This is a genomic window from Flagellimonas sp. 2504JD1-5, from assembly GCF_053618295.1.
Genome location: NZ_JBSIOU010000001.1, coordinates 288358 through 346028 on the forward strand (window position 1 = coordinate 288358; position 57671 = coordinate 346028).

The window sequence follows — 57671 nt, forward strand, 5'->3', positions numbered from 1 at the left end:
AATCTTCAGATGGTTATTGGAGATCTCCAGCCAGAAAATATTTCCCAGGATATTTCCTCGCATCCCAATTGCAATGTTGTAGTGTTGGACATTTTTAATGATGAAGAAAGAAGAACCTTGATCAAATCTTCGTCCATTGTGGTTTCCATGCTTCCACCTCGATTGCATATTAAGATTGCGGAGGATTGCATTCATTTTAAAAAGCATTTGGTCACGGCGTCCTATGTTAGCAAGGAAATTGAAGCACTTGATAATGAAGCCAAAAAAAATGGTCTTGTTTTTATGAACGAGATTGGCCTGGATCCTGGTATTGACCATATGAGCGCCATGGAAATTATTGACCGAATCCGTGCAAAAGGCGGAAAAATGCTGCTTTTTGAATCCTTCACCGGCGGGTTGGTTGCTCCTGTCAATGACTCCAATCTGTGGAATTATAAGTTTACCTGGAATCCGAGAAATGTGGTCTTGGCCGGACAGGGTGGGGCCGCCAAATTTATCCAGGAAGGCACCTATAAATATATTCCTTACCAGAAGCTTTTTCGTAGAACGGAACTAGTTGATATTGAAGGCTACGGCTCTTTTGAGGTCTATGCTAACCGAGATTCTTTAAAATATACTGATGCCTATGGACTTCAAGATGCATTGACCTTGTATCGCGGAACAATGAGAAGAGTAGGATTTTCAAAGGCCTGGCATGTATTCGTAATGTTAGGCATGACCGATGATAGTTATACCATTGAAAATTCCGAGGGAATGTCATATCGCGATTTTGTGAACCTGTTTTTACCCTACTCTCCCACGGATTCTGTTGAATTGAAATTGAGACACTATCTTAAGATAGACCAAGATGATATTCGGTGGGGCAAGTTGTTGGAACTTGACCTTTTTAATCCCAACAAAAAGATTCCCATACCGAATGCTACACCTGCCAAAATGCTCCAATACATTCTTGAGGACAGCTGGACTTTGGAAAAAGACGAAAAGGATATGATTGTAATGTACCACAAGTTTGGTTACGAAATAGATGGGCAAAAAAAACAAATTGATGCCAATATGGTGGTACTGGGCGAAAACCAAAGCCATACGGCCATGGCCAAAACCGTGGGATTACCGGTTGCGATGGCAACGCTTCAAATACTGAACAAAAAAATTACTTCTCCAGGAGTGCAAATCCCCATTAGCAAAGAGGTCTATGAACCGATTCTTGCAGAGTTAAAAGCATATGGGATTACTTTTAAAGAGCATTCAGTGCCTTATTTGGGTTATAATCCAGATTCTATAGGAAATTAGGACTTTAAGTATCATATCAGGTCGAGCGCAGTCGAGACCTATTCAAAGAGGCAATAGCATAAAACTTCTCGATGCGTCTTCGACTGTGCTCAGGATGACATCTCGAAGTGACATTTCGATATATAATCTTATTTAACCTCAAAGAAAATTCACTTTTATAGTTTTTCGGTACCTTTAGCTTCAATTTTCAAGTTTAAATATGAAAAATGCTAACAGTTCGGTGAAAATCGACGGAATCGACAAAAAGATACTCAGGTTCTTGATGGAAGATGCCCGTAGGCCCATCCTTGAAATTGCCCGAAACATCGGAATCTCAGGTGCGGCCATTCACCAGCGTCTTCGGAAATTGGAAAATTCGGGTTTGTTATCCGGGTCAAAGTTTATTATCAATCCAAAGGTATTAGGGTATACCACCATGGCCTATATCGGAATTTTCTTGGACAAAGCGATGTCCAATCCCCAGGCAGTGAAACAACTTGAAAAAATTCCGGAAGTGTTGGAATGTCATTACACTACCGGCAATTGGTCTATCTTAATTAAGGTATTATGCAAGGACAACGAGCATTTGATGCATGTACTAAACAAACGTATTCAACAAATTGAAGGGGTTTCCCGAACCGAGACTTTTATTTCCTTACATCAACAAATAGATCGTCAGATTTCCATCTAACCACATATGAAATTTCTCCCAATCGCTGTATTGCTGTGGTTTTTTCATATGGACGCCCTAAGCCAAGATTATGAGCTGAAAAAATATTCCCAGCAGCTTCGTGTGCATCATGATAATGATTTTTTTGTTTTGACGGATCGCTACTATTCCTCAGGCTTGTTCATCTCTTACCAAAAAATATTATCAAAGGGCATTTTCGGTTCAAATGAACAATTAAAGTTTAGATTGGGACAAGAAGTTTTTACCCCATCTCAAACCCAATCCACCAACACCGATCTGTTTGACCGACCTTATGCTGGTTTTTCTGGACTTCAGACCACGTGGTCTTTGGCAGCTCAAAGAGAATTGTTCAAGGTTCTGGCCCTGTTCGGTATTGCCGGAATTAATTCTGGCGCTGGTGGATTCCAGCGTTGGTATCACAGGGCAATTGTTATCTCCGACTCTCCTATTTGGATAGATGAACTTTCGGACAGCTTTCACGCCAATATTTATCTCAGCTACATAAGGGAATGGAATATTTCACCCAATCCGTTCGGGATTAACTTGGCAATCCATCCTAATTTGGCTTTGGGTTCTCGGGATGTTTATACCGAGGCCGAGGCCGTTATTCATTTTGGCAGACGGAACATCATTGGTGAAAGCATTGCTTTTGAAAGGTTGGGAAACAACTCAAGAGAGATTTATTTTGCCCTGAGATTTGCCTACAAACGAGTTTTTTACAATGGGTTGATCGAGGGTAATTTATTCGGAGACAATTCACCTGTCTTGCGGAATACCACAAAAAACCTCCTTAAACTCGGTTTCGATTTTAACCATCGCTTTAACAAGAATGATTATAGGTTTGGGGTGCGTTATAATTCTAAAGAAACTCCCAATTCCAAAGGGCATGCATATATAGTACTATCTTATGGTTTTAGCTGGTAAAAGAAAAGCCCATTCATAAATGAATGGGCCTTGATTTGATTTTAATAAAATTCTTAATCCCGTCCTCCAAAAACTTGAAAAGCCCAATATAACAATGAGGCCAAAGCTCCCAGAGCTGCCACCAAATAGGTTCTAGCTGCCCATTTTAGAGCATCCTCGGCTCCTGCGTATTCTTCTTGGCTTACCATATTCTTTTGTTTCAACCAAGCTAAAGCTCGATTGCTGGCATCGTACTCAACGGGCAAGGTTACAAAGCTGAAAACCGTAGCAAACCCCATCATGATCAATCCGGCTACCGCAATGTAAAATCCAATTCCACCCATAGCTCCAGTTGCTGCCATTAAGGCAATTCCACCAAAAACTATCCAGGTCGACATTCCTGAGGTCACACTTACCACAGGCACCAATTTTGATCGCATGGTCAGCCATTCATAAGCCTGCGCATGTTGTACAGCATGTCCCACTTCGTGGGCGGCAACCGCTGCTGCAGAAGCATTGCGCTGGCTATATACTCCTTCACTAAGATTGACCGTTTTATTTTTTGGATTGTAATGATCGGTTAGCATTCCTGGTGTCGATATCACTTTCACATCCCGAATACCATGGTCATCGAGCATCTTTTGGGCAATTTCGGCACCACTCATCCCATTGCGGAGATGTACTTTGGAATAGTGTTTAAACTTGCTTTTCAATCTGCTGCTTACCAACCAGCTGATCAGTGCAATTCCACCAATCAATATATAATATGTCATCATAACTGTTTCGTTTTAGTCTTATAAATATACCAACAATACTGCAAAAATCCCGCCAATGTAATTAAAGGCAATTTTACTGACAATTTGTACATAAAAGCAGTGAACTGTCCTTCTATGTGCATGCACAAACGCTTGTAAACAGGATAAGGCTATTTGTATTTAAATTTTAGAATAAGCATGAATACGACCAAAAGCCCGGTTATCACATTGGCCAAAATTATGGCTAAACTCTCATACTGGATACCATAGTACAGCCAAAGGAATGTTCCCAACAAGAATACCAAATACATGGTCAAGGAAATGTCTTTTGTTGACTTATCCTTCCAGGTTTTATATACCTGGGGCACAAACGAACTTGTAGTCAACGTAGCTGCTACAAGCCCAATAATTTCAAGGGTTTCCATAATCGGGAATTGATGCGGTCATTAAATCATCAAAATATAGGCAAAAAAAAGCTCTAAAGTCGCCTCGAGGGAACAATTGTGGTTTTACCCTACAATATTTACAATCTTGCCGGGCACCACAATTACTTTTTTGGGTGTTCGCCCTTGTAATTGTGCTTGGGTTTTTTCATGCGCCATTACAGCTTCCTCAATATCTTCTTTGCCCATATCAAGGGGCAACTCAATCTTAAAGCGCATTTTTCCATTAAAGGAAATCGGGTACTCCTTGCTGCTCTCCACCAAATATTTCCCTTCAAATTTTGGGAAAGGTGCTTCGGAAATGGATTTGGAATGCCCCAGTTTCTCCCACAATTCCTCTGCAATATGGGGAGCATAAGGGGATACCAAAATAGCCAACGGTTCCAAAATGTCTCTGCTGGTGCATTTTTGAGCAGTTAATTCATTTACACAAATCATAAATGTGGATACTGAAGTATTGAAAGAGAAATTCTCAATATCCTCTTCCACTTTTTTGATGGTTTTGTGCAAGGTCTTTAGGTTTTCGGCGGTGGGTTCCACTTCGACTCCGCTCACTTCGGCTCCGCTCAGTGACCTGTTGATAAAAGGGGAATAGAGCTTCCATAATTTTTTAAGAAAGGAATGTACACCACTTATCCCGGCGGTGTTCCAAGATTTTGATTGCTCCAAAGGACCCAAAAACATTTCATATAAACGCAATGAATCGGCTCCATACTCCTCACAAATGGCATCGGGATTGACTACATTGTATTTGGATTTGGACATTTTTTCGATTTCTCTTTTTACTTTGAAAGAACCGTCCTCTTGGGTAATAAAAGTACCTTCCTTTGCTTCAGGTCTCCAATCTTTAAAGCCATCAATATTTAATTCATCCGAAGCGTCAACCAATGAAACATCAGCATGAATCCACCTGAACTCAACTTTATCCCAATCCTTTTCAGCAATTCCATTTTGTTTAAAAGCTGCTATTAACTCAACATATTTAGAGTGTTCAGAGGACATATAGTTTGGTCCATTTAATAAATCAGAAGATTCAAAAACATTAATGCTTTTATCTTCAAAAATAGCTTCAGCGACAAACGCACTCGTCCCCGTAATCATCCCCTGGTTGATCAACTTTTTAGCAAATTCCTCTTTGGGAGCAATTCCCATATCAAACAAGAATTTTTGCCAAAAACGGGAATAAAGTAGGTGTCCGGTGGCATGTTCGCTACCTCCAATATAGAGATCCACATCTTGCCAATAACCTATCGCTTCTTGGGAATAGATAGCTTCGCTGTTTTGGGAATCCATATATCGGTTAAAATATTGGGAACTGCCAGCCCAGCCTGGCATGGTGTTCAATTCCAAAGGGTAAATCCCATTATCCTTGTCTGACCCTTCGACTACGCTCAGGGTGACAAGTTCGTTGGAAACCACTTTGCTATTTTTGGCGTCCCAAGCCCAATGTGTGGCATTGCCCAATGGTGGTTCGCCAGTTTCCGTAGGAAGGTATTTTTCAACTTCTGGTAATTCCAATGGCAAATGCTCGTCTGCAATCATCTGCGGCATTCCATCCACATAATACACCGGAAAGGGTTCTCCCCAATACCGTTGACGACTAAAAACAGCATCGCGAAGGCGGTAATTGATCTTGCCTTCTCCCTGACCGATTTTTTCCAATTCTTGAATGACCTTTGTTGTCGCTTTCTTGTACGATAGGCCATTTAAAAAATCAGAGTTGCCAATAATGGTTGTCGCTTTATCGGCAAATGCCTCTTCAGAAATATCCACTCCTTCAAAAATATTTGGAATTGGGATGTTGAAATGCTTCGCAAAATCGTAATCGCGTTGATCTCCGCAAGGAACGGCCATTACAGCTCCTGTTCCATAACTCGCCAAAACATAATCCCCAATCCAAATAGGAATTGGTTCCTTTGTGAACGGATGTTCTGCAAAACCACCAGTAAATACTCCGGAAATGGTCTTTACATCGGCCATTCGTTCTCGTTCCGAACGTTTGGCAGTTGCTTCCACATAGGATTCCACCGCATCTTTTTGTTCTGGAGTTGTGATTTTGGACACCAATTCGTGTTCTGGGGCCAAGGTCATAAAACTTGTTCCAAAAATAGTGTCGGGACGGGTAGTAAAAACTTCGATTTGAAATTGGTGATTGAGCGGAGTCGAAATCACATCTTGGTCACTTCGACTTCGCTCAGTGTCCAATTTATCAATAACATTAAAAGTGACTGATGCTCCTTCGGAGCGTCCAATCCAATTGGTCTGGGAGTCTTTTAGAGGTTGTGGCCAATCTATGGTGTCCAAACCATCCAACAACCGCTGGGCATAGGCGGTGATACGCATCATCCATTGGGTCATTTTTTTCCGGATTACCGGATGTCCACCCCTTTCCGAAACGCCATTGACCACCTCATCATTGGCCAAAACAGTACCCAAAGCAGGACACCAATTCACTTCAGCATCTGCCAAATACGTCAATCGATACTTCAAAAGTAGCTCTTGCTTGGTTTTATCAGTAAAACTTGCCCAATCTTCAGCTGTAAATGTTGGAGTGTCATCATCACAAACAGCATCAATAGTCAAATTGCCCTCTTTTTCAAAAATGGAAATCAAGCCTGAAATTGCTTCTGCCTTATCTGATACTTTATTATACCAAGCGTTGAAGAGTTGAATGAACACCCATTGTGTCCATTTATAATATTTTGAGTTGGAAGTACGCACTTCCCTGCTCCAATCAAAAGAAAATCCCAGTTGATCTAGCTGCTCGCGATAGCGTTTGATATTGGTTTCTGTGGTAATTGCAGGATGTTGTCCGGTTTGGATAGCATATTGTTCAGCAGGCAGTCCAAAAGAGTCGTATCCCATTGGATGCAATACATTAAAACCTTTATGTCTTTTGTAACGAGCATAAATGTCACTGGCTATATAACCAAGAGGGTGTCCAACATGCAATCCTGCTCCCGAAGGGTAAGGAAACATATCCAACACGTAATATTTTGGCTTTTCCGAATCATTATGAGCCTTAAATGTTTGGTTATCTGCCCAATACTTCTGCCATTTGGCCTCTATTTCCCTGAAATTGTAATTCATTTTATATCTTACTCCTTTGATTTGGCAAAAATAGGTTTAATCACGCAAAGCGGAAAAGATAAAATGCGTTGACCTCTAAAGCCTTAAAGAAGTAACCGATTGCGAAAAATAACCCCTATACTTTCAATCTTGTTTGTTTGCTTAGCTGCCTTCCACGCCAATGCACAATTAGGTTTTTGCGGCGGCAACTCCGGAGATGCCATTTTCACGGAAACTTTTGGCGCTGGCACTACCAATGGTCCTGCTCTACCTCCGGGCACTACCACGTATACTTACTCAAATGGCTTACCTGTAGATGGCAGCTATACCATTTCGAGCACAACTACTTATTATGATTGGTTTGATACCGATGATCATACTCCTGGAGATACGGACGGCAAGGCCTTTATCGTGAATGCAAGTTATACTGCCGGAGAATTTTTCAGAAGGACCATAGATGGCCTCTGCGAAAATACGTCATATGAATTTTCTTCTTGGTTGATGAATCTTCATCCCAAACAGGGTTGCAATGGCAATGGCATTCCGGTAAATGTGCGATTTCAGATTTGGGACAGTTCAGACACCAATCTGTTGGCGTCAGGAAGTACGGGAAGTATTTTTGACAAGAATTCTCCAGTTTGGGAACAGTATGCCTTGGTTTTTCAGACCTTACCTGGGCAAAGATCCGTTATTTTAAAAATGCTGAACAATGGTTCCGGAGGCTGTGGAAACGACTTGGCAATAGATGATATTGTTTTTAGAACCTGTGGTGATCGAATTACCTTAACGGATGCCGCCAACAACACCAACATTGTTGGTGTATGCCAAGAAAATGCCCCGACGACCGTTGAACTTACTGCGAACCCAGATTTTTCCGTCTATAGTACACATGCATATCAGTGGCAAGAGAGCCTTGATGGAGTTAATTGGACCAATATTGTTGGAGAGAACAATTCAACTTATACTTCGCCATTGATTTTTGGCACTACTAGATATAGGGTCAAGGTTGCCGAAGATGCGGTGAATCTGGCCAACTCTAAATGCAATGCCGTATCCGACATTTTTGAGGTTATTATTGAGGGAAAGCCTATCGCCCCAATTTCTCAAGGGGATGTTTCTGTTTGTGTAGGTACTAACGGAGGAGTTTCAGTTGCAACTCCCGATGGCATCACTGCTGATTGGTACGATTCCCCTGCGGGTGGAAGTCTTTTAAAAGCAGGAAGCTTGTTTTATGCAACAACCACAAGCGGAACTTATTATGCCGAAGCGGTGACTGAAATTGCAGGTTGTTTTTCTGATACAAGAACAGCGGTCTCCATCCAATATAACGATTTACCTGTTTTGCGGGATGAAAATTTGATTTTATGCGCCGGTGAAGACTTAATCTTGTCTGCTGATTTACTCAATTCCTCTTATTTCTGGAATACGGGGGAAAATACACAGCAAATAACAATAAGCACTCCCGGCACCTATACCGTTAGGGTCACTGATGCGAATTCCTGTAGTGCCGATAAGACCATAGTGGTTACCCAAATAGATAAACCTATTGTGAAAAGTATCGTTTCAAATCATAGGGATTTAACTATCATAACCGAGAATACCGGTGATTTCGAGTATTCGCTCAATGGTTTTACCTATCAGGATAGCCCAAAGTTTGACAACCTCACGGGTGGAACCTATACTGCTCATGTTCGGGAAAAAAATTATTGCGGAGTGGTTCGATTTCCGTTTGTGCATCTGGTCATTCCAAGGTTTTTTACACCAAACGGAGATGGATTCAACGATAGTTTTAAACCAGAAGGCATTAAAGCGTTTGACGATTTTGAGATCAGCATATTTGATCGCACTTCAAGACTCATTGCACAATCTACAAGCAAAGATTACTCATGGGACGGTACTTTTAACAACAAGCCGTTACCTGCTTCCGACTATTGGTACACAGTTAAAATAGGTGATAATCTATACAAGGGCCATTTTGCATTAAAGCGATAGCTTAAACTACTGCACCTCTAACAACTTTGCGCTATACAGCACCCATATCATTGATAAAATGGCAGAGATATTGATGGCATATCCAAAAATAAGCATCTGTTTATAGGTATAAGGTCTGTCTATGAAAATTAAAAATGCATCCAAAATCAACCAAATGGAAAAAAGCATCAGAAAACAGGCCAATACCCAATCCTTAAACCAATAAACAAGTAGAAATGATTCCAAGGTCAACAACACGAGCATTAGGATTTTGGTTTTCCTTCTTCCCAAAAACACCGCTGTAGTCATTTTCCCAGCTTCCGTATCGGGTTCAATATCCATAATCTCTCCTGCAATATGGGCCTGAAAGGCGAACAAGGTCAAATAGATTACTGTTTGCCATGGAAGCGAAGGCAACCCATTTAACTGAATACAAAAAAAGGCCGTAAGCACATATCCTGATTGAATCAGAATTTCAAATGGCGGCCTTTCCTTCAAACGAAATGGCTTAAAATTATAAATAACATTTACCAGGACCATGAGTGCCAATAGGAATAGCATTTTTAAGCCAGATTCAACAGTAAAAACAATAAAAAACGGAAACATGACCAGTGCTATGCGCCACGGGATCAGTTTCAATTGTTCGATATTGGCCTTAGCTCCAAACAGAAAATTTCCTTTTCTATCGTTGATTTTATCCGCATCGAAATCATTGTAATCGTTCAATCCGTAAACCAAATAATTTAAAGGGAATGTTACAAAAAACAATCCCACCCAAAACAAAAAAGAGCTGGTAAAGCCTTCTTGATTGCCAAAAGGAACAAGGTATATCCATATCGTAGGAAACCATAGTCCAGGCCTTGAAATTTTCAAATCGAGTAACAATCTTCCCATATTCTAATTTCAATAGCAAGTTTACCATAAAAATTCAGATTTACTTTTCTATTTTTACGTATTGATTTGATTGTATGGCCCAATATATTGAACGATACCAACGAAGAAGGTTGATTTCCTCTTATTTTTCGGTTGTTTTAAGTATTGCCCTTGTTCTTTTTCTTCTTGGGGTCTTGGGGCTTTTGGTGTTGAACACCAAAAAATTGGCGGACCACTTTAAGGAACAAATTACAGTTTCGGTTTTTTTAAAGGACAATGCCAAACCTGTTGAGATAGAACAACTGCAAAAAAGTTTGGCCATGGCCGATTACACCAAATCTGCCGATTTTGTTTCAAAAGAAGATGCTGCTGAACAATACAGCGAGGATATTGGAGAAAATTTCATTGAGTTTTTGGGATATAATCCCCTAAAAAACTCCATTGACGTCAATTTAAAAGCAGATTATGTGTCCACAGCACAAATTGCAGAGATTGCAGATGAGCTAGCGGGCAAAACATATGTCGATGAAGTAAGTTATGACAAACCTCTTATTTCTTTGCTCAATGATAATGTCAAGAAAATCAGTCTTTGGATTTTGATTGCAAGCGCAATCTTCACATTTATTGCGGTGCTTCTTATTAACAGCTCCATTCGACTTTCCATTTATTCCAAACGCTTTATTATCAAGACTATGCAAATGGTGGGCGCTACCAAAAAATTTATCAGAAAGCCTTTTGTTTGGACGAACATAAAGCTGGGAATGTTAGGCTCGCTAATTGCATTGCTTGCATTAGGAGTTGTTCTTTACTATGTAAACACTAATTTTCCGGAACTGAACATCTTTCAAGATGTAGTGGTTCTAGCAGTTTTGTTTGCGGGTATTTTTGGCCTCGGTGTACTTATTTCATGGTTAAGCACACATATTGCCACACAACGTTTTTTGAATTTAAGGACAGATGATCTTTATTATTAACTTTACAGCATGAGTAAGAAAAATAAGAATGTCCAAAAGCCAACCAAGGAATTTGTCTTTCAAAAGAAAAACTACATCTTCCTTTTTATAGGTTTGGCATTGATTGCTTTAGGGTTTATTTTGATGAGTGGTGGTGGAAGTGATGACCCCAACGTCTTTAATCCGGATATCTACAACTTTAGAAGAATCCGTTTGGCTCCTACCTTAGTACTCATCGGTCTAGGCATTCAGGTATATGCCATTTTGTTGAACCCTAACAAAAACAAAAAATAACATTGGACATTATAGACGCCATAATCCTTGGTATTATTCAAGGACTTACCGAATTTTTACCAGTATCATCAAGTGGACATTTAGAATTGGGAAAAGCCATTTTGGGTGCCGATTCTCTTCCAGAAGAAAGTTTATTGTTCACTGTTGTTCTCCATTTTGCAACCGCTTTGAGTACCATAGTGGTTTTCCGAAAAGATGTTTGGGATATTTTTAAAGGATTGTTTCAATTCAAATGGAACGAAGAGACCCAATTTTCGCTTAAAATCATCATTTCAATGATTCCTGCAGCTCTTGTTGGTTTCTTTTTGGAAGATTTTTTGGAAGTTTTTTTTGATGGTGCAATCATCATTGTGGGCATCATGCTGCTTATCACCGGGTTTCTTTTATATCTCGCCGATTTGGCCAAAACTACCAACAAAGGAGTATCCTACCGCAGTGCATTTGTAATAGGAATGGCACAAGCCGTTGCCATATTACCAGGCATATCACGAAGTGGTGCCACCATTTCCGCTGCTGTGCTATTGGGCGTTGATAAATCTAAATCTGCACGCTTTTCTTTTTTAATGGTAGTTCCTTTGATTATAGGCAAAGTAGCCAAAGACCTTTTAAGTGGCGATATCAATTTTGTCGGTGACCAGGCTGTGGCCATGGGGGCAGGATTTGTGGCCGCCTTTATCGCAGGACTGGCAGCGTGTACTTGGATGATCAAATTGGTTCGTCAAAGTAAGCTTACCTATTTTGCCATTTACTGCGTAATTATAGGACTTATAGCCATTGCATGGAGCATTTGGGGCTAAGTTTAAGTTACAAAACTGCGAATTTTTGAAAACCAAGGAAGATTTTTTAAACGGACAAATTCTGTTGATTGACAAACCTTTGGAATGGTCCTCATTTCAGGCTGTGAATGCATTGAAATGGGCTATTCGAAAAAAATTTGGCCTCAAAAAAATAAAAATTGGGCATGCAGGTACGTTAGATCCATTGGCCACAGGCCTTTTGATTATCTGCACTGGAAAATTCACCAAGAAAATTCCAGAACTTCAAGGCCAGGTTAAGGAATATACTGGAACATTTACACTCGGGGCCACCACACCTTCCTATGATTTAGAAACGGAAGTGGATAACTCCTTTCCAATCGATCATATAACCGAAGAACTTATTAAAAGTACAACCGCACAGTTTTTAGGAGAAATTGAACAGGTTCCTCCGATATTTTCAGCCTTAAAAAAGGATGGGAAACGCATGTATGAACTGGCCAGAGAAGGCAAAAAAATTGAGATAAAGCCTCGAACCATTCAAATATTTGAGTTTGAAATCACCCAAATAAGCCTACCAAAAATTGATTTTAGGGTAGTTTGCAGCAAGGGCACCTATATTCGCTCATTGGCCCATGATTTTGGACAAGCACTGCAATCTGGAGCACATTTATCCGCCCTCAGAAGAACCAAAATAGGTGATTTCAACGTAATTAATGCTGTAAGTCCGCTTACCTTCAAGGAAAATTTGCAGTCCAGCTAAGACTCATTCTCCTTCGGAGGTTGGTTTGGACATCAGAATGCATTAAAATATTTTTGCAAAAAAACGGTTATAATAGGACCATGAACCTAAACAGAAACCAGTTATCGCTTTTAATAACTTTTTTCTCCATGTCCATAATTGTATTGTTGTTGTTCAACATTCATTTAGGAGGCGTTAAGGAGGAAGAGTATGTTATTGAAATGAGCCTGGCAGATGAGGACATTGAAGAACTGCTGGAAGAAGAGGTGAAAAGGTTAGAAGAACTCGTCAACAATGATCCCATTAAAAGTCATTTGGCCTTCAACGAAACCGCCAAACCTTCGGTAAAAAGTCCGGAGCCTTTAAAGACCTTGGAAGAATTGATGGAGGAACGCCAAATGAACAGTGATGCCAGTGAATTTTCTGAAGCCGATGGGGCATTTGCGGAACAACTCAAGGAACTTGCCGCAAAACGCGAAGAAAAGAAACAACAGCTGAGCGAGCGTGAATCCCAAAAAGAGGAATTCACAAATAATTTAAAAGATAAGCGCACCTCTATTTCCTATTCTTTGATTGATAGAAATGCCTATGCGCTTCCACCTCCTATTTATACCTGCATTGAAGGAGGTAAGGTAGTGGTTAATATTAAAGTGGACTCAAACGGTTATGTATTGGAAGCTTCTTTTAACGATAAAAGTTCAGGCACCTCCAATGGCTGTTTGGTAGATAATGCCATTGCCTATGCCTATAAAGCACGTTTTAGTGCAGATACCAAAGCTTCGCAGATAGGGACCATTACCTATTTGTTCCAGAGTAAGTAACAAAGTTGCCCCTTCCCATTTTACTCCATTTGCATCATTTATAAATCCATAGGGTTCATAGGTCAATTTATCCTTGAATCTTACGTTGAATTTCACGAACTTCACTTATCGGTCGCTAAGGAATCATTAAAACGAGCGATATCTTAATCGATAGGTAACCTTCCTAAAAAAGTAGCTCTGTCAAATCCTCCATCGTATTTTGCCCCTTATCCTTATTATACCAAACTTGTAAATCTTGTTTGAATTGCGCATCCAGATGTCCGTGCTCTTCTTTATATTCCTCCACCATTTGGGTAGCTATACTAGGTCTTGGACCCCATTCACCAACCACTTCTTCGGTTTCTTGATCAAAAACAATCAGTTTTGGAATGGAACGGGTACCATTGGTCAGGAATTCGTCCATCAACGTTAAATTCTCATCCCGTAAAATAATTTTAAAGTCGATATTTTGATTCAACTCAGCTATTTTGTTCATTACCGGTAAGCTCGGGGAGGCATCTCCACACCAACTTTCACTCAGCACCAAAAATGTAATCTTGCTATCTATTTTGGCTATCTTTTCCTGTACATCAGTAGGAATCTTTAGAGTTTTATCCCATCGCTTCATGCGGCGGTCGTTCAATTCAGTATAATTGATCAGGGATTCCAACTGCTCTTCGCCCGTGGTTTGTCTGTTCTTGGCCAGGTCGCTTACCAATTCCCGATACTCTTGATAAGACATTCCTTTTGCAATACCTTTTTGAATATATTCCAATTGTTGTTCCGATATGTTTCTTTCTACCACTTCCATGTCAAATTTTCTTCAAAGTTAAACCGCTTACATCTGCTAAAATGTGACTTCGGTCATTGGTTGTTAGAAATGAATAAAACTTACAGAGTAATCTTAGTAGGAAAAAGAAATGAGCAATGATCAATTTTTTAATAGTCTTTTCTTGACCATACCTCCTTTTGTATCATTGATGCTGTTCATTACCACAAAAGCTTTGGGGTCAATCTTGCTGATTTCGATGTTCAGTTTTCTTATTTCCAATCGGGTAATTACCGTGTAAATTACATCATACTCATTTCGCATCCCTAGCTTGCCATATCCACCAGTAGCTTTATACACGGTAAGTCCCCTTCCCAGTTTTTCAGTAATTACCTGTCGAATCTCCTCGCTTTTTTGCGAAATAATGGTCACTCCTGTGTATTCTTCGATTCCTTCCACAACAAAATCCAAAGTTTTGGATGCTGCCAAATAGGTCAACATGGAATAGAGCGCTGTTTCAACCGAAAGCAGGTAAGCAGCTGCCAAAAAAATCAGGATATTGATCAGGATGATGACATCACCAATCTTCACCGACATTTTTCTACTTAAAAATATGGCCAAGACTTCAGTGCCGTCCAAGACACTTCCTCCCCGTATGGATAATCCTATGCCGGCGCCCAGAAAAAATCCTCCAAAAACTGCTACTAATAACTTGTCCTGGGTCACCTCTGGAAACTGTACTAAAGCAAGTACCAATGCCAATCCCAAAATTGCAGCAATGGCCTTTATGGTAAAAGTCTTGCCGATGACCCGATAACCCAATACCAAAAAGGGAAGGTTTACCAAAATAATGAGCATCCATAATGGAATTGTGGTAACTTCAGTTATCAACAGGGAAATTCCCGTGGCACCACCATCGATAAATGTATTGGGCAACAAAAAGCTTTCTAAACCAAAAGCTGCGCAGAAAATACCAACAATTATAAAAAACATATCCCTAAAAAAAGACTTTAGGGTAATCTGTGTTCTTGGTGCCTTGAGCAATCGCCTGTAAATTTTCCATGTTCTGATCTGCGCCTTCATATTTTACAGTATTTGTGGGTTAATGGCCAGACTTTTAAAAAGCATGGCTTTAGTATAAAAGAACTTGTTTTGAACCTCATTCTGCTTTAGGTTGGCATCAATAAGCTTACTTTCTCTGGAATTGATCAAAAACAGGGAACTTTCACCAAAGGTGAACTTGCGCTCTTCGGCTGCGAGTAAAGTACCATAGTCCGCAACAATGCTTTCAATTAATTTGTTTTGGACAGTATACGAATCTAATTCACGATAGATTGCTGATATCTTATTTTGAATTTCGACCTGTGCATTATCTCTTTCAAATTCCACATCCCTAAGCTTGAACTTAGCCAATTTTAAATCACCCCTTTCTTTGCGTAAAAACAAAGGGAACCTAAATGTAACACCACCTTTGAACTCATCCGTTACAAATGAACTTATATTATCTGGGGATTCGGTCAAAAAGTTATATTCCACATCCAGCTTGGGCAATAGTTTATTTGCTTTTAACCGCTTGTCTACAGCTAGTCCGTCAATTTTGTACTCCAAAGATTTTAACTTCGGGTGGTTTTCCAAAGTGAAGCTATCCAACGGGCGTCCTAAAATCTCTAAGGTACTATCAATATCTCTCTCGATCTCCATATCCGGTATCACTTGTTCTTGCAATTCTACCGGCACATTATTTATCCAAAGATAATTGGATAGTTCCAAGGACTTTTTCATCAATTTTACCTTGGCCTGCTCCATGCCCAATATCCTATTTTGCAAGGTAATTTTTGCTTCAACAGTATCAATCGCAGCTATATCACCAGCTTTGGCCCGTTGTTTTACTCCATCAAAACGAACTTTCGCATTGCGCAAAAAGTCTTTAAAGACTTTGGCATCTTGATGTGCCCTTAACCAATCAAAATAAGCCAGTGAGGCTTTATAAAGCACTTCGTTCACCAATACATCTTGATCGGCCTTGGACTGTTCTCTGAAGAACTTGGCCTTTCGTAAGGTTGCCATACGTTCATTGACCCAAAAACCCTGCCCAAGCGACATGGAAATTCCAGCGCTGTACAATCCGTCTGACGGGAGGGTTTCGTCCGGATTTATAAATGCTCCCTGATTCTGCTCGAAGTTGCCTTTGAGTTCTATCCCAAACCATGTTGGAATTTTAAATGTGGTGTTGAGCCGATTCCAATATTCAGTGCCCTTAAATTCCTTTCGGTCATAATCTACCTCAATTTTGGGGTCGAATCCACCTCTGGCCTTCATTAAATTGGCTTGACCCATGGCTATAGTCAGTTGGGCCTGTTTGGCAATAGGATGGTATTTCTTAACATAGCCCAAATATTCCTTGAAATTGAGCACAAGGGTGTCTTGCTGGCCATAAACTTTGTTTATGATTGACAAGCATAACATAATAAAAAGGATAAAAGGGCTATTTTTTCTGAACATCCGCCACTTTATTTTCTGGTTGGTAATAATTAGGAGGGAATCCGTTCAGCTGACGCCATAACTCAAACCAGATTGGAACATCTTCTAAAAGTGCAATGGTATTTGCACCTGATCCAACACGTATAGCTTCGGGCCAGGGTGTATCATTTTTATCTGGGGCCAACAAAATCCTATATTTCCCATTGTCGCTGATAAACGTTTCAATGGCGACCACCTTTCCGCCAAAGGTTCCGAAGGAAACGTTGGGCCATCCGTTAAATACTATGGCTGGCCAACCATCAAATTGAATCCTTACTTTTTCCCCAATATGAATCAAAGGTAGGTCGATGGGATCTACATAAGTTTCAACCGCCATATCGTATTTATCCGGCATTATTCCCACCAAACGATCTCCTTCCTTAAAAGTCTCTCCTATACCAGACTGCAATGCCTTGTTTATGAATCCACTTTGAGGGGCTTTGATATACATAAGGCTATTTCGCATTTCGTAATTGGTGTAGGCATTTTCCAATTTGGTCACCTGAGCCTCCGAATCGAACCGATTGGATTGGGCTGTCAGCATATCGCTTCTGGCTTTCGATATTTTATCGATGTATTCTGCCCCAACCCTACTGATCTCAACTTGTGCATTGATCACCTCATTTTTGCTCGTCAAGAGTTTATTTTCTTGAGATATAAGTTTCGCTTGGGTTTCTTGTAGTTTAAGTTTTTTTTCTTCTACATCGGTGACCGCCTTAAGGCCTTCTTTTTCTAACTGGGAAGTTCTGTTATATTGGCGTTCCGCTATGGAGATGTTGGTTCTCGCTGCTTCCAAATCAATACTATCGCTCTGAACCTTCAATCTGGATTGCAACAACTTGTTGTTAGCCTGTTTCAACTTAAGTTGACGCTCATTGGCAAGCGCCTCAATCTGAACATTTAAGGCCTTTACTTTTTCTTGATAAGAATTGACGGACATAGATTTTGCCTCAATTTGTTTACCAGTTCGAGCAACTAGATTAGGGTCGAAGTATTCACTTTTTATTTCTGAAATATGCAGAATAGTATCTCCTTTTTTTACAAAATCCCCTTCTTTTACAAACCATTTTTCAATTCTACCCGGTATGGGCGATTGTATGGTTTGTGGTCGCTGGTCTGGCTTTAGCGTCGTTAAATACCCTTTGCCCGAAATATTTTGTGTCCAAGGAAGAAACATTACAATAACAACAATTATCGAGAACACGGCCAGCAATCTGTTGAAATGTTTATTGTGCCTTTTTACAAAGACTTTCCGAGCGGCTTTATAACCGCCAAGATCCACTTTTTCATTCAACTTGTTGGGTGATATATTGAGCATGGTATTATTATCTTTCGTTAATCAATTTTCCATTTTCCATGGTAATAATGCGTCCACAGCGCTCTACCCATTTTGGGTTTTCACTTACAATGACCAAAGCCCATCCATTTTCTGGGTTGGTTAAAAAATCCATTATTCTTTCAGCTTCCGCTTCACCAAATTGATCTAGCGGATCTTTAAGAATCAATAGTTTTGGTTTGCTCACAATACTTCGGGCCAACACTATTTTCTTCGATATTGCATAAGGAATTTGTCGTCCTTCCGGATATAGCACCGTATTTAATCCTTGGGGCAAATCTTTAACAAATTTGGTTAGCCCCGTTTTTTCAAGAGCCCAGTAGACATTTTCCATGGTAATTGATTTATCACCAAAGGTGATATTGTTAAGCAGGGTACCTTCAAAAGGGGTTTCCTCGCTAAGGGATTGTCCTAAATGTGAGCGATAGTAATTTAGATTCATTCCTTGAATGGCCACATTATTGACAAAAATCTTGCCGCGGTCTGGTTCTAAAATTCCAGCAATAAGCCTTAATAGGGTAGATTTTCCTGAACCACTGGATCCTTGCAATAAAATGGTGCATGCAGGTGTAATGGTCAACGAAACACTGTCGATAATCTTTTTATCTCTTTCAGGCACATTATAGGACACCTCTTCCAACTCCACCACAAACCCTTCGTTTTTTCCAAACGGTTTTTCTCCTTCCTGAGGCTCTAATTCCTTATCCACAACCTGTCCCAATTTTTCCAAAGAAGTTAAAAGATCATAGAAGGTCTCCAGGCCCAAAATCATTTTTTCCACAGAGCTTATGACAAGGATTATAATAATTTCTGCTGCCACAAACTGTCCAATATTCATTTCCTGGTTCAGTACCAGTAATCCTCCAATTAGTAAAAGTCCGGCCGTTACCAATACCTTAAACCCGATCATTTGTATAAACTGAAGAACCAATACTTTAAAATGCCCTTCCCTTGCATCCAAATAGTCGGCGACAAGGGTATCATTTTTGTCCAGGGCATGAGTGGTTTTACCTGATAATTTGAAACTGACCAGCGACCTTGCTATTTCTTGGATCCAATGGGCCACTTTGTATTTGTTTTTAGATTCATCGAGGCTGGTATCCAGGCCTTTTTGTACCGTAAATTTGAATACAACATAAATTAAAAGCACAAGAAGAATACCGTAAAGAATAAAAAAGGGATGGTAAAATGATAGTAATAAAAGTCCAAAAGCCACCTGAAGAAATGAAGCGGGAAAATCGATAAGAATTTTGGACAATCCTTTTTGAATGGTCAACGTATCAAAAAATCGATTTGCCAACTCTGGTGGATAATAGTTTCGCAGTTCGTGCATTCGTATTTTGGGAAATCGATACGCAAATTCAAATGAGGATCTGGTGAATATCTTTTGCTGAATGTTTTCTATAATCCGCATTTGCATCAATTGCAAAGTCCCGGAAAATGCTACGCCAAGTGTAACCAAGACAACCAAAACAATCCAAGATGTGCTTACTTGGGCTCCTTGAATGAGGTTTATAATTGCTTGAATTCCCAGAGGAAGTGAAAGGTTCACCAAACCCGCGAAAATTGCGTAATAAAAAATTTGAAGGATATCTTTTCTATCCAATGCCAACAGCCCCATAAGGCGCTGCCAAGCCGTTAGAACCATTTCAGCCATAGTTATTGGGGTTTAGCGCACGAAAAACCAAATCGTCAAAATATTGGGTAGGTGTTGTGGTCGTATTGCAATCTGTAAGTTTGGGAAAATGTTCCCTTAAAAAATACTGATGCAACGCGCCTTCCAAAATCGTGCTAGCCAAACTGGAAGGAAAGGTGTACTTGTTGTCAACTGCATTGATCATTTCAGACAACCTGTTCACCAATCTTTTGTAAATAACAAAATATCCATCTTTATTTTCCTGGTCTACCTCTTTGGTAAGGTATGATTTGGAATATTCATTAATTATAATCTTATTGAGCAATACCTCATCGATATGCGAAAAGGACACATCTTGCTTGATAGTCTGGGTCAAAATTGAAATGGCTTTCCTTAACTTTTCGTTCGGATCGGCTATACTATTCGTAGCAAAAACGGTTTTATATTCCAACCAGCCCCAATACCAAGAGGTCAAATACACCAGAAGTTTGTGCTTGTTCTCAAAATATCGGTAAATGGAACTTTCATTGGACTTGATACGCTCTCCCAATTTTCGGAAGGTAAAACTCTCGAAGCCCATTTCATCTATCATTAAAATGCTTTGCTCTATAATTCGTTTTCCAAGATTCGATGATTCTGGATCCTTTAGGTAGATCTTGTCGTTGATTTCTATCCGAATGGACTGCAAAAGTCTTTCCATGATATTGTTCTTTTAGAATTTCATTCAAAAATAACAGTATTACTATCAATATATAATAGTTTAACTAGTATTTAACATTAGTAAATGTTTTAAAAAACTTTTCCCAACCCTCCACAAGGCCTTTTGACACATCAATAATTATGGTAATTTTGAATAGTCAGTCTAACATTAATACCTGGTCCGATGAAATATTTATATACTTTTCTAATAGCGGTTTTAATGACATTTTCCGTTTCGGGACAAAAAAATCAAATGGATGTTGTAGCAGTTGGAGACGAGCTCATACTTGGTTCCCCTACGGGAAACAGGTATACCCATGTTAAAGTTCCTCGTAAAAACTTTATCATAAAACGAGGTGGCTTACCCAACATGGCATCCTTAAAGAATACAGCGATTGTAGTCACGGATGTTGTATATGGCGAAAAAACCTTGATTACTTTTAAACGTACCGATGGAAGAAAGTTCTTTCGAGTGTACAAAACACTTTCTGCAAATTTAGAAGGCGGGATTGATTCCGGGGAATTGATAATTCCGCAATATCGCGAGGAGAGTACAAAAGAATCTGAATAAAGGTTTTAAAAGTCTGCGACAACAAAACGCAGCAAAATTTTATATGAGCAAACATCGCTGTGGTTGGTGCGAAGGTGATTCACTATATGAAGATTACCATGACAAAGAATGGGGTGTGCCGGTAAAGGACGACCCTACACTTTTCGAATTTTTGATTTTAGAAACTTTTCAAGCTGGTCTTAGTTGGATTACCGTGTTGAAAAAGCGCGAAAACTTCAGAAAGGCTTTTGATAATTTTGATTATAAAAAAATTGCATGTTATGATCAGGATAAAATTGACGAGCTCCTTGACAATTCCGGTATCATCAGAAACAAATTAAAAATCAATGCCGCTATTTCCAATGCAAAAGCTTTTATCGAAGTCCAAAGGGAATTTGGGAGTTTTAGCGAATACATTTGGGGATTTGTTGATGGGAAACCTATTAAAAATTCCTTGAAAAATTATAAGAAAGGACCAGCTACAACCCCATTGTCGGATGCTATTAGCAAAGATCTAAAAAAACGAGGTTTTAAATTTGTGGGAAGTACGGTTATTTATGCCCAGATGCAGGCAACGGGAATGGTCAATGACCACGAAGTTAGTTGTTTTAGATACAATGAAGTCTAGGTTCTATCCTCGAAGTATTTCCAAAAACTTCTTTCTTGGGATTTCTTTAGCGCCAAGACTTTCCAAATGATCGGTATGTACTTGGCAATCTATGAGTTTGTAGTTTTTTTCCTGTAATTGTCCCACCATTTTGATAAATGCATATTTAGAGGCATTGGGTACTGTACTAAACATACTTTCGCCACAAAATACGTGTCCCAAATCCACTCCATAAAGTCCGCCGACCAATTTTTCATCTTCCCAAACCTCGTATGATTTTGCAATCCCTTTTTTAAAAAGTTCCAGATAGCCGGATTTCATTTTTGGTGTTATCCAAGTTCCTTCTTGATCTTTACGTTCCACCTTGGCGCAGTTGTCCAGCACCTGCTCAAAACAGGTATTTTGGGTAAGTCTAAACCGGTTATCTCGCAAAACCTTGCGCATACTTTTCGAAATCTTTAGGTTTTCTGGAAAAAGAACCATTCTTGGATCGGGACTCCACCACAGGATCAACGCATCTTCATTAAACCATGGGAAAATTCCATTTTTGTACGCAAGTAGTAGGCGCTCTGGAGATAAATCTCCACCTACTGCCAACAAACCATCTTCATTTGATGTCTCAACAGGAGGAAATTCCAATCCATCTCCCAAAAAGAATAACGGAAAGCTTTTTGAGTCTTTTTCCAAATTGCGGTTTTATCTAAAATTACGCAAAAACATGCTAGAAAATTAGAAGCCCTCCTATATAGATCAAGCTGCCTACCAACATAAATAGTAAGGTATAAGGCAATATTTCCTTGGCCTTGAGCTTGGTGATTCCTAAAAGTGGCAGGGCCCAAAAAGGTTGTAGCATATTGGTTATTTGATCCCCGTAGGCCAAGGCCATCACAGCTTTGGGCAAGGGTACGCCCAACTGTAATGATGATTCTAGCACCAAAGGTCCTTGAATGGCCCACTGCCCCCCTCCGCTAGGCACAAAAATATTGACCAATCCTGCGCTAAAAAATGTGAATATGGGCAAGGTGGTGTCTGTACTTACGGAAACAAAGAAATCAGAAATACCCGTAATCATTCCACTACTGGCCATTATGCCCATAATACCAAAATACAGCGGGAATTGAATCAAAATTCCAGCGGTATCACCAATAGCTTCTTCAACAGCAACCAAAAAACTTTTAAAGCTTCCGTGAAGCACAATGGCCAGTCCCAACATAAAAAAGTTGAGCATGTTTGGAGTAATCTTCAAGGTTTTTATAGCGGGCAAGTATTGCAATAAAAAGGTCACTAAAATCAATCCGCCAAAAATGGTGGCTGCAATTCGGGAATAATCCAATTTTTCAGCTCCCTTTAAATTTTTCTTGTCAATAGACTGAAACTCGTATTCTTTTAGCCCCAAATTATTCGGAGAAGCCTTTTTTCCCAAAAAATACACAAGCACACTTATTGCGATAGCCACCAATACGAACAAAATAAGGTTCCAATTGCTGAAAACGGTTAACGACGAAGAGATAGATTCTGGCAATTGACTGGCCAAACTTAAATTAGATAGTCCACCGACCAACTCTTTTAAATGCCCTGCTTCGGCAACTTTTATTGGGGCAGACCCACTAATTCCTCCGTGCCAAACCATTAGCCCCACATAGCCAGATGCCCCAATCAGCGGGTAATTTATTGGAATGTTGTTCGCATGGGCATACTCGCCAACTTTACGGGCTAAAATGGCTCCGAATATGAGTCCCAAACCCCAATTGAAGAAAGAAACCAACATTGTTGGCAGCGCCACCAAAACGGCCGCATTTGAAGTATTTTTTACAAATTTGGTAATGCCAAGGATCAATCGTTCCATGGGTTTGCTCAATACCAAAACATGCCCAAGTACCAAAATGAGCATCATTTGATAGGCAAAAACCAACAAGCCATTGTTCCATATCCCATTTTCCCAATAGGAAAGAATGGCGACCAAATGGCTTTTTTCTGAAGTATTTTCCGTAAAAACAAGGGCCAAAACAATTGTCAGTAGCGTCAATAGTACCGCAATTGTGAAAGGGGAAGGCAAATACCTTCTAAAAATTCTTTCTATAACCTTAGTTAGGCCCAAAATGCATTAGAATGGTAAATCGTCGTGATCCTCCTCATTGAGGTCATCTGCAGGCTCAAAGGCTTCCATTGGAGGAACCGGGGGCATATTCTCCCCACCTTGTGCCGCTTCCAAGTTTTCAATACGCCATCCTTGGATAGAATTAAAATATTTGGTCTCTCCCTGTGGATTTACCCACTCGCGTCCTCTTAAATTGATACTCACCTTGACCATTTGGCCAACGTTGTACGAATTTAACAGGTCACATTTATCCTGAACAAATTCAACCAAAATATGTTGAGGGTACTGTTCCTCAGTAGTTACTACCAATTCTCTCTTTCTGAAACCATTGTTACCGTAGGTTTTGGTCTCATCAATCATTTTAATTCTTCCTTGAACTTCCATGTATTTTACTTTTCAATAGGCATCAAATGTACATAAAATGACCACCTCTGGTGAAATATCAAATAAAGAACTATCAACAAATTTTTACTTTTTCCGTTATCTTTAAAATCAATTCGCCCAAAAATGAACTTCAGCCCCAAAAAGAAAGCTTCCAATATCATAATGCTGATTTCCGCTTTTGTTATTGTAAGTCTTATTCTTTGGAACACCAACAGCTTTTTTAGGAAGTTTAAAGAGGAAGAACGCCTGAAGATGGAAATATGGGCAACGGCCCAGTTGGAATTGATACAGTCTTCTGTAGATCAAGAGTTGGGCAACCTGACCTTAAAGGTCATGGGGAACAACACTTCTACACCTATGATATTGGTCAATGAGGAAGGAACCATAAAAACACATAACATTCCGCCTGAAAGAGCATCGGATAGTGTTTATATCCAAAAAAAGATAAGACAGTTTAGCAGTGAAAATGAGCCTATTCATATTATCCAAGAGGGGGAGCTTTTAGAAACACTTTATTATGGGAATTCTGAAGTTCTCAATAAACTGAAATACTATCCACTGGCCCTTTTACTCATTATTTGTCTTTTTGGAGCTGTGATTTTCTTTTTCTTCCGAATAAACAAAGCCTCTGAACAAAACAAACTTTGGGCCGGAATGGCCAAGGAAACAGCTCATCAAATTGGCACGCCGTTGACTTCTTTGCTAGGTTGGAATGAATTGTTACGGGCAGAAGACATTAATCAAGATATTACCAAAGAGATTGAAAAAGACATCAATCGCCTCCAGACGATTACGGAGCGATTTTCCAAAATCGGTTCTATTCCAAATCTGGAAGAATACGATATTGTTGCAGAAACTGAAAAGGCATATCAATATTTAAAGCGAAGAAGCTCCAAACTGGTTCATTTTTCTTTTAGTTCCGATATTGAAAAACTACCTGTACTTCTTAATCCCCCACTTTACAACTGGAGCATTGAGAATTTGGTCAAAAATGGCATCGATGCCATGAAGGGCAAAGGCAACATTGCCATCCAAATTGAAAAAAAGGGACAAAACGTTAATATTTTGGTCTCCGACACCGGCCGGGGTATCCCAAAAAGTGATTTTCAAAGCATTTTCAACCCAGGAGTCACCACAAAAAAGAGAGGTTGGGGCTTAGGACTTTCACTTGTTAAAAGAATAGTTGAAGAGTACCATAAAGGAAAAATTAAAGTACTTTCGTCTAATAAAGAAGGAACAATCATGCAAATTTCCTTGAAAGCAAATACGTAAAGTTATGGCTAAGGAAAAACGAGTTGCGATCAAAGAAGCGGAGATTACCAATAACTGTCCTGAGTGCTTTAATCAGGATCTAAAGCTCTCTTTTTACCAAAAACACACCTATAATCCCTTTTTTCATAGAACCACTGGTGAGGTGATACATGAGATAAAATGCCGCAAGTGCTATTCGGTTATTTATCCAGTAAATTGGACGCCAGATATTGAAAGGGTGTTTGATTATTATAACAAATTGGTTACTCCTGATAAACCTTCGGTCAAATTCACTGCCCTGTTTTTTATACTATTGATTCTAGTAATTGGTGCAGTGGGAACTCTTGTCTATCTGTATAAGGAAGGTGTTATTTAAGGCAGCTTCGAATTTGTTCCGCTGTTTTCTCAAACTCTTCGGGGCTTAATTTTTCTTTGTGTTGAAAAGTAGCATTTTTCATGCTGTGAAGTGGAATAAGGTGCACATGAACATGTGGAACCTCGAGACCAATTACGGACATTCCTACCCTATTGCAAGGAACCGCCAATTCGATTGCCTTACCCACTTTTCTTGAAAATGTCATCAATTTCGTGTAGGACTCCTCATCCAAATCCATTATTTTATCTACTTCCTTTTTCGGAACGCAAAGCGTATGTCCTTTTGCATTGGGATTGATATCCAAAAAAGCAAAATTATCCGCGTCCTCTGCAATTTTATAGCATGGGATTTCTCCATTAATGATTTTGGTGAAAATACTCGGCATGTCGGTGTATTTTGGTTTGGTTTGGTTTGGTTTTAATAAAAAATCCCGTTGAGAGACGGGATTAAATATAGCGATTTTGTGAACTTTATTCCCGGGTAATTTCCAATATATCGAACTTTAACGTTCCATTGGGCACCTGTATTTCGGCTACCTCGCCAACGGATTTACCCAATAATCCTTTCCCGATAGGGGAGGTTACTGAAATCTTTCCCGTCTTTAGATTCGCCTCACTTTCAGCAACAAGGGTATATTTCATTTCCATACCATTGGCTTGGTTTTTCAACTTTACGGTAGACAGCACCAACACTTTTGAGGTATCGAGTTGTGATTCATCTATTAACCTAGCGTTTGCCAAGGTCTCTTCCATTTTGGATATTTTAAGTTCCAAAAGGCCTTGTGCTTCCTTGGCCGCATCATATTCAGCATTTTCTGACAAATCCCCTTTATCCCTAGCCTCAGCAATTGCCTGTGAAGCCCTAGGTCTTTCAACATCTTTTAAATGGTTCAGTTCTTCCCTAAGATTTTTTAATCCTTCCGCTGTGTAGTATGATACCTTGCTCATATCGTCATTTTTAAATACAAAAAAGGACATCCAGGAAAACTTCAAAGCTCTCCCAATGTACTTTATCCAAATAGAAAAAATCCTCAACGATCACCATGCATGGCACAGCTTTTTTGCGAGGATTTAACGCAAATATATACAATTTTTGCTCAAATTTGTTGTTGTAAAGCTTTCAAATCCAAACTATGAGGCGCCTCGCAGGGTTTATTTTGTTATTTTTCTTGATTGCTTGTTCTTCGGATAGTACCAATCGCAATCCTTTTCTTCAGGAGGTCAATTTCAGATTTGAACTTAATCTAAACTTACCTCTTTACAACAACCTAAACACCATTGGAAATCCAGTCTATATAGGCAACACAGGGGTTGGAACCCGAGGTGTTTTTGTAATGAAAACCAGTTTGGATTCTTTTTTTGCCTTTGAGGCGAGTTGTCCAAACCATGCTCCCAACAATTGTTCCACGATGATCATAGACGGACAAAATGTGGTTTGTTCCTGTGAAGAATACACCTATAGTCTCTTTACTGGGCAACAGCTAAATAGACCAAATGACGGCAACCGGTATTACGATTTGCTTTTTTACCGAACAACGCAAAGCGGAAATATTGTTGCTGTTTTTAATTGATTCAATTTTACGGGATTCCTAAAATACGGTCCATCACCCAACTTGTGTGCAGACCTGAAATCGCTTGGGAAGGGTGGGGTTTTCCCTCGAAAAGATGTTTTCTTAAGTTCTCCACATGAAATTGTTGAATATGTTCTGGATGGGGAATATCCAAAATTTGATGTCCCTTTTCATTTTCCAATTCAACAGGGGCTTCATCCAATACGGAGAAGGTTATTTTTCCTTCGGAACCGAGGATTTGAACCTTGTCCATACGATGGTAAGTCCCAAAATTCCAGTTCCCTTCACCAGTTACCCCATTTTCATGAATCCAGGACGCCGTAACTGCATCGTAAGCTGAATACAAATTTTGTTGGTTTATAGCTATTCCGCTTGCTAGCTTTATATCTCCAAGTAAATATGTGAAAAGATCCAATCCATGGCTAGCCAAATCATCAAAATAACCTCCTGGTGCTATCTTTTTATCGGTTCTCCAATTATACGTATTACTCAAATCCAAATCACTTGGGGGTTTGGTCTTTTGCCAATGAATATGCCTAGCTGTTCCTATTTCTCCTTGATCCAACCATTCTTTTATTTTATCAAATCTCGGCAATGACCTTCTATAATAGGAAATAAAGAGAGGCAAATCTTTGGCTTTAAAGGTTTCATAGACCTTCAAACTATCTTGAAAGTTAGGAGTCATGGGTTTTTCAATGCAGCAAGGTTTCCCAGCTGCCGCAACCAGAAGTGCATAAAATTTATGCGAATCGGGTGGAGTGGCGATGTAAACTGCGTCAATTTCTGGATTTTCAATGATATCTTCCGCATTGGTTGTCCAATTTGGAATCTTATGTCTCAAAGCATAATCCTTAGCCTTTTCCCCATCTCTGCGCATCACCATATGTACCTCAAATCCTGCTGTCATTTGGTAGGCCGGGACGCTTTTTTTCTCCGTGACACTTCCACAACCTATGACACCCCAACGAATCGGGGTCTTGTCAAAAAAAATGAGGGATTCTGTCATACTTTATAAAAGTACAGAATCCCTCAACAAATGTATTAATCTTGATTCCTGTTTCACATCGACTTCGCTCAGTGACCCAACCGAAATCATCTCCTCTTGTTTAGAAATTAACGGTAGCTCCCAGCAGAAAATTGATCCCTGCTTGCGGATAAAACCCTGCTCCTTCGATAGTAGTGATTGTACCTGGATTTGAAAAATCATCATCAAAAGTGAAGAAATATCCGTTGGAGACAATGTCTTTATCAAAAATGTTATTTACCAAGCCTGAGAATACAATACTCTTTATAAAAGAATTGACCTCAACAGCATATTGAATGTTTAAATCGGTTTGGGAATAACTTTCGAGTATTGAATGCTCTGAATCAATATTTCCCATATACTGCTTGCCTATGAATTTGGAAAGCAACGAAACCTGAAAATTCTCTTCAGGTGAATAAGAAATGATATTGCCTGCCACCAGGTTTGGTGAATAGGCAATTTTGGTATTCCCTAAATTTTGAAGTGTTCCATCTCTTTGAAAGAAGAAATCCTTATTCCGATTATCACTTAGAGCAATATTAGGTCGAATCGCAAATTTATTTCCCAATTGAATGTTGGCATCCAATTCCAATCCCAATCGGTAACTATCTCCAACATTTGCCCTCAAAGGTGCGCCAACATCATTCAATTCCCCAGTCAGCACCAACTGATCCTTATAACTCATATAATATGCATTCGCATTTAATTGAAATGATGGGGAAACATAGCGCCAACCCAGTTCAAAATCGTTTAGACGCTCTGGCTTTGGATTCCCATTTTCATAATCATTTCGGTTGGGCTCCCTATTGGCCACGGCATACGAAAAGTAAAAGTTGTTATTGCGATTCAAATCAAAGGTGATGCCCGCTTTTGGGTTGAAGAAATTAAATGTATCATCCACTAGGCCAGTGTCTTCACCATTGGCTTCATAACCAACTCCTCGGTATTGTAGATCCCAAAAAATAGACCACTTATTGTCCAATTTATAGTTGGCCTTTGCATATATGTTGAAATCGGTCTTTGTTGAATTATCATCATAATAACGTTCACGGATATCACTGTTTGAAGCAAAACGGGCCCAGATCACCTCTCCGAAGTGATCTCCTTTGTACACATTGTAGCCTCCTCCAAAAATGAAATCAAGGTTTTCCTTTTTATGGTTTAGAGATACTACCGCGCCGTAAAAATCATTGTCCAACCATCTTCTTCTGATCAGGTCGGTTGTGTTGACCGTTTCTCCATCAACGATGATGGGTTCAAAACTATAGGTTGCAAAGTCATCCTCTTCCCTAAATTGCTCAAAAAAGCCTCTCCCTCGAGTGTAATGCAGTGCGATATTGGCATTCCACGCAGGAGTAATAGCCTCATTCCAGTGCAGTTGAAAATGATCTTGCTTATAATTGTCAACTTCATTTTCATATGTATAGAAATTATACCTTCTATCCGAATTTCTCAAATTTTCAGCCTGGGCATCCGAAAGGCCATTGTTGATAATAAAATCTTCAATTCCTTGAGCATCATTATTAATTCTGGCTAAGGGAGTCCCATACCAGGCTTGATAGGTAATCTCATGTCCTCCAAAAAACAGTGCTTTTATTAGGGTATTTTCATCTTTGTAAGCTCCCTGTAGAAAATAACTCTCAAGTTCGGAGCTTGCCCTGTCGATATAACCATCTGAAGTGATACGGGACAATCTACCTGAAATTTCAACACTGTTATTGAGCAGACCCGTGCTAAATTTTATGTTATTCCTAAGTGTGTTAAAGCTTCCGACCGATGAAGAAATCCTAGCATAGGCACTTTCTGAAAAAGCATCGGTTAATAGGTTCAGACTTGCGCCAAAAGCACCTGCCCCGTTGGTTGATGTCCCCACCCCTCGTTGAAGTTGAAGACTTTCGGTTGACGAAGCAAAATCGGGCATGTTCACCCAAAACGTGCCTTGTGATTCGGCATCATTGTATGGAATTCCGTTGATAGTCACATTTACTCTTGTGGCATCACTCCCCCGAACTCGGATTCCGGTATAGCCGATTCCCGCACCTGCATCTGAAGTGGTGACCACTGCGGGTAAAAAATTCATTAAAACAGGAATATCTTGGCCCAAATTTCTAGGAGCAATCTCCTCCTTGTCCAAATTGGAAAAAGTAATTGGAAAATCCTTGGTTACCCTGATCGCTTGAACCAGTACTTCGTCGAGCACAATTTTTTTGCCTTCAAGTGAATCTGTTGGTGATTGTTGGGCACTTAGAGAAAGTGCTAGCCCCGAAACGGCCATGATTGTGAATAGAGATGTTTTGTGGCGATGCCTTCCAGTTTTTTTTGGCTCTCGCTTTAAGCTAAATGGTTTCATCCGTAAAAAAATTACGAATAAAAGGGGCCATTATTCTTGTTAGTTAAAATGATTTTGTTTCAATAGAAACGTTGAATTTCCAAGATGCGCTTTGCGCAATCCCTTGGCGGCATTACCCGCCCAGGTTCATTGGGTATAATCTCAGCCTTTATAAATAAAAGCACCCCTTTGAGATGCCGCAAATGTAATACTGGAGAATTAGTTTTCATAGAAAAAACCCAAGAAATGCAAAAGGCTGCCGAAGCAGCCTTTTTATATTGCCAAATCTTATCACCTGTTATGGAGCAAACAGGGTTCAAACGATACTGGCGGTCGTGGATAACGCAAAGGTTAGTGTTTGCATAGCTATCCTACTTTTTTTCTTTTTTCCTTTTTGTATTCTCGATTTAGATGTGGCACCACCAAAAAAATGGCCAGCACAAACGATAATAAACCAAGAACCAATACTATTTCAAAAAGCATATATAGTGTTTCAATTTATTGGACACCATTTTTTGGACTTGGTCACAAAAAAGAGGAGGACCGTGCAAGCACAGCCCTCCTGCCAACCAAAAAATCTAGACACCGACGTCTAGAAAATCCTCCATTTTTTTCTTAATTAGCTCCAATCTTTTCATATTCTATGTAGTAAGACACCAATTTTTATTCAAGGTCACATAAAGGAAAAAGGCCGCACTAAGTGCGGCCTTCAAAACCAAATCAACCAACCAAAAATCCTAGGCTCTCGCCTAGCAAAATCTTTATCTTATTCTTTGACAATTGCATTCACATCCAATTTGTTCATCCTTTTCAATGTATTGGACACCATTTCCAAAAAAAGGTCACAAAAAAACCGCTCAATCAAGTTTTAGAGCGGTTTTATCTAAACAAATATTACAGTTTTACACCTGGTGTGTGGGTTTTAATAGGTCGTTTACAGTTTTGACCGGATTAAAGGTGACCAAGGGCACCTCAACAAAAATAGTGTTCCAAAATGCCATTGCCCCATTCCACAATCCCGGAAGTTCCAGTGCCTTAAGTTCTTTCCCTTCTTTAGTTTTATTGGTGATAAAGCCTTGTTTTTCATCCACAAAATTCAAAAGGTCAAATTTTTCCCCTTTGTGGTTTCTAATGCCACATACCAAATCTACAGGGTTGAAATGAGTCGAATTCTTAAGAATTGACGCTTGTTGCTCATTGGACAGGTCAACTTGGGCCGATTCAATAATTTGAAGGGAAACGTTTCCATTTTCATTACTGATCCAAAAGGGGCCACCTCCAGGTTCTCCTTCATTTTTTACCATCCCGCACACCCTGATAGGACGGTTAAGTCTGTCTGTCAGCATTGCAATTTGTTCCTTGAGTTCAAGGTTTGCGAAGCTGGTTGGGAATCTCACGTTTAATTCTTGCTCCAAGAAATTTTTGATTTCTCCAGCATCTTCGTTGGAAATTGTGCCAGTTTCAATTGCCCCGGCATAACCAAATGCCTTAGTTTGCGCTTTTCTTAGAATCCCGGCCAACATTTTTTTACTATTGGCTACCTCGTTCAAATTGTCATCAACAACAACATTGTCAATATTTTTAATAAAAATGACATCCGCATCTTGGTCATTCAAGTTTTCTATCAGCGCTCCGTGACCTCCTGGACGAAACAGCAATGAACCATCATTAGTTTTGAATGGTTTATTTTCCATATCAACAGCAATGGTGTCGGTTGATGGTTTTTGATTGGAATAGGTTACCTCAAATTTGGTGTTTGTTGTATCTGAAACTCTAGGAGCAGCAACTCCATGCTCCGTTTTAAACATAATATCATGTTGTTCGGAAATGGTAAAATGTAGATTCGCCTTGCCATCGGTTTTGGCATAAAGCGACGCTTCTTTCAAGTGTTCCTCGTATGGAGTAGCGGTTCCAAGGTCATAATTATGAAAAGGAAGCAATCCTTTTGGATAAAAACCGTAATTCAATCCTTGAGCAACCAACATTTCCTTTACAAAAAGGTATACTTCTTCATCTTTGTTTTTTGCTTTGCCCGAAATCCTTTCCATGATCAAATCATAAAAGGGTAGGTTTTCCATATAATCGGAAAACTGTTTTACGGCTGTATCTCCTGTTCGTTCTATATAATCACCTAATTTTTCTTTGGAAGCATCATAGGCTTCCAAGAAATTGAACATGGCCTTGAACATACGCGAAGCTGCTCCTGATGCGGGAACAAATTTCAAGAGGTCAAGTTTCCCTCTTTCATCCTCAAAATATTGGACAAGTTCCTTTTGTTCCTGTTCTGAAAACCTTAAAATGCCATCAGAGACAATAGCAGCTTTCTCTAGTTTCACATATGGAATCCCTGCTTTGAATGTTGCTATTTGATTTTCAACTTTTTCTTTTGAAATGCCCTTTTTTTGCATTTGGGCCAAGTCTTGCTGACTTAAATTGCTCATGTTTTGAGGAGTTTATCGATATGGTTGATTGCGGTTTGTAGTCTTGTTTTTTTATCTCCTTTCAAGATAACGAAATTCCTATCATATTTTTCTAAGGTTTCCTTGAAACACATGAACATTTTTTCCCTTTCATTGGGTTTGTCCCTCAAATCATCTGGTTCCCAGGGTGTATCTATATAGGTCAAAAAGTATATGTCGTAGGTGTTTTCCAGAGCGTATTTTTCAAGAAGAGGGTCACAATGACCAATATAGTACGCTTCGGAATATACCTTTGTTTCCAACAAATCTGTATCGCAAATCAGCAAATCATTTGTTTTCTTTGAAAGTTCATTTTCCAAACGAATCTGCCCTTCTGCTATGGGCAACAAATCTTGGGGTTCGCAGGTCTTCCGCTCATTATTCCATTTATTCTGTAAGTATTCCCGAGCATATTCAGGAACCCAAACGGTGTTATAATGCCGGGCCAGCTGTTTGGAAAGGGTGGTCTTTCCAGTAGATTCGGGTCCAAAAAGGACTACTTTAATAAGGTTTGAGGGCTCTTGCCCAAGCTTTTCTTCCATGCGCTATAACCATATATGGCAATAATGGTGAATAAAAAATATTGAAATGATGAAAACACCAATCCTTTATATAAATATAAAGGCACCGAAATAACATCTCCAATGATCCAGAATATCCAGTTTTCTAGCTTCTTTTTTGCCATAAGCCACATGCCCACAAAAAAGATAGCTGTGGTCACAGTATCAACATAAGCTGTCCACGTATTAAACTTATCTGCTGCAAAATAAACAACCCCAACGAAAACAATGGTTCCCATAAAAAGGAAAACAGCCCATTTTTTTTCGTTTTCAGTGGCTTTTGTAATGGGGACAAAATGGGTTTCATCCACTTTGCGGGTCCAAAGGTGCCAGCCTATAACACTCATTATAAAATAGTAGGCGTTTATAAGCATATCGCCCAAAAGACCATATACCAGTAAAATATAGACGAAAATTCCCGTGCTAATTATGCCGGTGGGAAACACCAGGATATTTTCCCTTTTCGAGTACCATACGCTCAAGAAACCGAAAAACACACCGATCATCTCTAGGATGACCAGGTAGGCAGGTATATCCTGATACTGCGAAAAAATCCAATCAAAAATGTGGCTCATACCCGCTTCGGTCCGATTTAACCAGCTTCATTGTCAGTACTACATGTTCCAAATTTGTGAAGGTTTTCTTTATTTCTGAACTTATCAGCTCCATTACCTCATCATAAGCCCCATATACCTGTGTGCTTAAAGGATTCTCCAAAACCGTTAGCCCGGAAGCTCTTAATTTTTTGATAAAGTCAATGATCGGAGGTTCAAAATCGTCTTGAAGTGGAGTCAACGTAAGCTCAACAGAAATGTTCATGGGCCATGCAAAATTTTCTAGGCAAAGCTACTAAAAAGAAGCATCAACCTCCCATCATTTGGAGCGCATAAACACATGTAAAACCTTCAAACTCTAAAAATTCAACCTCATAATGTGATTTTTTGCCTTTATACAAAATTTGAGCCACGGTTCTTCTGTCATCAAAGGCAAAATCCATCACATCAATATGTTTTAAAAAACTAAGACCTTGCTGTGCATAAATCTTATACAGCGACTCTTTGGCTCCCCAGACAATGGTCAACTTTCGTATTATGGCATCGGTGTTGGCAAGTGTTCTATACTCCTCCAATGGCGTAAATTTGTTGGCAATTCTTAAAATTTTATCACGCTGCATTTCAATGTCAATACCAACCTCATCCGATTTACTAACAATAATGCCCGTAAAATTATGGGAATGAGTGATGGAAATATGATTCCCATCTTTTAAATGTGGTTTGCCAAAATCATCATAATATAGATCATGGTCTTTGTATCCTGCTTCATCCATTAGGTGTCTAATACTCAAAAATGCCCTCCGATGAGTTTCTGATTTCATTCCATCCATGCGATTCTGGCAATGGGATGTAAGTTCAACCCCTTTTGACAATGCTGCTTCAGGTTCGGTAACCTTCCAAATATATACCGAAGTGGTGGGTGAAATTGTTATGGTTTTGTAAATAGGCACGACTAAGAGTTTAGCGATTTCGTATCTTTGCATACGATAATAGCTAAGCTACAAAAAGAAAACGAAGTTAATTATGAGCACAAAGACAATTCCATATGTTCCCTATAAAGTAAAAGATATTTCCTTGGCAGATTGGGGCCGAAAAGAAATTGAACTTGCTGAAGCAGAGATGCCCGGTCTAATGGCATTACGTGAAGAATATAAAAACGAGCAGCCTTTGAAAGGGTCTAGAATTGCTGGATGCTTGCATATGACCATTCAAACAGCTGTTTTAATTGAAACCTTGGTAGAGTTAGGTGCCGATGTCACTTGGAGTTCCTGTAATATATTTTCAACCCAGGATCATGCCGCTGCGGCTATAGCTGCAGCCGGGGTTCCGGTTTATGCTTGGAAAGGGATGACCGAAGAAGAGTTTGATTGGTGCATTGAACAAACCTTGTTTTTTGGCGAGGATAGACAAGCTTTGAACATGATATTGGATGATGGTGGTGACCTAACCAATATGGTTCTAGATCAGTACCCAGAATTGGCAGCTGGAATCAAAGGTCTTTCAGAGGAAACCACTACTGGGGTACACCGTTTATACGACAGGGTTAAAAAAGGAACACTTCCAATGCCCGCTATAAATGTGAATGATTCCGTGACCAAATCCAAGTTTGATAATAAATATGGTTGCCGTGAAAGTGCGGTTGATGCCATTCGAAGGGCAACTGATACCATGTTGGCTGGAAAACAGGTTGTAGTTGCGGGTTACGGGGATGTCGGAAAAGGTACAGCCGCTTCATTTAGAGGTGCCGGTGCTATTGTAACCGTAACGGAAATAGATCCTATTTGTGCATTACAAGCTTGTATGGATGGTTATGAAGTGAAAAAGCTAGAAACTGTTGTAGGCAAGGCAGATGTTGTCATTACCACAACTGGAAACAAAGATATTATCCGTGAAGAGCACTTCAGAGCTTTAAAAGACAAAGCCATTGTTTGTAACATTGGGCATTTTGACAACGAAATCGATATGGCTTGGTTGAACGGTGCTTATGGCAATACCAAGGATGAAATTAAACCACAGGTAGATAAATATACCATTGAAGGCAAAGACGTTATTGTTCTTGCTGAAGGGCGACTAGTTAACCTGGGATGTGCCACGGGACACCCAAGTTTTGTGATGAGTAATTCATTCACCAACCAGACCTTGGCACAAATTGAGCTTTGGAACAACAGTGATAAATACGAAAATGATGTGTATATGCTTCCAAAGCATTTGGACGAAAAAGTAGCCAAGCTTCATTTAGCTCGTCTAGGTGCTGAACTTACAGAACTTAAAAAAGATCAGGCGGATTACATTGGCGTAAAAGTGGAAGGACCCTACAAGCCTGAGTATTATAGATACTAGAAAGGTAAATCCCTTTAACTAAAAAACCCATGGTCTCTCAACCATGGGTTTTTTATTTTTAGTTGGCCTCCGCTAACATTCCCTCTGAGTAGTAACAGATTTTATTCTCTTTTAGAATGGCCAATCCCTCCTCTTTCGAATCCATCGGATTGATTTTCACCTCTGTTCCATTGGGCATGTACACAATGTAAAAACCTTCTTCAAAAGAAGATAATTTAATGACTTCTCCATTGGGCCGGACAGCATTCCACGATTTTTCGTCAGGTTTGTATACCAAATCAATTTTCTTACCTTTTTTAGGCCCCTCAACAACCGTTACTTGAACACGGTTTTTGGTGGCTACCATTTTAAATGTATTCCCATCATGTTCCACCATCTGTGTTTCAGATTCCCCTTCTTTCATGGCAATTGGATTGGATCCCGACCAAAACTCGATAACGTTGAAAATCAGTACATCTCCTATGAAGAACAGTCCATAAACCGGGACAATATTTAAACCCCAGAAAATTAAGTTATCCAAAAATTTACTGTCCGTTGCTCCCTGATTCCAATCCTTCAAATTATTAAACGCCTTAAAAGACCCCAAGCAACTTGAAAACAAAATCGCAGATGACAACATTAAACAACTAATGATTCTTTTCATGATATAAATTTTATAGTTAATGTTCTTAAATCTACAAAAGTTTTTGTCAAAAGGTTTCTATTTCAATAAAGATTAAAGGAATTTCCTAGTTTTAGGAAATCATTTAAAACAATCCTTTTTTGACCAAAGACGAATTACCCTTTCCTTCCTTTTTGGATGTCGAGTTTGCCAAAATTGAACGTTATATTTTGCAAAGGGACATTACAAATCTGAAAGTGTCCAAAGCCAATGTAGCCTGGCACTTGGACCATATGCTTAAGACCATTAATGTTATATATAAGTCTTTGGAAGCATCCAATCCGGAGGCATATAAATCCAATTTTAACCTCACTAGGACATTAATCTACATATGGGGTGATTTTCCTCGAGGAGTGGCAAAAGCTCCTAGAGTGGTGCGCCCTCCCGAAGTAATTCTAACCGAAGATCTTCATCGACAAATTGAAAAAGCCAAGGAAAACTTGAAAAAGATTAAAAATTTAGATTCAAATGCGCATTTTGAACATCCTTATTTTGGTGTACTTAATAAAAAAAAGAGCATTAAGTTTTTAAAAATACATACGCACCACCATTTAAAAATTGTACGGGATATTTTAAAGAAATTGTAAAAGAGCAGATAGGAAAATGAAAGACAATTGGTTCGAAATTAAAAATGTGGATGCAGTAGATTCCCCTTCTATTGTATTGTATAACGAACATTTGAAGTTCAACATTGATGAAATGGCAGCATTGGTCAATAACAAAACGGATAGACTGATGCCTCACATCAAAACCAATAAAATGCCGGAGGTATTGAAATTATTATTGGCTAAAGGTATTTCCAATTTTAAGGCTTCAACCATTGCTGAAGCTGAAATAGCGGCAGAAGTTGGAGCGCATTCCGTTTTGATTGCACATCAATTGGTCGGACCCAAGATGGATCGTTTTCTCAATTTGATGAAGCACTTTTCATCAACACATTTCTCTACAATCGTTGATGATACTGAAACCGCTTTATTGTTAAACAAGAAAGCTCAGGAAAATCAGCTGAATGTCAATATTTATATTGACATCAACAATGGAATGAATCGTTCAGGGATAAAAATCGGACCGGCATTGGATTCACTTCTTTTGGTCATTCGAGATTGTAAAAACCTTCAATTTGGGGGTCTTCATGTCTACGATGGACATTTAAGAGATCCTGAGTTTTCGATTCGGAATAAAAAGATTGAATCTGGCTTTAAGGATGTGACCGTCTATTTTGATGCCCTACAAAAAATATACCCCAACATTGAACTTGTTTGTGGTGGAACACCATCCTTTACCTCACATCTTCTTCGGGAATCTCGAATTACTAGTCCTGGCACTTGTGTTTTATGGGATTGGGGGTATAGTGCGAAGTTGACAGAGCAAAACTTTAAGTATGCCGCCCTTTTGGTTGCCCGGATTATTTCAAAGCCAACGGAGGGTATTGTAACCCTAGATTTAGGGCATAAATCGGTTGCCTCTGAAAACCCAATAGACAAAAGGGTAAAGTTTTTAAATATTGATAACTATGAACTCCTTTCACAAAGTGAAGAACACGGAGTGCTTAAAGTCTCCAATTGGCAAGAACTGAAAATAGGAGACGTATTTTATGGTGTGCCCTATCATATTTGCCCTACCATTAATCTGCATGATGAAGTATCGGTCATTGAAAATGGGCAAAAAATAGCTAGCTGGGAAATCACTGCCCGAAAACGACGGCTTCGGTTTTGATAAAAGAAAAACCCCCACTTTGCAGTGAGGGTCTGTATATCAAAGAAATTGTTTCTTTTTAAGCTTCGAAAGGATCAATGGAAACAAAAGATTTTCCACCAGCTTTCTTTTGAAACTTTACAATACCATCAACTCTGGCATGTAATGTATGGTCTTTTCCTGCGTAAACGTTTTCTCCAGGGTTGTGTTTAGTGCCTCGCTGTCTAACAATAATGTTACCAGCTACAGCGGCCTGTCCACCAAAAATCTTAACACCTAGTCGTTTCGATTCTGATTCTCTACCGTTTTTTGAACTACCTACACCTTTCTTATGTGCCATGATATATAAATTTTAGTTCGTTTTATTTTTTTAGAGCTTCGATAAGGTCAGCTTTCTTCATGGAAGAAATACCAGAGATTCCCTTTGCTTTAGCCAATTCTTTCAACTCAGCTACAGTTTTTCCGCTCAAGTCTTCTGCAACTGCCTTTTTAGGTGCTGCTTTCTTTGGAGCTTCTGTTTTAGCCGGAGCTGCTTTTTTCGGTTCTGCCTCAGGCTTCTCGGCCTTGGCCTTTGGCTTGGCTGGAGCTGCTTTTTTAGCACCTTTGGCTACAATACCTTCTACAACAATCTCTGTTAGATATTGTCTGTGTCCGTTCTTTACTTTGTAACCTTTTCGTCTTTTCTTTTTAAAGACGATTACCTTATCACCTTTAAGGTGTTTCACAACTTTGGCCTCAACAGCCGCACCTTCTATGACTGGGGCGCCTACAGTTACGTTACCTCCGTCATCCAAAAGAAGTACTTTGTCAAAAGTAACTTTTTTGCCTTCTTCTGTCTGCAAACGATGAACGTACACTTTTTGGTCTTTTGCAACTTTAAATTGCTGCCCTGCCATCTCTACAATTGCGTACATAATGCGTTAATTAGATTTATTATTGTCGCTTTATCAAAATTAGCGGGTGCAAATATACTGCTAATTCCTTAATGTACAAGCACAATCAACGCATTTCAAGCGATTATTTTTTAGGATTGTTGGAGGTTTTAAAGAGTTGCATAAACGATAAGGTCAAAACCAAGCTTGTGGCAAAGCCCATAATGGCCACAGTAAAAAAAACGATTCCCTGAAAATTACTGTAGTCTTTGGCCCAAACCTTGGAAAGTTCATCCAAGAACCCTGAATCAAGTTCGGTGGAATAAAAAGCGAAGAATATGGTAAACAACAAGGTGGCCACAAATCCCGTGGTTATGCCTGCCATAAATCCTTTTCCATAATCAAAATCCTTTCCCATCCGCAATTTGGTGTACTTTATGGTCTCATAAATTCCGAATCCCGTTATCACACCATTGAACAAACTATAAAAAACATTGGTGTGCTTTCCCATAAGGGCCAAAATCAAAAAATAGGCCATGAGAATGGCACTGGTAACAATACCAAAACGTATGGGAAGAGATAGATTTTTCATCGGGCACTAATTTTGGATGGATGTATAATTTACTGAATGTTGATGAATTATGCTACAATTTCTTGTTAAAGACTTACCTTATAACCTATAGATTTTTTATTTTTTGCCCTTAATTCAATGTAACATCAATCAAAAGATTGATACTAATTCTATTTATTAAATCATTACAAAACATATGATCATGAAAAGATTTCTACTATCAGTACTTTTCATAATGGCAACAGGGTATATTACCAATGCACAAGAAGTTGCTTTTGAAGAGTACAATCTGGACAACGGGCTCCATGTAATCCTACATCAAGACAACACTGCCCCCGTTGTTACCACAGCAGTTATGTACCATGTGGGCTCCAAAGATGAAGATCCCGAAAAGACAGGTTTTGCCCACTTTTTTGAACACCTTTTGTTCGAGGGCACAAAAAATATTGAGCGTGGCGAGTGGGACAAAATAGTAGCTTCCAATGGTGGAAGTGGGAACGCGAATACATTTTTGGATAGAACCTATTATTATGAAACGTTCCCGTCAAACAGCCTAGAGGTGGGACTTTGGTTGGAATCAGAGCGACTGTTACATCCCATTATTGGACAAGTGGGTGTCGATACCCAAAAAGAGGTGGTGCAAGAAGAAAGAAGACTTCGGGTAGACAATTCTCCCTACGGTGCTTTTTTTGAAGTGCTTTTGAAAAATCTTTACAAGAAACATCCATATCGATGGGGCGTCATTGGGTCTTTAGATCATTTGGCAAGTGCTACCCTTGACGATTTCAAACACTTCAACAAAACCTATTACGTTCCAAACAATGGAGTTTTGGTTGTTGCAGGTGATATTGATGTTCCAAAAACTAAAAAAATGATTTCTGATTATTTCGGGCCAATTCCACGGGGAGCCGAAATCAAAAGAAACCAAATTACCGAAGATCCGATTGTCAATACCATACAAGCCAAATATTACGACCCCAACATTCAAATCCCTGCCATTTTATTGGCCTACAGAACTCCAGGGCAAGCAGAAAGAGACGCTTATGTAATAGATATGATCTCTACTTACCTTAGTGATGGGGAAAGTTCCAAATTGTACAAAAAACTAGTGGACGAAAAGAAGATTGCGCTTCAGATATTTTCCGTGCCTATAAATGCAGAGGATTACAGTTCTTATGTTGTTGGAGGACTTCCGGTTGGAGAAAATTCAATCCAGGATATCAAAAATGAAATCGATGCGGAGATTTTGAAAATACAAACCGATCTTATCTCTGAAAAAGATTATCAAAAACTTCAAAACAAGTTTGAGAACAACTTTGTAAATGCCAACAGTAGTATCTCAGGTATTGCCAATTCCCTTGCAGAAAATTATATGCTGCGTGACAACACCAATTTGATCAATACGGAAATCGATATCTATCGCTCCATTACCCGAGAGGAAATTAGAGAGGTAGCCAAAAAATACTTGAAAGTGAACCAAAGGGTGGAGTTAGAATATTTACCAGAACAAAAAGAAGCCAATTAAGATGAAAAAGTATATTGTTTTTACCGTACTGTCGCTTTTTATGGCAGTCTCACAAGCACAAATAGACCGGAGCAAACAACCTAAACCAGGTCCGGCTCCGGAAATAAATCTAAAAGAACCTGTACGTTTTGAACTTAACAACGGGCTTAAGGTAATGGTTGTTGAAAACCATAAATTACCAAGGGTGTCCATGACATTGACCATTGACAATCCTCCAATTTTACAAGGTGATAAAGCGGGAGTTTCCGCGTTAACATCAACCTTATTGGGAAAAGGATCAAAATCCATTTCCAAAGATGACTTTTACGAAGAAGTGGACTTTTTGGGAGCCAATATCAGTTTCACCGATCAAAGTGCTTCCGCCAGTTGTCTTTCTAAATATTTTCCAAGAATTCTGGAATTAATGGCTGATGCTGCCTTAAATCCAAACTTTACCCAAGAGGAGCTAGATAAGGAAAAGGATAGAATCATTACGGGCATCAAATCACAGGAAAAAGATGTTTCGGCAATAGCCGACCGCGTTCAACTGGCTTTGGCCTATGGTAAGAGCCACCCTTTTGGCGAAATTACCACAGAGGAGACCGTGAACAATGTAACTTTGGTGGATGTACAAAAGCATTACAGGGATTATTTTGTTCCGGCCAATGCCTATTTGGTAATTATTGGTGATATAGATTTTGAAAATGCCAAAGAACTGGTCACCACCAGTTTTACTCCCTGGTCAAAAGCGGTTCCTCCATCTTTCAGTTATGGGAAACCAACTGACGCCCAGTATACACAGATCAACTTTGTTGATGTTCCCAATGCAGTACAATCTGAAGTGGTGGTACAGAACATCACCAATCTTAAAATGAAGGATGACGATTATTTAAACGCACTCTTGGCCAATCGGATTTTGGGAGGCGGATCACAAGCCAGATTGTTTAAAAACTTGAGGGAAGACAAAGGGTATACCTATGGATCGTATTCCGGCATTAGGGCCAACAAATACAGTCCAATGCGTTTTAGCGCCTCGGCACAAGTAAGGAATGTAGTTACAGATAGTTCGGTGGTGGAAATTTTAAAGGAAATTGACAAGATTGTATCCCAGCCGGTAACTGATGAAGAATTGACCAATGCGAAGGCCAAATATGCCGGAAGCTTTGTAATGGCACTTGAAAATCCGTCCACCATTGCCAACTATGCACTTAATATAGAGACCGAAGGACTGCCAAAAGACTTTTACAAAACATATTTGGAACGCATCGAAGCGGTGACCGCAGAAGATGTCCAAAAAGCAGCACAGAAATACTTTTCTACCACAAATGCGAGAGTAGTGGTCACCGGCAAGGGAAGTGAAGTATTGGAAAATCTTGAAAAAGTAAACTTCAAAGGCAAAAAAGTTCCGGTTTTGTTTTATGACAAATATGCTGGTAAAACCGATAAGCCAGATTATGATGCCGCCATACCTGAAGGTGTAACCGCAGAAGCCATTCTAAAGAAATACATCGCTGCGATTGGAGGTCAGGATAAGTTGGAAGGCGTCGAATCCTATGCAATGTTGGCAGAGGCCGAAATGCAGGGAATGAAACTGGAACTGGAGTTGAAAAAAACTTCCAAGGACCAATTTATGCAGGATATAAAGGTGATGGGGAATTCCATGCAAAAACAAGTTTTGGATGGCGACAATGGTTATATGGTCGCCCAAGGCCAGCGCAAGGATCTATCTGCCGACGAAATTGAGCGCATAAAAGAAGAATCAGCCGCATTCCCTGAACTCAACTATTTGGCAGCAGGAAGTATCACCTTGGAAGGTGTTGAGGATGTGGGTGATAAAAAAGCTTACAAGCTTAAAATTACAGATAAAAAATCTGCGTTTTATGATATGGAAACCGGATTAAAACTTCAAGAGGTAAGTATTGAAGAGATGCAGGGTCAACAGATGAACAATACCGTTACCCTAGATGATTATCAGGAAGTATCAGGCATCAAATTTCCTTTCAAACTTACCCAGACAATGGGTCCTCAAAGTTTTGAGTTTGTAGTAAAAGAAATCAAAGTCAATGCTGGTGTTAGCCCTTCTGATTTTGAATAAACCATTCCCCGAATGATTTATTGGAAAAGCTTCTCTTTTATGAGAGGCTTTTCTTTTGGAATAATTTTACCTTTGAAAAAAAACGATTATGAATAAACATCTTATTCTTTCTGTTTGTGCTATAATGTTATTTGTTGCTTCCTGTAAACAAGAAAAGAAGGCCTCTGAAGGCCCAACCCAAATGGAACAGGTCATGGCCATTCATGATGAAGTGATGCCAAAAATGGGCAAATTGGGGAAACTTGTTGGTGAATTGAAGAGCAAGGTGGACACCACAGCCTCCGGCCAACAATATGAAGTTGCTATGAAAGATCTACAGGCTGCCAATAGATCCATGATGGATTGGATGCGTGATTTTGGCCTGCGTTTTGATTCTGATGAAATTTTGGAAGGAAAAGCCTTGACTGAGGAAAAGCAACAATGGTTGAACGAAGAAGAGGTAAAGGTGAAAGCACTTCGTGAACAGATCAACTCCAGTATTGAAAAAGCAGAAGCACTCCTGACCAAAGAATAACCTAATTTTTAATAGGAAAGTTTTCCGACAACATTGGTCTTGCGTAGCATTGGTCAATCCAAATACGTGATAAGTCAATTGAGGGCCATGGCATTTAGGTTACTTTTTACTTTCATCGAAAGTAATCTAAAAATGTACCTATGTCACCTTACAAACAATCAAAACAGATTCTCGATGAATTTCTAAAAACCAATAAGTTAGACGAACATTCAGGAAAACTTGGAGAAGCGCTGCACAATTATCTAGCATATTCCAAAACACCAATAAAAGATGAACACAAAGTTCCATTGGGAGCATCCAAAATTTATGGGTTACCCCATCTGCCAGATTCCATTGAATTTCCAGAAGGATGTGAATTTACTGCCCAATTCAATTGTTCCGAATTAAAACCTTACCAAGAAAAATATTCGATAATTCCAGAGACGGGCATCATTTACTTGTTTACAGATGATTTTTGCAATGCCAAATGCTTTTACTACAATGGCCCAACAGAAGAATTAAAGGTAACTCCATATCCTGAGCAAGAAGAAATGCCATATGGTATGGAATCCGCTATGAAAAATGCTGTTACCATACATTTTGACAAAAACGACCAATTTACAGTCTTAAGGGAAGACATTTATGAAGAGCTCCTTGGTGATAAACGCCAAGAACTTTTTAAAGCACTGGAAACCGATTTGGGTGATAAGATCAAAATCTGCCCTGATTTTAATAATCACTACTTAATCAATAACTTTATTTTCGGCGAGCCCCGCTTTTGGCAGGATGAATACGGTGGTGGATATGAGGATGAAGAGGGTTTTGAAGACGAGGACGGTGAAGGCGGATATGTCACCTATGACCCATTCTACGATACTCTTTTTTGTATGGATTATGGAGAGGGCAACCTCAACTTTTTTGCTACGCAAAGTCCTTTGGACGTGACCAAGGATTTAAACGGGCAAATTGTTTGTATCTATTCGGGTACTTAAAAGGATTTTATCACTCTTTCCAACGCAGGGTTTCCATTATCCTTCGGATATCACTTTGAAGGTAGGCCGCTGCTGGAAGTATGGAATCGAAATTCGGTTTGGCATAAAAATACAGGGAGCCGGTCACAAAGTGGTCAGTGCTATCCGTGACATAAAACTGTGATTGCGAAGCAGCATTCCCACGTACTTCGTAAAACATTCCATAAACTTGCGCATCGCTATTGATATATTCTTTGGGCGCTATGCCATCCGCTTTCACAACATGCTCATAGGTGAGTTTTTGGGCATCTATCAATAGTTCCCGGATATTACCATCCACTTTTTTATAGGTAAGAAAAATGGAGCCCTTCATCATTGGATAGTCCAACACCAAAGAACAATCCTTGTTTTCTTTTATCGTCGACATGGTATTGATTTCGAAAACATAATCACAATCCTCGCTGATTTCTTTATATGTGGGCTCGGGATAATCGAGTCTCAACATCGCCTTGGGCTTTGGTAACATCTCTTCTTTGCATCCAACGAAGAGCATGGTCAAAATCAAACAGATAGATATATTACGTTTCATGGGGTAGGGTAACTTTTATGCGTTTCAACCTTTTCTTGTCCAGACTTTCTACTACAAACTGGTAATTTTTAAAGTGTACTTTTTCTCCGCGTTTGGGAAAATTCCCTGAAATTTCCAAAATAAAGCCTGCAATGGTCTCTGATTCCCCTTTTTGATTCTCAAACTCCTCTTCATCTTCAATCTTTACCACCCGATAAAAGTCTTTCAGCGTAGTTTTCCCGTCAAACACGTAATTATGGTCATCCAATTTGGAAAAAATCAGGTCTTCATCATCAAATTCATCACTAATATCCCCAACAATTTCTTCAATAATGTCTTCCAAGGTTACAATGCCCGAAGTACCTCCATATTCATCCACCACCACTGCCAAATGATTCTTTTTATCTTGAAATTCCAATAGCAGGTCATCCAGTTTTTTGTTCTCGGGAACAAAATAAGGTTCCCTAATCAATGACATCCAGTTGAAACTTTTTCGATCTATATATGGAAGCAGATCCTTTACGTACAACACTCCAAGAACGTTGTCCATGTTCTCCGAAAAAACCGGAATCCTGGAGTAGCCATTTTTTTTGATCTCTTCAAGCACCTCCAGAAATTTCATCTGCTCATTAAGTGCGAAAATATCGATACGTGGACGCATTACTTGTTTGGTATCGGTATTGCCAAAAGTGACTATTCCCTCCAAAATTTTCTGTTCTTCCTTAGTAGTGTCCCCTTCAGAGGCCAACTCCAGCGCTTGCGACAAATGATCTACGCTCAAATTGGATTTTTGTCTTCCCAGTTTCTCTTGAAGAAAGCCAGTGGCAGAACTCATTGGTGAACTAAAAGGAGTGAACATAACACTCAATAATTTTAGCGGCATGGCCATGAAGTTCGAGAACTGAATCTTGTTGCGATTGGCATAAATCTTTGGTAGTATTTCACCAAACATTAGAATAAGAAAAGTTGCAACAATGACCTCCAACAAAAATCGAACAGAAACAATTCCAAAAAGAGTCTGGTCAATTTCAGAGAAAATGGTATTGCCAATAGTACTGAACAACAACACTATGCCAATGTTTATAGCATTGTTGGCAATCAAGATCGTGGCCAACAGTTTTTTGGGTTTCGCAAGCAGTTTAACAATCAAACGGCCTCTTGGAGAGTCATTTTCCTCAAGTTCGTTCAAATCGGTTTGGGAGAGTCCGAATAGCGCTACCTCCGCACCTGAAATCAGAGCTGAACAAACCAAAAGGAGTAAAAGCACAATCACTTTAATGGTGAATATGCCGCTGAAGGTGGTCAAGAAAATTGCCAAACAATAGGGTTCGGGATCCAAATTCTATGGTTTAAACTTACTTTTTAGAATGGTAAATCATCATCTTGTTCTACTTCTTCAACCGATTCTGGACCGGAAGGTTTTGCTGGTTCTTGCTGAGGTGTTGCGACCGGAGCTTGTTGCGCATTGGCCATGCTTTCCTTTTTGGTTGAAAGAAAGGTAAAATCCTGTACATGCACCTCTGTAGTGTACCTTGTGTTGCCGTCTTCACCTTGCCATTGTCTGTTTTTCAATCTTCCCTCTACATAAACTTTATCGCCTTTGCTTAAGTACTTTTCGCAAATTTCGGCAGCTTTGTTTCGTACCACAATATTGTGCCAATCTGTATTTGTGACTTTTTCGCCTGTTTGTCTATTGGTATACGTTTCATTGGTCGCCAAAGGAAAACGTCCGATGCATCCTCCTCCTTCAAAATAGTGTGTTTTTACCTCGTCTCCCAAATGCCCGATCAGCATTACTTTGTTTAATGTACCGCTCATAATTTTTTAATTAATCAAAAGTACTAAATTTTAAATGTCTTGATGAAATCAGCAATCAAAACTGGAACGGCAAAAGAGGTGATTTTGCTCCATGAAATCCCATCATTTAATATTCCTGAAGAATCCAAAATCCAAAACTGGGTATATAGGTGTTGGTGCGATAGTTTATGAATTATAGGTTTGTTATTGTGAAGTACAATTTTCTGAAAGCTTGGCCACTGTTTTTTTTGGCACAATGCATCCTTCAAACTCTCCAAATCAAGTATTTTTTCCGACTCCAATAAAGGAAATTGATATAGGTTTTGCCAAATGCCCTTTCCCATCCTTTTTTCCAATAAAGTATTTCCTTCCACATCCAAAAAGACCATATAATTAAAATATCTGTCTTTGATCTTGGTCTTGTTGATTTTAACGGGGAGGTCAGTCACCTTATTCTTCTGGAGTGCCGCACAGCTTAGATTTAAAGGGCAATGCCCACAGTTTGGGTTTTTAGGAGCGCATTGTATTGACCCAAATTCCATTATTCCCTGGTTATAGTCCCGAATGTTTGCCGGATGCATTACTTCCCTTGCCAGTTCCTTGAAATATTTGATACCAGCGGAGCTATTAATTGGTATTTCTATACCAAAATACCTTGACAGCGCTCGATAAACGTTACCATCCACCACAGGTTCAGGTTCATTAAAACAGATGGATGCTATTGCACTAGCGGTATAATCTCCAACTCCTTTTAACTTAATTAGTTCACTATAGGTGTTGGGAAATTGTCCATTGTAGGTATCAACGATCGTTTTGGCCGTGGCATGAAGATTTCTTGCCCTGGAATAGTATCCCAGCCCTTGCCACAACTTCAAAACTTGTTCTTCTTTTGCCTTCGAAAGTTCAAAAACGGTCGGAAAAGCGGCTATGAACTTATAATAATATGGTGTTCCCTGTTCCACCCGGGTTTGTTGCAGCATAATTTCGGAAAGCCAAATTTTATAGGGGTCTTTGGTTGCCCTCCAAGGAAGATCGCGCTTGTGCTCGCCATACCATTTTAGAATATGCTCGGAAAAAGTCATTCAAGAAAATACTAAGGACCAAATGTATCAGTTTATATACTTAAAATTAAAGGGTTTAAACAAAAGATTAATTTTAATTTTTATATTTGCAAGCCTAAAAAAATAAGAAAATAATAATACGAAATGACGAAAGCAGATATTGTAACTAGAATCTCAGAAAAACTAGGTATAGAAAAAGGAGACGTACAAGCGACTGTAGAATCTTTTATGGAGGAGGTTAAATCGTCCTTGGAGAATGGAGATAATGTTTATTTAAGAGGTTTTGGAAGCTTTATCATTAAGACGAGAGCGGAAAAAACAGGTAGAAACATTTCAAAAAACACTACCATTAAAATTCCAGCACACAATATACCTGCATTTAAACCTGCCAAGGTTTTTGTTGAAGGTGTAAAAAGCAACGTTCAAGTAAAATAAAATATAACTAACACTAAAGGAAGAGCCATATGCCGAGTGGTAAAAAAAGAAAAAGACATAAGGTAGCTACCCACAAGCGTAAAAAGCGCAGAAGAGCTAACCGACACAAGAAAAAGTAGTTGTTGCAACTACTTTTTCATTTTACACACCTACGTTCTTTGACATAGAGATTCAAGTAAAGAATTTCAATCGGTTTATCAGAAACCGATTCTATATATTGTTTAATCATTTATTCTTACTAAATAATAAAGTGGAATAAATTAAAATCGATTCAGGTGAATAGAGAATTAATCGTTAGATCTAGTCCTGATGCAGTCGATTTTGCCTTACTAAAGGATGGAAAACTCATTGAATTACACAAAGATGAGGACGACAACAACTTTTCTGTTGGTGACATATTCCTGGCTAAGATCAGAAAGCCGGTCACTGGCCTAAATGCGGCATTCGTTAATGTAGGTTATGAAAAAGATGCATTCCTGCACTATCATGACCTTGGCCCGCAATTGTCCTCCATGTTGCAATTCATAAAAAAAGTTAGAACAGGGAAGCTAAAAGATTATTCCCTTAAAGATTTTCCATTTGAAAAAGATATAGACAAGAATGGCAGTATTAACGAAGTTATTAAGGCCAATCAGTCATTATTGGTACAGATTGTAAAAGAACCCATCTCCACCAAAGGACCGCGAATAAGCTCCGAGCTTTCACTGGCCGGGCGTTATTTGGTAATGGTTCCCTTTTCGGACCGTGTTTCCGTATCACAAAAAATAGGAAGCAAAGAAGAAAAAGACAGGCTAATACGACTTGTAAAGAGTATTAAGCCCAAAGGATTTGGTGTAATTATCCGTACCGTTGCAGAAGGCAAGAAAGTTGCAGAACTGGACAAAGATCTTCAGAATTTGACATCCAAATGGATGAAGATGTGCAGGAGACTGCAAAAAGCATCCCATCCGTCCAAAGTGTTGATAGAGCTTAATAGAGCCTCATCAATATTAAGGGATGTTTTCAACGATTCCTTTACAGGAATTCATGTAGATGATGAAACCTTGTTTAATCAAATCAAGGATTATTTGCATGAGATCGCACCCCAAAAAGAATCCATAGTAAAACATTACTCTGGATCTGCTCCCATTTTTGAAAAGTTCGGAATTGAACGTCAAATAAAAACCTCTTTTGGCCGAACGGCCTCCATGAGCAAAGGAGCATACCTTGTAATAGAACATACCGAAGCGTTACATGTAATAGATGTAAACAGTGGTAACCGTTCCAACAAGGCCAAAAACCAAGAAGACACTGCTTTAGAGGTAAACCTATTGGCTGCCTCGGAAATTGCACGTCAACTTAGGCTTCGTGATATGGGTGGGATTATCGTTGTAGATTTTATCGATATGACCAAAGGCGATCACAGAAGAAAGCTTTTTGATCATCTGAGGGATGAAATGAAAGACGATCGTGCCAAACACAAAATTTTACCTCCAAGTAAATTTGGACTGGTACAAATTACAAGGCAGAGAGTCCGTCCCGAAATGAACATCAAAACGAGCGAGGAAAACCCTAACGGTTCAAGCACCGAAGTGGAAGCTCCAATTGTTTTGATAGATAAAATCAACGTTGACTTAGAGCGAATCATGAAAGGTAACCAAAAGGATAATGGTATTATTTTGAACATTCATCCTTTTATTGCAGCATACCTAAACCAAGGATTTCCATCACAGCGCTTCAAATGGTTTTTGGAGCATAAAAAATGGATAAAAATCCAACCAAGGGATGCCTACACTTACCTAGAATATCGTTTTAAAAACAAAGACGGTAGAACAATTAGATAATACAAAGCGACTTCAGCAATGGAGTCGCTTTTTTTGTTTTATATATTTGAAAAATGTATTCTTCCAAATCCTACACCCTTACCGAAGCAAAAAAAAAAATGGAGCGTTATTGCGCCTATCAAGATCGATGTCATAAAGAAGTGCTGGGAAAGCTAAGGGACATGCGTATGATTCCCGAGGCCATTGATCAAATTATGGCACATCTTATCCAAGAAAATTACTTGAACGAGGAGCGTTTCGCCAAAAGCTTTGCCAGAGGCAAGTTTTCCATTAAAAAATGGGGTAAAAATAGAATTGTAAATGAGTTGAAACAACGTCAAATTTCAGTATTCAACATTAAGATTGCATTAAAGGAAATAGACGAAGAAGATTATTTGAATACTTTAGATCAACTCGCACTTAAACGACTGTCCCAAATCCAGGAAACCAATGTTCAAAAGAAAAAGAAGAAACTTGCAGATTATCTCCTCTATCGTGGATGGGAGAGCAATCTGGTCTACGAGAAATTGAAGGAACTGTGCTGAATATAAGTCACGTCTACGCTTAACCTGACCAATACCAAATTTTATTTCTGAAGTAACAAACGATTGGTTCGGGCAATTGCCCTTTCATTTTTCCAATCAATCCACTTTTGCCCTTTTAATCGACGCATAAGATTGTCAAAATGCCGCATGAAAAAGATGTTATAGACAGCCTTTCCAAAGTTTTGAGGTTTTCGTGGTATTGCTCTCAAGCTCATAGAAAATCCAGGCGTAATGTATTTCATATGGTGCCAATACCCTTCGGGTATATAAAGCACATTACCATGCTCCAATTGCGCAACATGACCCTTGGCATGTTTTAAGGCCGGCCATCTTTCCAAATCGGGATTGGCAAAATCAATGTCTTCCCTAGTAATAAGAGAATGAGGGATCTTATACAAGAATTTGGTCTCGGATTGCGAAAAAAGGATACATTGTTTTTTGCCTTCAAAATGAAAATGAAAGATATTGGCCAAATCAATATCATAATGCATAAACGTATGCGAATTGCTTCCTCCAAAGAAGAGCATGGGCAAACCTTTCATTAAACGAAGTCCAAAATCGGGATATTTAAAATCCTTTTGAAGTATGGGAACCTCTTTCAAAACATTCCATAGAAATATGCGGTATTTTGTAGGCTTGCTTTTTAGAAGGTCTATATAGTCCCGCATTTTCATTTTGGCATGGGGCTCATTGAAACCCTCATCATGTTTTACAGGTCTATCATCGTACAGCGGAACGGTTTTATCCCCAGCGATTTCCTTTATATAATCAAGGTTCCACTTTGAATATGCTGGCCAATCCTCAATAAAGTGTTCAATGACCACTGGTTTTTGAGGTTTAAAATACTTGCGGACGAAATCTTTCCTGGAAAGTGTTTTTTCCCGCGGAATTTGGTCAAGGTTAAGCTGCAAAATTTCAATGATTTTGAAACAACTAAAATAATAAAAGGTTTTTAAACAGCTTTTGTAGTCCTATTCTTTGGAAACTAGTTTGGATTTTTGCTTGGCCGCCTCATTACGATCTATGGTGTGCTCAGGTCTTGACCATTTTGGTTTTTCACCCAAAGGCTGAAGCTCTGAATCTTTGGCTTCAACGGTTTTAGGTTGCGAAATTTTAGTGAAAGGCTTTTGGGGATTCAAGCCCAAAAGTTTAAACATTTCCATATCCTCATTCACATCGGGATTTGGTGTAGTCAGTAGTTTATCTCCAGCAAAAATGGAATTCGCCCCAGCAAAAAAGCACATGGCCTGTCCTTCACGACTCATGTCGGTTCTTCCTGCAGACAACCGCACCTGGGTTTCAGGCATCACAATACGGGTTGTGGCCACCATTCTGATCATCTCCCAAATGGAAACTGGCTCCATAGCTTCCATCGGAGTACCTTCAACGGCCACCAAAGCATTTATTGGAACAGATTCTGGTTGTGGGTTAAGCGATGCCAAAGCTACAAGCATTCCCGCACGATCTTCCAAGGCTTCACCCATTCCAATGATTCCACCACTACAAACCGTGACATTACTCTTTCGCACATTATCAATAGTTTCCAAACGGTCTTCAAAAGCGCGGGTAGAAATCACATCTTTATAATAATCCTCTGAAGTGTCCAAATTATGATTGTAAGCATAAAGTCCGGCTTCCGCCAATCTTTTTGCTTGATTTTCCGTCAACATGCCCAAAGTACAGCACACTTCCATATCCAATTTATTGATGGTACGTACCATTTCCAAAACTTGGTCAAACTCAGGACCATCCTTTACATTTCGCCATGCCGCCCCCATACATACTCTTGAGCTACCGGAAGACTTTGCACGAAGTGCCTGTGCCTTTACTTGCTGTACGGTCATTAGGTCATTGCCTTCAATATCGGTATGATATCTTGCTGCTTGTGGACAATACCCACAATCCTCAGGACACCCTCCTGTTTTAATGGATAGCAAAGTGGAGACTTGTACCGTGTTAGGATCATGATGTTCTCTATGAATTGTTGCCGAATCATATAACAATTCCATCAACGGCTTATTGTAGATGTCCAAAATCTCTTCTTTGGTCCAGTTGTGTCTTGGTGCAATCATGGGTTAAATCGATTTCAAGGTCAAAAATAGCCCTAATTCCTAAAATGCTGTAATAATTCACCTTAAAAAGAAAAGGTGATGGAAATTATCACCAGCCAGCATAAATTAACTGCGTTTAGAATTTCCCACTAGGATACTTACCGCATTCCCGCCAAATCCTACAGCATTGATCATCACTTTTTGTATTGGCCTATTTACTTCTTGTGCTAAAAACGGAGTTGCTACAAAGGTTTGCTGCTGCAGCATTAATAGAGCCATTTGTATACTCAAAATTCCAGAAGCACCAAAGGTGTGACCTACTTTCCATTTATTGGTTGTAACTAACGGTAGATTGTTTCCAAAAACATTCTGGATGGCTCTAAATTCAGATAGGTCTCCCTTTACAGTACCAGGCGAGTGCATCACAATTACATCAACCTCATCAGGACTTATGTTGCCAAGGGCCATTTTCATGGAGTCTTGAAAGCACTGGGCATCTGTTGATATAGAAATATTATGTTCCAAAGGTTCTGTGGCGTAGCCAATTCCTTCAATAAGTCCCAGGGCATTGGGTTTTTCACCTTTTTCCAAACAGGCCATCCCAGCTCCCTCTCCGAGAACCATGGTATTTTGTTTCTTTTTTAAGTCAAGAGCCTTACATGGGAATTTTCCCGTTTGTTTGGAATATATTTTTAAGGCCTGCATTTGTGCAATGGTAAATGGCGTTAGCGGAGCTTCACTTCCTCCTACTAAAAACTTGTCCGTCATTCCGCTTTGAATCCAAGCGATTCCATTTAGCATGGCATGCAGTGCCGTGGAGCAAGTAATGGAATGCGAAATTTCAGGTCCTTTGGTTTTTAGATCATGGGCAACCCATGAAGATATATTTCCCAAAGTTGTGGTCGGGGACGACAATGTTGATGATTTTCCATTCGTTAAATACTCCTTGTGATATTTTTCAAAGAGTGCTGTTGCCCCTCTTGATGAACCTATATTGACCCCAAAATTATCTGAATCGTTCCAACCTGCTTTTTCGACTGCCTCCCGAGCAGCATATATGGCAAAAAGTACCGTTTCATCCAAAGCTGCATACTTAGAATCCTCATTTCTTAACTTTTGAAGTGAAAATTTAATATCATCTGAAAGCTGAGAGCCCCAAACTTGCTGTCCTGCAACATTGATTTCGGACAAAACATGGTCTGCATCCAAATAGGAGTCCCAAACTTCCGCAGCGGTACTTCCTAATGCCGAAATAGAAGACAAGGCGGTTATGGAAATGGGTTCTTTCAACATATAGAGCTATACAATTTCCAAGGCCGATTGGATGGTTGAGTAAATCTTATCCATTTGTGCTTTGGACGTAATAAATGGTGCCAAAATATAAACAGTGTTTCCCAATGGGCGAAGAAACACACCATTGTCCATAAAATGTTTAAACAATTTATCTCTTAGGTTACCATAACGTTCCATCTTTACATCTAAATCCAAGGCATAAATGACTCCGAGCTGACGTGTCTCAGCCACCTTAGGGTGATTTTTGATTTTGGCATCAAATTCTTGGTGCCATCGGATAATGTTTTGAATATTATTTTGGATTTCCTCTGTTTGCAGCAATTCAACAGCCGACAAAGCGGCGGCACAGGCCAAAGGATTTGCTGTATAGGTATGTCCATGAAATAACCCCTTGGAAATATCGTCGCTATAAAAGGCCTGGTATACTTTTTCGGTACATGTGGTCAGTCCCATCGGGACCAATCCAGCCGTCAACGCCTTGGAAAGGCAGATAATGTCAGGTTTGGTTGTTATATGGTCAGATGCAAAGTGTTTTCCTGTTTTGCCAAACCCAGTCATGACCTCATCGGCAATTGTGAGTACGTTATGTGCTTTCAACAATGCCAAAATTTGATCAAGTCCATCTGCATCATGCATTTTCATGGCCGCAGCTCCTTGAACCAAAGGTTCATAGATAAATCCAGCAATGTCATTATCCTCCAATCTTGACTTTATTTGAGCTAAAACAGCTTCTAAGTTTTCTGTTGTAGGAACCGGTATTCTTTCCACCGAAATAAAGAAATCTTCGAAAGGACCATTGTACACGGAAAGTCCAGAAACAGACATAGCACCAAAGGTGTCTCCATGAAATCCTTCTTCGAAGGCCAATAGAGCATTGCGCCTTTCGCCTTTATTAAAATGGTATTGCAAAGCCATTTTAATCCCGATTTCCGTAGCGGTAGAACCGTTATCCGAAAAGAAGAGTTTCTGCTGATTTTCGGGAAGAATCTTAATCAACGCTTCCGAGAGTTTAACAGCAGGTTCATGGGTAAATCCGCTAAAAACAACCTGGTCCAATAGTTGCATCTGCGCTCCTACCTTTTCCAGGATGTACGGGTGGCAATGGCCATACATGCAAGTATACCAAGATGCAATGCCATCAATGTATTCCTTGCCGTCTTCATCAAAAAGCAAAGCACCTTTAGCTTTAGCTATGGCCAACATCTCCGGATGAGTCTTGTGTTGGGTCAACGGATGCCAAAGATGTTTTTTATCCCTATCCGATAATTTTTCCAATACAACTGGATTAGTCAAATGTTTCAATTTATCTATCTTGCAAAGATGCTAATAAAACGCAAAAAACTCTTTGCCAACCGTGCTTAAAAAAGCCATTTCATATTTTACCCCCAATTATCAAACCCTAAACTGGAAAACAGTTTTCCTGATTCTGTTTTTGATCGCTTTCTTCATCCGGTTTCCTTTTTTCTTTCGGGACTATGTGGATCGTGATGAAAGCACCTTTATTATTATGGCACAATCATGGGTGGATGGTTATTTGCCCTACACCCAACTTTGGGATTTAAAACCTCCGATTACCTTTTTGTTTTTCGCATCGATTATCAAAGTATTCGGTAAAAGTTTTATCGCTATCCGATTTTTTGGGGTCATTCTTGTAGCACTGACCGCCTTATTCACGTATGGCATCGGAAGATGGGTCACCACTCAAAAGGTAAGTTTTTGGTGTGCTGTTTTTTGCGTGTTCCTGCTAAGTCTGTTTGGAAGTTTGCAAGGAGTTATGTCCGAGCATATCTGTACGCTATTTTTTGTAATGGGTATATATCTTTTACTCTCAAAAGAGAGTAAGGGCTGGTATTTGTTGATAGGAATTCTTTTTGGATTGTCCGTAATGTCCAAATTGAATATGGCCTACCCGTTACTTTCATTGGTGATTTATCTGATTTGGGGAGCCTCCATAAAAAGACAGTTTTGGCATAAATTTCAACGGTTGGTTTTCATGGGGATAGGGTTTACGATGCTTGTTGTTTTGACTGCGCTTCCCTATTATATGCAAGGTGAACTACTTATATGGTGGGAATCTATTTTTGTAGCTCCTATTGCATACTCTAGTTCCAAATATCACTCTCCCTTAAAAACCCTTCCTTTTCTACTATTTGCTTTGGCTTTCTTTTATTTCACATTCAAGAAAGGCTTGGTCAATTATAAATCAGTGCCAATTCAAGTACTTTTAATGGTTTTTGCAGGAGTTATGATCTCGTTCATTCAAGCAGGAAAGGTAAACGGACACTATTTGATTCAGTTATATCCCTTTATCCTGATTCCTGTTGGAATTGCATTAAGCAAGCTACCATCTTTAAAGGAGACATATTCTATTATTATCGCTTTTTTACTGGTTCTACTTCCCATGGAAGCTTATTTGGAATATGCCAATGTAATTACCAACAAGTTGGAAAAAGGTTCTTTCTTTAACGGCGAAGGCATTGATGTTCCCAAGTATATTGTTGAAAACAACATCGAAACCAAAAACATCTTTTTTACGGAATACCATATTGGGTATTGGGTATTGGGAGAGCATCCTCCCACCATGGCGGCAACCCACCCTAGTAGCATTGCCCGAGAGGAACTTTTCCCCTATATGAAAAACCCAAGAAAGACCGGTATTGAAGAGTTGAAGTATATC

59 protein-coding genes (2 of these 59 only partly in view) are annotated in these 57671 nt (G+C 39.4%); 25 read left to right on the top strand and 34 right to left on the bottom strand.

Going from position 1 to position 57671, the window contains the following annotated elements:
• From ACULLG_RS01245 to ACULLG_RS01255, 3 genes are all read left to right on the top strand, one after another.
• A protein-coding gene (locus ACULLG_RS01245) for a saccharopine dehydrogenase family protein (protein WP_452124947.1) crosses the window boundary here: on the top strand, positions 1-1290 show its 3' portion. 84 nt of this gene lie to the left of the window's left edge; only the last 1290 of its 1374 coding nucleotides appear in the window; the start codon falls outside the window, past its left edge; it ends in the stop codon at positions 1288-1290.
• 199 nt (positions 1291-1489) lie between these two features.
• Positions 1490-1960 carry an Lrp/AsnC ligand binding domain-containing protein gene (locus ACULLG_RS01250; protein ID WP_452124948.1) on the top strand — a complete coding sequence of 157 codons (471 nt, stop codon included), beginning with the start codon at positions 1490-1492 and terminating at the stop codon, positions 1958-1960.
• A 6-nt stretch (positions 1961-1966) separates the two neighbouring features.
• Positions 1967-2884, top strand: coding sequence for a lipid A-modifier LpxR family protein (locus ACULLG_RS01255; protein ID WP_452124949.1), 918 nt, complete (start codon positions 1967-1969; stop codon positions 2882-2884).
• 53 nt (positions 2885-2937) lie between these two features.
• Here ACULLG_RS01255 and ACULLG_RS01260 read toward each other — a convergent pair whose 3' ends face one another.
• From ACULLG_RS01260 to ACULLG_RS01270, 3 genes are all read right to left on the bottom strand, one after another.
• The gene (locus tag ACULLG_RS01260; RefSeq protein ID WP_452124950.1) at positions 2938-3639 is read right to left on the bottom strand and encodes a zinc metallopeptidase; all 702 of its coding nucleotides are present in this window, start codon (positions 3637-3639) and stop codon (positions 2938-2940) included.
• Positions 3640-3788: 149 nt separating this feature from the next.
• On the bottom strand, positions 3789-4043 hold the full coding sequence (locus ACULLG_RS01265) for a SemiSWEET family sugar transporter (protein WP_452124951.1): 255 nt from the start codon (positions 4041-4043) through the stop codon (positions 3789-3791).
• 84 nt (positions 4044-4127) lie between these two features.
• The gene (locus ACULLG_RS01270) at positions 4128-7151 is read right to left on the bottom strand and encodes a leucine--tRNA ligase (protein WP_452124952.1); all 3024 of its coding nucleotides are present in this window, start codon (positions 7149-7151) and stop codon (positions 4128-4130) included.
• A 129-nt stretch (positions 7152-7280) separates the two neighbouring features.
• Here ACULLG_RS01270 and ACULLG_RS01275 point away from each other — a divergent pair, with 129 nt between their 5' ends.
• The gene (locus tag ACULLG_RS01275) at positions 7281-9122 is read left to right on the top strand and encodes a T9SS type B sorting domain-containing protein (protein WP_452124953.1); all 1842 of its coding nucleotides are present in this window, start codon (positions 7281-7283) and stop codon (positions 9120-9122) included.
• Between the two features lie 6 nt (positions 9123-9128).
• Here the strand turns inward: ACULLG_RS01275 and ACULLG_RS01280 are convergent, their stop codons facing one another.
• Positions 9129-9995: a UbiA family prenyltransferase gene (locus ACULLG_RS01280; RefSeq protein WP_452124954.1), complete on the bottom strand. Its 867-nt coding sequence runs from the start codon at positions 9993-9995 to the stop codon at positions 9129-9131.
• Positions 9996-10069: 74 nt separating this feature from the next.
• On the opposite strand from ACULLG_RS01280, the gene ACULLG_RS01285 reads away from it, so the two are divergent.
• From ACULLG_RS01285 to ACULLG_RS01305, 5 genes are all read left to right on the top strand, one after another.
• Complete coding sequence (locus ACULLG_RS01285) at positions 10070-10948, top strand: cell division protein FtsX (protein WP_452124955.1); 879 nt, start codon at positions 10070-10072, stop codon at positions 10946-10948.
• 9 nt (positions 10949-10957) lie between these two features.
• The gene (locus ACULLG_RS01290) at positions 10958-11221 is read left to right on the top strand and encodes a DUF3098 domain-containing protein (protein WP_452124956.1); all 264 of its coding nucleotides are present in this window, start codon (positions 10958-10960) and stop codon (positions 11219-11221) included.
• 2 nt (positions 11222-11223) lie between these two features.
• Positions 11224-12018 (top strand): undecaprenyl-diphosphate phosphatase, encoded by a 795-nt coding sequence (locus ACULLG_RS01295; protein ID WP_452124957.1) that lies wholly within the window; start codon positions 11224-11226, stop codon positions 12016-12018.
• A gap of 25 nt (positions 12019-12043) precedes the next feature.
• Positions 12044-12739, top strand: coding sequence for a tRNA pseudouridine(55) synthase TruB (gene truB / locus ACULLG_RS01300; protein ID WP_452124958.1), 696 nt, complete (start codon positions 12044-12046; stop codon positions 12737-12739).
• An 80-nt stretch (positions 12740-12819) separates the two neighbouring features.
• A complete protein-coding gene (locus ACULLG_RS01305) occupies positions 12820-13539 on the top strand; it encodes a hypothetical protein (RefSeq protein ID WP_452124959.1) in 720 nt (239 codons plus the stop codon).
• Positions 13540-13702: 163 nt separating this feature from the next.
• Here ACULLG_RS01305 and ACULLG_RS01310 read toward each other — a convergent pair whose 3' ends face one another.
• The 6 genes from ACULLG_RS01310 to ACULLG_RS01335 form a co-directional block, all read right to left on the bottom strand.
• Complete coding sequence (locus tag ACULLG_RS01310) at positions 13703-14329, bottom strand: thioredoxin family protein (protein WP_452124960.1); 627 nt, start codon at positions 14327-14329, stop codon at positions 13703-13705.
• A gap of 120 nt (positions 14330-14449) precedes the next feature.
• Entirely contained in the window at positions 14450-15280 is an 831-nt protein-coding gene (locus tag ACULLG_RS01315) for a YitT family protein (RefSeq protein WP_452126518.1), read from the bottom strand.
• Positions 15281-15373: 93 nt separating this feature from the next.
• Positions 15374-16753: a TolC family protein gene (locus tag ACULLG_RS01320; RefSeq protein ID WP_452124961.1), complete on the bottom strand. Its 1380-nt coding sequence runs from the start codon at positions 16751-16753 to the stop codon at positions 15374-15376.
• A 19-nt stretch (positions 16754-16772) separates the two neighbouring features.
• A complete protein-coding gene (locus tag ACULLG_RS01325; RefSeq protein WP_452124962.1) occupies positions 16773-18125 on the bottom strand; it encodes an HlyD family secretion protein in 1353 nt (450 codons plus the stop codon).
• 7 nt (positions 18126-18132) lie between these two features.
• A complete protein-coding gene (locus ACULLG_RS01330; RefSeq protein WP_452124963.1) occupies positions 18133-19800 on the bottom strand; it encodes a peptidase domain-containing ABC transporter in 1668 nt (555 codons plus the stop codon).
• Positions 19793-20479, bottom strand: a complete 687-nt coding sequence (locus ACULLG_RS01335) for a TetR/AcrR family transcriptional regulator (protein WP_452124964.1) — start codon at positions 20477-20479, stop codon at positions 19793-19795. Before ACULLG_RS01335 ends, ACULLG_RS01330 begins: the two co-directional genes overlap by 8 nt.
• A 183-nt stretch (positions 20480-20662) precedes the next feature.
• Between ACULLG_RS01335 and ACULLG_RS01340 the strand changes: the two genes are divergently transcribed.
• A complete protein-coding gene (locus ACULLG_RS01340) occupies positions 20663-21049 on the top strand; it encodes a hypothetical protein (protein WP_452124965.1) in 387 nt (128 codons plus the stop codon).
• Between the two features lie 43 nt (positions 21050-21092).
• Positions 21093-21656 carry a DNA-3-methyladenine glycosylase I gene (locus tag ACULLG_RS01345; protein ID WP_452124966.1) on the top strand — a complete coding sequence of 188 codons (564 nt, stop codon included), beginning with the start codon at positions 21093-21095 and terminating at the stop codon, positions 21654-21656.
• 3 nt (positions 21657-21659) lie between these two features.
• On the opposite strand, the gene aat is transcribed toward ACULLG_RS01345, so the two are convergent.
• Genes aat through ACULLG_RS01360 form a run of 3 tightly spaced genes read right to left on the bottom strand, consistent with a single transcriptional unit; the run spans position 21660 to position 24117 of the window.
• Positions 21660-22322: a leucyl/phenylalanyl-tRNA--protein transferase gene (gene aat, locus ACULLG_RS01350; protein WP_452124967.1), complete on the bottom strand. Its 663-nt coding sequence runs from the start codon at positions 22320-22322 to the stop codon at positions 21660-21662.
• A gap of 34 nt (positions 22323-22356) precedes the next feature.
• The gene (locus ACULLG_RS01355) at positions 22357-23733 is read right to left on the bottom strand and encodes a short-chain fatty acid transporter (protein WP_452124968.1); all 1377 of its coding nucleotides are present in this window, start codon (positions 23731-23733) and stop codon (positions 22357-22359) included.
• Positions 23734-23739: 6 nt separating this feature from the next.
• The gene (locus ACULLG_RS01360) at positions 23740-24117 is read right to left on the bottom strand and encodes a DUF3127 domain-containing protein (protein ID WP_452124969.1); all 378 of its coding nucleotides are present in this window, start codon (positions 24115-24117) and stop codon (positions 23740-23742) included.
• A gap of 123 nt (positions 24118-24240) precedes the next feature.
• Between ACULLG_RS01360 and ACULLG_RS01365 the strand changes: the two genes are divergently transcribed.
• Together ACULLG_RS01365 and ACULLG_RS01370 are read left to right on the top strand one after the other, a co-directional pair.
• Entirely contained in the window at positions 24241-25389 is a 1149-nt protein-coding gene (locus ACULLG_RS01365) for a sensor histidine kinase (protein ID WP_452124970.1), read from the top strand.
• A gap of 4 nt (positions 25390-25393) precedes the next feature.
• On the top strand, positions 25394-25744 hold the full coding sequence (locus ACULLG_RS01370; RefSeq protein ID WP_452124971.1) for a hypothetical protein: 351 nt from the start codon (positions 25394-25396) through the stop codon (positions 25742-25744).
• Here ACULLG_RS01370 and ACULLG_RS01375 read toward each other — a convergent pair.
• A complete protein-coding gene (locus tag ACULLG_RS01375; RefSeq protein ID WP_452124972.1) occupies positions 25737-26129 on the bottom strand; it encodes an HIT family protein in 393 nt (130 codons plus the stop codon). The two genes, ACULLG_RS01370 and ACULLG_RS01375, sit on opposite strands and share 8 nt — an antisense overlap.
• Positions 26130-26214: 85 nt before the next feature.
• Positions 26215-26691 (bottom strand): transcription elongation factor GreA, encoded by a 477-nt coding sequence (greA, locus tag ACULLG_RS01380; RefSeq protein WP_452124973.1) that lies wholly within the window; start codon positions 26689-26691, stop codon positions 26215-26217.
• A 185-nt stretch (positions 26692-26876) separates the two neighbouring features.
• Here greA and ACULLG_RS01385 point away from each other — a divergent pair, with 185 nt between their 5' ends.
• Positions 26877-27314: a Rieske (2Fe-2S) protein gene (locus tag ACULLG_RS01385; protein WP_452124974.1), complete on the top strand. Its 438-nt coding sequence runs from the start codon at positions 26877-26879 to the stop codon at positions 27312-27314.
• 7 nt (positions 27315-27321) lie between these two features.
• Here ACULLG_RS01385 and ACULLG_RS01390 read toward each other — a convergent pair whose 3' ends face one another.
• The 7 genes from ACULLG_RS01390 to ACULLG_RS01420 form a co-directional block, all read right to left on the bottom strand.
• Positions 27322-28320, bottom strand: coding sequence for a Gfo/Idh/MocA family protein (locus tag ACULLG_RS01390; protein ID WP_452124975.1), 999 nt, complete (start codon positions 28318-28320; stop codon positions 27322-27324).
• Between the two features lie 100 nt (positions 28321-28420).
• The gene (locus ACULLG_RS01395; RefSeq protein WP_452124976.1) at positions 28421-30688 is read right to left on the bottom strand and encodes a TonB-dependent receptor; all 2268 of its coding nucleotides are present in this window, start codon (positions 30686-30688) and stop codon (positions 28421-28423) included.
• Positions 30689-31569: 881 nt separating this feature from the next.
• Positions 31570-33108, bottom strand: a complete 1539-nt coding sequence (locus tag ACULLG_RS01400) for a DUF4301 family protein (RefSeq protein WP_452124977.1) — start codon at positions 33106-33108, stop codon at positions 31570-31572.
• Entirely contained in the window at positions 33105-33668 is a 564-nt protein-coding gene (locus ACULLG_RS01405) for an AAA family ATPase (RefSeq protein ID WP_452124978.1), read from the bottom strand. The genes ACULLG_RS01400 and ACULLG_RS01405 overlap by 4 nt, the downstream gene beginning before the upstream one ends.
• A complete protein-coding gene (pnuC, locus tag ACULLG_RS01410) occupies positions 33623-34261 on the bottom strand; it encodes a nicotinamide riboside transporter PnuC (protein ID WP_452124979.1) in 639 nt (212 codons plus the stop codon). Before pnuC ends, ACULLG_RS01405 begins: the two co-directional genes overlap by 46 nt.
• A complete protein-coding gene (locus ACULLG_RS01415) occupies positions 34245-34505 on the bottom strand; it encodes a YkoF family thiamine/hydroxymethylpyrimidine-binding protein (protein ID WP_452124980.1) in 261 nt (86 codons plus the stop codon). The genes pnuC and ACULLG_RS01415 overlap by 17 nt, the downstream gene beginning before the upstream one ends.
• Positions 34506-34548: 43 nt before the next feature.
• Positions 34549-35190, bottom strand: coding sequence for a 4'-phosphopantetheinyl transferase family protein (locus ACULLG_RS01420; protein WP_452124981.1), 642 nt, complete (start codon positions 35188-35190; stop codon positions 34549-34551).
• Between the two features lie 73 nt (positions 35191-35263).
• Between ACULLG_RS01420 and ahcY the strand changes: the two genes are divergently transcribed.
• Positions 35264-36580 carry an adenosylhomocysteinase gene (gene ahcY, locus ACULLG_RS01425; protein ID WP_452124982.1) on the top strand — a complete coding sequence of 439 codons (1317 nt, stop codon included), beginning with the start codon at positions 35264-35266 and terminating at the stop codon, positions 36578-36580.
• 58 nt (positions 36581-36638) lie between these two features.
• Here the strand turns inward: ahcY and ACULLG_RS01430 are convergent, their stop codons facing one another.
• Complete coding sequence (locus tag ACULLG_RS01430; protein WP_452124983.1) at positions 36639-37223, bottom strand: DUF3332 domain-containing protein; 585 nt, start codon at positions 37221-37223, stop codon at positions 36639-36641.
• A gap of 119 nt (positions 37224-37342) precedes the next feature.
• Between ACULLG_RS01430 and ACULLG_RS01435 the strand changes: the two genes are divergently transcribed.
• The gene (locus ACULLG_RS01435; protein ID WP_452124984.1) at positions 37343-37828 is read left to right on the top strand and encodes a DUF1569 domain-containing protein; all 486 of its coding nucleotides are present in this window, start codon (positions 37343-37345) and stop codon (positions 37826-37828) included.
• 16 nt (positions 37829-37844) lie between these two features.
• Positions 37845-38957, top strand: coding sequence for a D-TA family PLP-dependent enzyme (locus tag ACULLG_RS01440; protein WP_452124985.1), 1113 nt, complete (start codon positions 37845-37847; stop codon positions 38955-38957).
• A 58-nt stretch (positions 38958-39015) separates the two neighbouring features.
• Here ACULLG_RS01440 and rpmA read toward each other — a convergent pair whose 3' ends face one another.
• The 3 genes from rpmA to ACULLG_RS01455 form a co-directional block, all read right to left on the bottom strand.
• Positions 39016-39276: a 50S ribosomal protein L27 gene (gene rpmA, locus ACULLG_RS01445; protein WP_452124986.1), complete on the bottom strand. Its 261-nt coding sequence runs from the start codon at positions 39274-39276 to the stop codon at positions 39016-39018.
• 22 nt (positions 39277-39298) lie between these two features.
• Positions 39299-39850, bottom strand: a complete 552-nt coding sequence (gene rplU / locus ACULLG_RS01450; RefSeq protein WP_452124987.1) for a 50S ribosomal protein L21 — start codon at positions 39848-39850, stop codon at positions 39299-39301.
• Between the two features lie 103 nt (positions 39851-39953).
• Positions 39954-40400: a DUF4199 domain-containing protein gene (locus ACULLG_RS01455; RefSeq protein ID WP_452124988.1), complete on the bottom strand. Its 447-nt coding sequence runs from the start codon at positions 40398-40400 to the stop codon at positions 39954-39956.
• A 181-nt stretch (positions 40401-40581) separates the two neighbouring features.
• Between ACULLG_RS01455 and ACULLG_RS01460 the strand changes: the two genes are divergently transcribed.
• The 4 genes from ACULLG_RS01460 (at position 40582) to ACULLG_RS01475 (ending at position 45463) form a co-directional block, all read left to right on the top strand.
• Positions 40582-41904, top strand: a complete 1323-nt coding sequence (locus ACULLG_RS01460) for a M16 family metallopeptidase (RefSeq protein WP_452124989.1) — start codon at positions 40582-40584, stop codon at positions 41902-41904.
• 1 nt (position 41905) lies between these two features.
• The gene (locus ACULLG_RS01465; RefSeq protein WP_452124990.1) at positions 41906-43978 is read left to right on the top strand and encodes a M16 family metallopeptidase; all 2073 of its coding nucleotides are present in this window, start codon (positions 41906-41908) and stop codon (positions 43976-43978) included.
• A gap of 88 nt (positions 43979-44066) precedes the next feature.
• Positions 44067-44492 carry a hypothetical protein gene (locus ACULLG_RS01470; RefSeq protein WP_452124991.1) on the top strand — a complete coding sequence of 142 codons (426 nt, stop codon included), beginning with the start codon at positions 44067-44069 and terminating at the stop codon, positions 44490-44492.
• 140 nt (positions 44493-44632) lie between these two features.
• A complete protein-coding gene (locus tag ACULLG_RS01475; protein WP_452124992.1) occupies positions 44633-45463 on the top strand; it encodes a DUF1963 domain-containing protein in 831 nt (276 codons plus the stop codon).
• 10 nt (positions 45464-45473) lie between these two features.
• On the opposite strand, the gene gldD is transcribed toward ACULLG_RS01475, so the two are convergent.
• The 4 genes from gldD to mutY are packed head-to-tail and all read right to left on the bottom strand — an operon-like array spanning position 45474 to position 48889.
• The gene (gene gldD / locus ACULLG_RS01480) at positions 45474-46031 is read right to left on the bottom strand and encodes a gliding motility lipoprotein GldD (protein WP_452124993.1); all 558 of its coding nucleotides are present in this window, start codon (positions 46029-46031) and stop codon (positions 45474-45476) included.
• Positions 46021-47349 carry a gliding motility-associated protein GldE gene (locus ACULLG_RS01485; RefSeq protein ID WP_452124994.1) on the bottom strand — a complete coding sequence of 443 codons (1329 nt, stop codon included), beginning with the start codon at positions 47347-47349 and terminating at the stop codon, positions 46021-46023. The genes gldD and ACULLG_RS01485 overlap by 11 nt, the downstream gene beginning before the upstream one ends.
• Positions 47350-47372: 23 nt before the next feature.
• On the bottom strand, positions 47373-47828 hold the full coding sequence (locus tag ACULLG_RS01490) for a single-stranded DNA-binding protein (protein WP_452124995.1): 456 nt from the start codon (positions 47826-47828) through the stop codon (positions 47373-47375).
• A gap of 23 nt (positions 47829-47851) precedes the next feature.
• Entirely contained in the window at positions 47852-48889 is a 1038-nt protein-coding gene (mutY, locus tag ACULLG_RS01495; protein ID WP_452124996.1) for an A/G-specific adenine glycosylase, read from the bottom strand.
• A 123-nt stretch (positions 48890-49012) separates the two neighbouring features.
• On the opposite strand from mutY, the gene ACULLG_RS01500 reads away from it, so the two are divergent.
• The 3 genes from ACULLG_RS01500 (at position 49013) to ACULLG_RS01510 (ending at position 51650) form a co-directional block, all read left to right on the top strand.
• The gene (locus ACULLG_RS01500) at positions 49013-49303 is read left to right on the top strand and encodes an HU family DNA-binding protein (protein WP_036380395.1); all 291 of its coding nucleotides are present in this window, start codon (positions 49013-49015) and stop codon (positions 49301-49303) included.
• Positions 49304-49578: 275 nt separating this feature from the next.
• Positions 49579-51126, top strand: coding sequence for an Rne/Rng family ribonuclease (locus ACULLG_RS01505; protein WP_452124997.1), 1548 nt, complete (start codon positions 49579-49581; stop codon positions 51124-51126).
• Positions 51127-51179: 53 nt separating this feature from the next.
• Positions 51180-51650 (top strand): regulatory protein RecX, encoded by a 471-nt coding sequence (locus ACULLG_RS01510; RefSeq protein ID WP_452124998.1) that lies wholly within the window; start codon positions 51180-51182, stop codon positions 51648-51650.
• A gap of 41 nt (positions 51651-51691) precedes the next feature.
• On the opposite strand, the gene ACULLG_RS01515 is transcribed toward ACULLG_RS01510, so the two are convergent.
• The 4 genes from ACULLG_RS01515 to bioA form a co-directional block, all read right to left on the bottom strand.
• Positions 51692-52561 (bottom strand): cupin-like domain-containing protein, encoded by an 870-nt coding sequence (locus tag ACULLG_RS01515; RefSeq protein ID WP_452124999.1) that lies wholly within the window; start codon positions 52559-52561, stop codon positions 51692-51694.
• A gap of 60 nt (positions 52562-52621) precedes the next feature.
• A complete protein-coding gene (gene bioB / locus ACULLG_RS01520) occupies positions 52622-53722 on the bottom strand; it encodes a biotin synthase BioB (RefSeq protein WP_452125000.1) in 1101 nt (366 codons plus the stop codon).
• A gap of 105 nt (positions 53723-53827) precedes the next feature.
• Complete coding sequence (locus tag ACULLG_RS01525; protein WP_452125001.1) at positions 53828-54994, bottom strand: beta-ketoacyl synthase N-terminal-like domain-containing protein; 1167 nt, start codon at positions 54992-54994, stop codon at positions 53828-53830.
• A 6-nt stretch (positions 54995-55000) separates the two neighbouring features.
• Positions 55001-56296, bottom strand: a complete 1296-nt coding sequence (gene bioA / locus ACULLG_RS01530) for an adenosylmethionine--8-amino-7-oxononanoate transaminase (protein WP_452125002.1) — start codon at positions 56294-56296, stop codon at positions 55001-55003.
• Positions 56297-56348: 52 nt separating this feature from the next.
• Between bioA and ACULLG_RS01535 the strand changes: the two genes are divergently transcribed.
• Positions 56349-57671 carry the 5' portion of an ArnT family glycosyltransferase gene (locus ACULLG_RS01535; protein WP_452125003.1) on the top strand. The gene runs 162 nt beyond the window's last position, so 1323 of the gene's 1485 nt are visible here — the first part of the coding sequence; it begins with the start codon at positions 56349-56351; the stop codon falls past the right edge of the window.

Coding starts and splice junctions, on each gene's coding strand:
- ACULLG_RS01250 (WP_452124948.1), top strand. CDS start 1,490: ATGAAAAATGCTAACAGTTCGGTGAAAATCGACGGAATCGACAAAAAG.
- ACULLG_RS01255 (WP_452124949.1), top strand. CDS start 1,967: ATGAAATTTCTCCCAATCGCTGTATTGCTGTGGTTTTTTCATATGGAC.
- ACULLG_RS01260 (WP_452124950.1), bottom strand. CDS start 3,639: ATGATGACATATTATATATTGATTGGTGGAATTGCACTGATCAGCTGG.
- ACULLG_RS01265 (WP_452124951.1), bottom strand. CDS start 4,043: ATGGAAACCCTTGAAATTATTGGGCTTGTAGCAGCTACGTTGACTACA.
- ACULLG_RS01270 (WP_452124952.1), bottom strand. CDS start 7,151: ATGAATTACAATTTCAGGGAAATAGAGGCCAAATGGCAGAAGTATTGG.
- ACULLG_RS01280 (WP_452124954.1), bottom strand. CDS start 9,995: ATGGGAAGATTGTTACTCGATTTGAAAATTTCAAGGCCTGGACTATGG.
- ACULLG_RS01285 (WP_452124955.1), top strand. CDS start 10,070: ATGGCCCAATATATTGAACGATACCAACGAAGAAGGTTGATTTCCTCT.
- ACULLG_RS01290 (WP_452124956.1), top strand. CDS start 10,958: ATGAGTAAGAAAAATAAGAATGTCCAAAAGCCAACCAAGGAATTTGTC.
- ACULLG_RS01305 (WP_452124959.1), top strand. CDS start 12,820: ATGAACCTAAACAGAAACCAGTTATCGCTTTTAATAACTTTTTTCTCC.
- ACULLG_RS01310 (WP_452124960.1), bottom strand. CDS start 14,329: ATGGAAGTGGTAGAAAGAAACATATCGGAACAACAATTGGAATATATT.
- ACULLG_RS01315 (WP_452126518.1), bottom strand. CDS start 15,280: ATGTTTTTTATAATTGTTGGTATTTTCTGCGCAGCTTTTGGTTTAGAA.
- ACULLG_RS01320 (WP_452124961.1), bottom strand. CDS start 16,753: ATGTTATGCTTGTCAATCATAAACAAAGTTTATGGCCAGCAAGACACC.
- ACULLG_RS01325 (WP_452124962.1), bottom strand. CDS start 18,125: ATGCTCAATATATCACCCAACAAGTTGAATGAAAAAGTGGATCTTGGC.
- ACULLG_RS01330 (WP_452124963.1), bottom strand. CDS start 19,800: ATGGCTGAAATGGTTCTAACGGCTTGGCAGCGCCTTATGGGGCTGTTG.
- ACULLG_RS01335 (WP_452124964.1), bottom strand. CDS start 20,479: ATGGAAAGACTTTTGCAGTCCATTCGGATAGAAATCAACGACAAGATC.
- ACULLG_RS01340 (WP_452124965.1), top strand. CDS start 20,663: ATGAAATATTTATATACTTTTCTAATAGCGGTTTTAATGACATTTTCC.
- ACULLG_RS01345 (WP_452124966.1), top strand. CDS start 21,093: ATGAGCAAACATCGCTGTGGTTGGTGCGAAGGTGATTCACTATATGAA.
- ACULLG_RS01360 (WP_452124969.1), bottom strand. CDS start 24,117: ATGGAAGTTCAAGGAAGAATTAAAATGATTGATGAGACCAAAACCTAC.
- ACULLG_RS01365 (WP_452124970.1), top strand. CDS start 24,241: ATGAACTTCAGCCCCAAAAAGAAAGCTTCCAATATCATAATGCTGATT.
- ACULLG_RS01370 (WP_452124971.1), top strand. CDS start 25,394: ATGGCTAAGGAAAAACGAGTTGCGATCAAAGAAGCGGAGATTACCAAT.
- ACULLG_RS01375 (WP_452124972.1), bottom strand. CDS start 26,129: ATGCCGAGTATTTTCACCAAAATCATTAATGGAGAAATCCCATGCTAT.
- greA (WP_452124973.1), bottom strand. CDS start 26,691: ATGAGCAAGGTATCATACTACACAGCGGAAGGATTAAAAAATCTTAGG.
- ACULLG_RS01385 (WP_452124974.1), top strand. CDS start 26,877: ATGAGGCGCCTCGCAGGGTTTATTTTGTTATTTTTCTTGATTGCTTGT.
- ACULLG_RS01390 (WP_452124975.1), bottom strand. CDS start 28,320: ATGACAGAATCCCTCATTTTTTTTGACAAGACCCCGATTCGTTGGGGT.
- ACULLG_RS01395 (WP_452124976.1), bottom strand. CDS start 30,688: ATGAAACCATTTAGCTTAAAGCGAGAGCCAAAAAAAACTGGAAGGCAT.
- ACULLG_RS01400 (WP_452124977.1), bottom strand. CDS start 33,108: ATGAGCAATTTAAGTCAGCAAGACTTGGCCCAAATGCAAAAAAAGGGC.
- ACULLG_RS01405 (WP_452124978.1), bottom strand. CDS start 33,668: ATGGAAGAAAAGCTTGGGCAAGAGCCCTCAAACCTTATTAAAGTAGTC.
- pnuC (WP_452124979.1), bottom strand. CDS start 34,261: ATGAGCCACATTTTTGATTGGATTTTTTCGCAGTATCAGGATATACCT.
- ACULLG_RS01415 (WP_452124980.1), bottom strand. CDS start 34,505: ATGAACATTTCTGTTGAGCTTACGTTGACTCCACTTCAAGACGATTTT.
- ahcY (WP_452124982.1), top strand. CDS start 35,264: ATGAGCACAAAGACAATTCCATATGTTCCCTATAAAGTAAAAGATATT.
- ACULLG_RS01430 (WP_452124983.1), bottom strand. CDS start 37,223: ATGAAAAGAATCATTAGTTGTTTAATGTTGTCATCTGCGATTTTGTTT.
- ACULLG_RS01440 (WP_452124985.1), top strand. CDS start 37,845: ATGAAAGACAATTGGTTCGAAATTAAAAATGTGGATGCAGTAGATTCC.
- rpmA (WP_452124986.1), bottom strand. CDS start 39,276: ATGGCACATAAGAAAGGTGTAGGTAGTTCAAAAAACGGTAGAGAATCA.
- rplU (WP_452124987.1), bottom strand. CDS start 39,850: ATGTACGCAATTGTAGAGATGGCAGGGCAGCAATTTAAAGTTGCAAAA.
- ACULLG_RS01455 (WP_452124988.1), bottom strand. CDS start 40,400: ATGAAAAATCTATCTCTTCCCATACGTTTTGGTATTGTTACCAGTGCC.
- ACULLG_RS01460 (WP_452124989.1), top strand. CDS start 40,582: ATGAAAAGATTTCTACTATCAGTACTTTTCATAATGGCAACAGGGTAT.
- ACULLG_RS01465 (WP_452124990.1), top strand. CDS start 41,906: ATGAAAAAGTATATTGTTTTTACCGTACTGTCGCTTTTTATGGCAGTC.
- ACULLG_RS01470 (WP_452124991.1), top strand. CDS start 44,067: ATGAATAAACATCTTATTCTTTCTGTTTGTGCTATAATGTTATTTGTT.
- ACULLG_RS01475 (WP_452124992.1), top strand. CDS start 44,633: ATGTCACCTTACAAACAATCAAAACAGATTCTCGATGAATTTCTAAAA.
- gldD (WP_452124993.1), bottom strand. CDS start 46,031: ATGAAACGTAATATATCTATCTGTTTGATTTTGACCATGCTCTTCGTT.
- ACULLG_RS01490 (WP_452124995.1), bottom strand. CDS start 47,828: ATGAGCGGTACATTAAACAAAGTAATGCTGATCGGGCATTTGGGAGAC.
- mutY (WP_452124996.1), bottom strand. CDS start 48,889: ATGACTTTTTCCGAGCATATTCTAAAATGGTATGGCGAGCACAAGCGC.
- ACULLG_RS01500 (WP_036380395.1), top strand. CDS start 49,013: ATGACGAAAGCAGATATTGTAACTAGAATCTCAGAAAAACTAGGTATA.
- ACULLG_RS01510 (WP_452124998.1), top strand. CDS start 51,180: ATGTATTCTTCCAAATCCTACACCCTTACCGAAGCAAAAAAAAAAATG.
- bioB (WP_452125000.1), bottom strand. CDS start 53,722: ATGATTGCACCAAGACACAACTGGACCAAAGAAGAGATTTTGGACATC.
- ACULLG_RS01525 (WP_452125001.1), bottom strand. CDS start 54,994: ATGTTGAAAGAACCCATTTCCATAACCGCCTTGTCTTCTATTTCGGCA.